57 protein-coding genes (2 of these 57 running past the window's edge) are annotated in these 56,903 nt (G+C 74.2%); 27 read left to right on the forward strand and 30 right to left on the reverse strand.

Features of this window, described 5'->3' with window-relative positions; translation table 11 throughout:
- The 8 genes in view from PIR53_12160 to PIR53_12195 are tightly spaced (at most 54 nt apart) and all read left to right on the forward strand, a layout consistent with a single transcriptional unit that may run on beyond the window.
- Nucleotides 1-306: the 3' portion of a tryptophan synthase subunit alpha gene (locus tag PIR53_12160; protein ID WZH50776.1), read on the forward strand. It extends 498 nt beyond the left edge of the window; only the last 306 of its 804 coding nucleotides appear in the window; its start codon lies off the left edge, out of view; the stop codon is at nt 304-306.
- Entirely contained in the window at nt 299-1,129 is an 831-nt protein-coding gene (locus PIR53_12165; GenBank protein ID WZH50777.1) for a GntR family transcriptional regulator, read from the forward strand. Before PIR53_12160 ends, PIR53_12165 begins: the two co-directional genes overlap by 8 nt.
- Before the next feature lie 54 nt (nt 1,130-1,183).
- Complete coding sequence (locus tag PIR53_12170) at nt 1,184-2,209, forward strand: ABC transporter substrate-binding protein (GenBank protein WZH50778.1); 1,026 nt, start codon at nt 1,184-1,186, stop codon at nt 2,207-2,209.
- A gap of 1 nt (nt 2,210) precedes the next feature.
- Entirely contained in the window at nt 2,211-3,107 is an 897-nt protein-coding gene (locus PIR53_12175; GenBank protein ID WZH50779.1) for an ABC transporter permease, read from the forward strand.
- Between the two features lie 3 nt (nt 3,108-3,110).
- Entirely contained in the window at nt 3,111-3,929 is an 819-nt protein-coding gene (locus tag PIR53_12180; GenBank protein ID WZH50780.1) for an ABC transporter ATP-binding protein, read from the forward strand.
- Nucleotides 3,926-4,690 carry a tryptophan synthase subunit alpha gene (locus tag PIR53_12185; GenBank protein ID WZH50781.1) on the forward strand — a complete coding sequence of 255 codons (765 nt, stop codon included), beginning with the start codon at nt 3,926-3,928 and terminating at the stop codon, nt 4,688-4,690. Before PIR53_12180 ends, PIR53_12185 begins: the two co-directional genes overlap by 4 nt.
- Nucleotides 4,683-6,206 (forward strand): FGGY-family carbohydrate kinase, encoded by a 1,524-nt coding sequence (locus PIR53_12190; GenBank protein WZH50782.1) that lies wholly within the window; start codon nt 4,683-4,685, stop codon nt 6,204-6,206. The genes PIR53_12185 and PIR53_12190 overlap by 8 nt, the downstream gene beginning before the upstream one ends.
- Nucleotides 6,203-6,985: an SDR family oxidoreductase gene (locus PIR53_12195; protein ID WZH50783.1), complete on the forward strand. Its 783-nt coding sequence runs from the start codon at nt 6,203-6,205 to the stop codon at nt 6,983-6,985. The genes PIR53_12190 and PIR53_12195 overlap by 4 nt, the downstream gene beginning before the upstream one ends.
- Nucleotides 6,986-6,995: 10 nt before the next feature.
- On the opposite strand, the gene PIR53_12200 is transcribed toward PIR53_12195, so the two are convergent.
- The 3 genes from PIR53_12200 to PIR53_12210 form a co-directional block, all read right to left on the reverse strand.
- Nucleotides 6,996-7,349, reverse strand: coding sequence for a VOC family protein (locus PIR53_12200; GenBank protein WZH50784.1), 354 nt, complete (start codon nt 7,347-7,349; stop codon nt 6,996-6,998).
- A gap of 181 nt (nt 7,350-7,530) precedes the next feature.
- Nucleotides 7,531-8,265 (reverse strand): LrgB family protein, encoded by a 735-nt coding sequence (locus PIR53_12205; GenBank protein ID WZH50785.1) that lies wholly within the window; start codon nt 8,263-8,265, stop codon nt 7,531-7,533.
- Nucleotides 8,262-8,651 (reverse strand): CidA/LrgA family protein, encoded by a 390-nt coding sequence (locus PIR53_12210; GenBank protein WZH50786.1) that lies wholly within the window; start codon nt 8,649-8,651, stop codon nt 8,262-8,264. The genes PIR53_12205 and PIR53_12210 overlap by 4 nt, the downstream gene beginning before the upstream one ends.
- Before the next feature lie 42 nt (nt 8,652-8,693).
- Between PIR53_12210 and PIR53_12215 the strand changes: the two genes are divergently transcribed.
- On the forward strand, nt 8,694-9,053 hold the full coding sequence (locus PIR53_12215; GenBank protein ID WZH50787.1) for a hypothetical protein: 360 nt from the start codon (nt 8,694-8,696) through the stop codon (nt 9,051-9,053).
- A 4-nt stretch (nt 9,054-9,057) separates the two neighbouring features.
- Here PIR53_12215 and PIR53_12220 read toward each other — a convergent pair whose 3' ends face one another.
- On the reverse strand, nt 9,058-9,687 hold the full coding sequence (locus PIR53_12220; protein WZH50788.1) for a DNA-3-methyladenine glycosylase I: 630 nt from the start codon (nt 9,685-9,687) through the stop codon (nt 9,058-9,060).
- The gene (locus tag PIR53_12225) at nt 9,684-10,688 is read right to left on the reverse strand and encodes a pirin family protein (protein WZH50789.1); all 1,005 of its coding nucleotides are present in this window, start codon (nt 10,686-10,688) and stop codon (nt 9,684-9,686) included. The genes PIR53_12220 and PIR53_12225 overlap by 4 nt, the downstream gene beginning before the upstream one ends.
- Nucleotides 10,689-10,820: 132 nt before the next feature.
- Between PIR53_12225 and PIR53_12230 the strand changes: the two genes are divergently transcribed.
- From PIR53_12230 to PIR53_12245, 4 genes are all read left to right on the forward strand, one after another.
- The gene (locus PIR53_12230) at nt 10,821-11,957 is read left to right on the forward strand and encodes a glycosyltransferase (GenBank protein WZH50790.1); all 1,137 of its coding nucleotides are present in this window, start codon (nt 10,821-10,823) and stop codon (nt 11,955-11,957) included.
- Between the two features lie 85 nt (nt 11,958-12,042).
- Nucleotides 12,043-13,122: a hypothetical protein gene (locus PIR53_12235; GenBank protein ID WZH50791.1), complete on the forward strand. Its 1,080-nt coding sequence runs from the start codon at nt 12,043-12,045 to the stop codon at nt 13,120-13,122.
- A complete protein-coding gene (locus PIR53_12240; protein ID WZH50792.1) occupies nt 13,119-13,547 on the forward strand; it encodes a hypothetical protein in 429 nt (142 codons plus the stop codon). The genes PIR53_12235 and PIR53_12240 overlap by 4 nt, the downstream gene beginning before the upstream one ends.
- 10 nt (nt 13,548-13,557) lie before the next feature.
- Complete coding sequence (locus PIR53_12245) at nt 13,558-14,292, forward strand: hypothetical protein (protein ID WZH50793.1); 735 nt, start codon at nt 13,558-13,560, stop codon at nt 14,290-14,292.
- Between the two features lie 6 nt (nt 14,293-14,298).
- On the opposite strand, the gene PIR53_12250 is transcribed toward PIR53_12245, so the two are convergent.
- Complete coding sequence (locus PIR53_12250) at nt 14,299-15,825, reverse strand: PucR family transcriptional regulator ligand-binding domain-containing protein (protein ID WZH50794.1); 1,527 nt, start codon at nt 15,823-15,825, stop codon at nt 14,299-14,301.
- A 171-nt stretch (nt 15,826-15,996) separates the two neighbouring features.
- Here PIR53_12250 and PIR53_12255 point away from each other — a divergent pair, with 171 nt between their 5' ends.
- Both PIR53_12255 and codB read left to right on the forward strand, forming a co-directional pair.
- Nucleotides 15,997-16,449 carry a nucleoside deaminase gene (locus PIR53_12255; GenBank protein WZH50795.1) on the forward strand — a complete coding sequence of 151 codons (453 nt, stop codon included), beginning with the start codon at nt 15,997-15,999 and terminating at the stop codon, nt 16,447-16,449.
- Nucleotides 16,446-17,744, forward strand: coding sequence for a cytosine permease (codB, locus tag PIR53_12260; protein WZH50796.1), 1,299 nt, complete (start codon nt 16,446-16,448; stop codon nt 17,742-17,744). The genes PIR53_12255 and codB overlap by 4 nt, the downstream gene beginning before the upstream one ends.
- Here codB and PIR53_12265 read toward each other — a convergent pair.
- The 3 genes from PIR53_12265 to PIR53_12275 form a co-directional block, all read right to left on the reverse strand.
- Nucleotides 17,719-19,203, reverse strand: coding sequence for a HAMP domain-containing sensor histidine kinase (locus PIR53_12265; protein WZH50797.1), 1,485 nt, complete (start codon nt 19,201-19,203; stop codon nt 17,719-17,721). The genes codB and PIR53_12265 overlap by 26 nt on opposite strands.
- Nucleotides 19,204-19,309: 106 nt before the next feature.
- Complete coding sequence (gene mptB, locus PIR53_12270) at nt 19,310-20,794, reverse strand: polyprenol phosphomannose-dependent alpha 1,6 mannosyltransferase MptB (GenBank protein ID WZH50798.1); 1,485 nt, start codon at nt 20,792-20,794, stop codon at nt 19,310-19,312.
- A gap of 81 nt (nt 20,795-20,875) precedes the next feature.
- A complete protein-coding gene (locus PIR53_12275; GenBank protein ID WZH50799.1) occupies nt 20,876-21,448 on the reverse strand; it encodes a TetR/AcrR family transcriptional regulator in 573 nt (190 codons plus the stop codon).
- Nucleotides 21,449-21,528: 80 nt separating this feature from the next.
- Between PIR53_12275 and PIR53_12280 the strand changes: the two genes are divergently transcribed.
- The 5 genes from PIR53_12280 to PIR53_12300 all read left to right on the forward strand — a co-directional run bounded on the left by PIR53_12280 (nt 21,529) and on the right by PIR53_12300 (nt 26,734).
- A complete protein-coding gene (locus PIR53_12280; protein WZH50800.1) occupies nt 21,529-22,098 on the forward strand; it encodes a dihydrofolate reductase family protein in 570 nt (189 codons plus the stop codon).
- A 71-nt stretch (nt 22,099-22,169) separates the two neighbouring features.
- Nucleotides 22,170-22,706 (forward strand): DUF4333 domain-containing protein, encoded by a 537-nt coding sequence (locus PIR53_12285; GenBank protein WZH50801.1) that lies wholly within the window; start codon nt 22,170-22,172, stop codon nt 22,704-22,706.
- Nucleotides 22,707-22,722: 16 nt separating this feature from the next.
- Nucleotides 22,723-23,907 (forward strand): thiolase family protein, encoded by a 1,185-nt coding sequence (locus PIR53_12290; protein WZH50802.1) that lies wholly within the window; start codon nt 22,723-22,725, stop codon nt 23,905-23,907.
- Between the two features lie 71 nt (nt 23,908-23,978).
- On the forward strand, nt 23,979-24,851 hold the full coding sequence (locus PIR53_12295; GenBank protein WZH50803.1) for an oxygenase MpaB family protein: 873 nt from the start codon (nt 23,979-23,981) through the stop codon (nt 24,849-24,851).
- Between the two features lie 671 nt (nt 24,852-25,522).
- The gene (locus tag PIR53_12300) at nt 25,523-26,734 is read left to right on the forward strand and encodes a DUF222 domain-containing protein (GenBank protein WZH50804.1); all 1,212 of its coding nucleotides are present in this window, start codon (nt 25,523-25,525) and stop codon (nt 26,732-26,734) included.
- A gap of 110 nt (nt 26,735-26,844) precedes the next feature.
- Here PIR53_12300 and PIR53_12305 read toward each other — a convergent pair whose 3' ends face one another.
- From PIR53_12305 to PIR53_12350, 10 genes are all read right to left on the reverse strand, one after another.
- A complete protein-coding gene (locus PIR53_12305; GenBank protein WZH50805.1) occupies nt 26,845-27,765 on the reverse strand; it encodes an ABC transporter substrate-binding protein in 921 nt (306 codons plus the stop codon).
- Nucleotides 27,762-28,484, reverse strand: a complete 723-nt coding sequence (locus tag PIR53_12310) for an ABC transporter permease subunit (protein WZH50806.1) — start codon at nt 28,482-28,484, stop codon at nt 27,762-27,764. The genes PIR53_12305 and PIR53_12310 overlap by 4 nt, the downstream gene beginning before the upstream one ends.
- Nucleotides 28,481-29,254 carry an ABC transporter permease subunit gene (locus PIR53_12315; GenBank protein ID WZH50807.1) on the reverse strand — a complete coding sequence of 258 codons (774 nt, stop codon included), beginning with the start codon at nt 29,252-29,254 and terminating at the stop codon, nt 28,481-28,483. The genes PIR53_12310 and PIR53_12315 overlap by 4 nt, the downstream gene beginning before the upstream one ends.
- A complete protein-coding gene (locus PIR53_12320) occupies nt 29,251-30,114 on the reverse strand; it encodes an ATP-binding cassette domain-containing protein (GenBank protein ID WZH50808.1) in 864 nt (287 codons plus the stop codon). The genes PIR53_12315 and PIR53_12320 overlap by 4 nt, the downstream gene beginning before the upstream one ends.
- A 111-nt stretch (nt 30,115-30,225) precedes the next feature.
- Nucleotides 30,226-31,638 carry an NAD(P)/FAD-dependent oxidoreductase gene (locus PIR53_12325; GenBank protein ID WZH50809.1) on the reverse strand — a complete coding sequence of 471 codons (1,413 nt, stop codon included), beginning with the start codon at nt 31,636-31,638 and terminating at the stop codon, nt 30,226-30,228.
- 59 nt (nt 31,639-31,697) lie between these two features.
- Nucleotides 31,698-33,119: an FAD-binding oxidoreductase gene (locus PIR53_12330; GenBank protein WZH50810.1), complete on the reverse strand. Its 1,422-nt coding sequence runs from the start codon at nt 33,117-33,119 to the stop codon at nt 31,698-31,700.
- Nucleotides 33,116-33,511 carry a universal stress protein gene (locus PIR53_12335; GenBank protein ID WZH50811.1) on the reverse strand — a complete coding sequence of 132 codons (396 nt, stop codon included), beginning with the start codon at nt 33,509-33,511 and terminating at the stop codon, nt 33,116-33,118. The genes PIR53_12330 and PIR53_12335 overlap by 4 nt, the downstream gene beginning before the upstream one ends.
- A complete protein-coding gene (locus tag PIR53_12340) occupies nt 33,508-35,109 on the reverse strand; it encodes a tripartite tricarboxylate transporter permease (GenBank protein ID WZH50812.1) in 1,602 nt (533 codons plus the stop codon). Before PIR53_12340 ends, PIR53_12335 begins: the two co-directional genes overlap by 4 nt.
- Before the next feature lie 38 nt (nt 35,110-35,147).
- Complete coding sequence (locus tag PIR53_12345) at nt 35,148-35,654, reverse strand: tripartite tricarboxylate transporter TctB family protein (GenBank protein ID WZH50813.1); 507 nt, start codon at nt 35,652-35,654, stop codon at nt 35,148-35,150.
- Nucleotides 35,651-36,649 carry a tripartite tricarboxylate transporter substrate binding protein gene (locus PIR53_12350; GenBank protein WZH50814.1) on the reverse strand — a complete coding sequence of 333 codons (999 nt, stop codon included), beginning with the start codon at nt 36,647-36,649 and terminating at the stop codon, nt 35,651-35,653. Before PIR53_12350 ends, PIR53_12345 begins: the two co-directional genes overlap by 4 nt.
- 134 nt (nt 36,650-36,783) lie before the next feature.
- On the opposite strand from PIR53_12350, the gene PIR53_12355 reads away from it, so the two are divergent.
- On the forward strand, nt 36,784-37,692 hold the full coding sequence (locus PIR53_12355; protein WZH50815.1) for a LysR family transcriptional regulator: 909 nt from the start codon (nt 36,784-36,786) through the stop codon (nt 37,690-37,692).
- Between the two features lie 21 nt (nt 37,693-37,713).
- On the opposite strand, the gene PIR53_12360 is transcribed toward PIR53_12355, so the two are convergent.
- The 9 genes from PIR53_12360 to PIR53_12400 all read right to left on the reverse strand — a co-directional run bounded on the left by PIR53_12360 (nt 37,714) and on the right by PIR53_12400 (nt 47,491).
- Nucleotides 37,714-38,466 (reverse strand): sulfite exporter TauE/SafE family protein, encoded by a 753-nt coding sequence (locus tag PIR53_12360; GenBank protein ID WZH50816.1) that lies wholly within the window; start codon nt 38,464-38,466, stop codon nt 37,714-37,716.
- On the reverse strand, nt 38,463-39,452 hold the full coding sequence (locus PIR53_12365) for a 2-hydroxyacid dehydrogenase (GenBank protein WZH50817.1): 990 nt from the start codon (nt 39,450-39,452) through the stop codon (nt 38,463-38,465). The genes PIR53_12360 and PIR53_12365 overlap by 4 nt, the downstream gene beginning before the upstream one ends.
- Nucleotides 39,453-39,460: 8 nt before the next feature.
- Complete coding sequence (locus PIR53_12370; protein WZH50818.1) at nt 39,461-40,792, reverse strand: enolase C-terminal domain-like protein; 1,332 nt, start codon at nt 40,790-40,792, stop codon at nt 39,461-39,463.
- Complete coding sequence (locus PIR53_12375) at nt 40,785-42,392, reverse strand: aldehyde dehydrogenase (NADP(+)) (protein WZH50819.1); 1,608 nt, start codon at nt 42,390-42,392, stop codon at nt 40,785-40,787. Before PIR53_12375 ends, PIR53_12370 begins: the two co-directional genes overlap by 8 nt.
- 2 nt (nt 42,393-42,394) lie before the next feature.
- Nucleotides 42,395-43,306, reverse strand: a complete 912-nt coding sequence (gene kdgD / locus PIR53_12380) for a 5-dehydro-4-deoxyglucarate dehydratase (GenBank protein WZH50820.1) — start codon at nt 43,304-43,306, stop codon at nt 42,395-42,397.
- A 39-nt stretch (nt 43,307-43,345) separates the two neighbouring features.
- A complete protein-coding gene (locus PIR53_12385) occupies nt 43,346-44,557 on the reverse strand; it encodes a mandelate racemase/muconate lactonizing enzyme family protein (protein ID WZH50821.1) in 1,212 nt (403 codons plus the stop codon).
- A gap of 101 nt (nt 44,558-44,658) precedes the next feature.
- Nucleotides 44,659-45,522, reverse strand: coding sequence for a Cof-type HAD-IIB family hydrolase (locus PIR53_12390; GenBank protein WZH50822.1), 864 nt, complete (start codon nt 45,520-45,522; stop codon nt 44,659-44,661).
- Nucleotides 45,523-45,563: 41 nt separating this feature from the next.
- Nucleotides 45,564-46,466, reverse strand: coding sequence for an SDR family oxidoreductase (locus tag PIR53_12395; protein WZH50823.1), 903 nt, complete (start codon nt 46,464-46,466; stop codon nt 45,564-45,566).
- Nucleotides 46,463-47,491 carry an AraC family transcriptional regulator ligand-binding domain-containing protein gene (locus PIR53_12400; protein WZH54446.1) on the reverse strand — a complete coding sequence of 343 codons (1,029 nt, stop codon included), beginning with the start codon at nt 47,489-47,491 and terminating at the stop codon, nt 46,463-46,465. The genes PIR53_12395 and PIR53_12400 overlap by 4 nt, the downstream gene beginning before the upstream one ends.
- An 87-nt stretch (nt 47,492-47,578) precedes the next feature.
- Between PIR53_12400 and PIR53_12405 the strand changes: the two genes are divergently transcribed.
- From PIR53_12405 to PIR53_12430, 6 genes are all read left to right on the forward strand, one after another.
- Nucleotides 47,579-49,159 (forward strand): NAD(P)/FAD-dependent oxidoreductase, encoded by a 1,581-nt coding sequence (locus tag PIR53_12405; GenBank protein ID WZH50824.1) that lies wholly within the window; start codon nt 47,579-47,581, stop codon nt 49,157-49,159.
- Nucleotides 49,156-50,175, forward strand: a complete 1,020-nt coding sequence (locus PIR53_12410; GenBank protein WZH50825.1) for an alpha/beta hydrolase — start codon at nt 49,156-49,158, stop codon at nt 50,173-50,175. Before PIR53_12405 ends, PIR53_12410 begins: the two co-directional genes overlap by 4 nt.
- 345 nt (nt 50,176-50,520) lie before the next feature.
- Entirely contained in the window at nt 50,521-52,482 is a 1,962-nt protein-coding gene (locus PIR53_12415) for a VCBS repeat-containing protein (GenBank protein WZH50826.1), read from the forward strand.
- Nucleotides 52,483-52,518: 36 nt separating this feature from the next.
- Complete coding sequence (locus PIR53_12420) at nt 52,519-54,828, forward strand: FdhF/YdeP family oxidoreductase (GenBank protein WZH50827.1); 2,310 nt, start codon at nt 52,519-52,521, stop codon at nt 54,826-54,828.
- Nucleotides 54,829-54,837: 9 nt separating this feature from the next.
- Nucleotides 54,838-55,155, forward strand: coding sequence for an STAS domain-containing protein (locus PIR53_12425; protein ID WZH50828.1), 318 nt, complete (start codon nt 54,838-54,840; stop codon nt 55,153-55,155).
- Nucleotides 55,148-55,633, forward strand: a complete 486-nt coding sequence (locus PIR53_12430; protein WZH50829.1) for an ATP-binding protein — start codon at nt 55,148-55,150, stop codon at nt 55,631-55,633. Before PIR53_12425 ends, PIR53_12430 begins: the two co-directional genes overlap by 8 nt.
- Nucleotides 55,634-55,944: 311 nt before the next feature.
- Here the strand turns inward: PIR53_12430 and PIR53_12435 are convergent, their stop codons facing one another.
- On the reverse strand, nt 55,945-56,232 hold the full coding sequence (locus tag PIR53_12435) for a helix-turn-helix transcriptional regulator (protein WZH50830.1): 288 nt from the start codon (nt 56,230-56,232) through the stop codon (nt 55,945-55,947).
- A gap of 1 nt (nt 56,233) precedes the next feature.
- On the reverse strand, nt 56,234-56,903 hold the end of the coding sequence (locus tag PIR53_12440; protein WZH50831.1) for an MmgE/PrpD family protein. It continues 713 nt past the right edge of the window; the window shows 670 of its 1,383 coding nt (coding positions 714-1,383); its start codon lies beyond the right edge, outside the window — the gene reads right to left on this strand; its stop codon occupies nt 56,234-56,236.

Here is a 56,903-nt window from a genome sequence, read left to right on the forward strand (position 1 = left end):
TTCGCGGACCCGGTGGTCTACGTGCAGTCGGCCGACCTCCAGACCGGCGGCACCTTCGACCCCGCCAAGGCGCGCGAGCGGGTGACCGAGCTGCGCGATGCCCTGGACGGGCGCGACGCCCACGTGCTGGTCGGGTTCGGGGTGCGCGGTCCCGACGAGGTGGAGCTGCTCGGCGACACCAGCGCCGACGGCGCCGTCATCGGCACCACGCTCGTCGCCGCCGCCGGCGAGGGCGCGGAGGCCGTGCGCGCGCTGGTCGCGGACGTCCGCCGGGCGGCCGAGCGCGGGAGACCCGTCCGTGCCTGAGCACCCGGAGGCCTTCGCGCGCGCCGTGCGCCGCAGTCGTCCCGACCGGGGCGGGACGGCCAAGTACCTGGCGATCTGCCGTGACGTCACCGAGGCGATCGAGTCGGGTCGCCTGGCGCCCGGCTCTCCCCTGCCGTCGCAGAAGGAGATGGCCGACCACTTCGGCGTCACCGTCATGACGCTCCGCCAGGCGCTCGGCGTGCTGTCCGACCAGGGCCTGCTGCGCGTCGAGCACGGCCGCGGGACCTTCGTCGCGCGGCGCCCCTACCGACTGCCGATCGACGTGCTGACCAGCTTCCGCGCGTCGGTCGAGGCCCGTGGCAGCACCATGGGCACGCAGATCCTCAGCGCGGAGGTCGTGCCGGCACCCCCCGGCGTCCCCGTGCGGATGGGCCTCGCGACCGACCAGGTCTTCGCGCTCACCCGCCTGCGCACCGTGGACGGAGTCCCCTTCGTCTACACGATGTCGTTGCTGCCGGTCGAGATCGGTACGGCGCTGCGCATCGACGAGGTCGGCGGGGCGTCGCTCTACGACGCCCTCGCCGAGCAGCTCGGGCTGCGGGTCGACCGGGCGGTGGAGACGTTCCACGCCACCGCCATGGCGACCGACGCTGCGGCCGCGCTCGGCCGGTCCGCGGGCTCCCCCGCCCTGGTCAGCAGCCGCATCACCTTCACCGCGGAGGGCGTGGCCGTCGTCGACGACCGCGCCATCATGCCCGGCGACGCCGTGGAGATCTCCACGGAGCGTCGGGTGCACGACCTCCCGCTCCAGCTCGTCCCCACGAGCCGGCCCGACGGCGACGGCGCCGTCGGACCCTCCTGAAGCACCACCGCCCGAGCACCACCCGAACCCGCAGGACACCCCTCAGGAGCCACCATGGCCATCAACCGCAGGACCTCGCTCGCCGCGCTCGCCACCGCCGCCACGCTCGTCGCCGCCGGCTGTGCGTCCAACCAGGACAACACCGGCACCAACGCCGAGGCGGCCGACGCCGACACGTCCACCATCACGATCGCGATCGACGTGCCCTTCCACCCGATCTTCGACTACCTCATGGCGACCTCGGCTCCCGACTTCGAGGAGATGGGGTACGACGTGGAGTTCGAGGTGCTGGACGCGACCACGCAGGTGCCGTCGTTCGGGCGGGGCGACGTCGACGTCATCACCACGGTGCCCTCGTTCCAGCCGCGGATCGAGGAGCAGTACGGGATCGACACCACGTACTTCTTCCCCATGGCCCGGTGGACCCCCGGCCCCGAGCTGCTCGTCGCGCCGGACTCCTCCGTCGACTCGATCGACGACCTCGCCGGCAAGAGCGTCGCCATCGCGCCGCTCAGCAGCCGCTTCGGCGCCGAGCAGGCCGCCGTGGCCGCCGCCACCGGGGACACCATCGACACCTACTTCGACCTCACCGAGACCGACGCCGCGGCGCAGGAGCTCACGCTCGGCCGCGTCGACGCGGCGTTCGTCGAGGCGCCCGCCACGGCCCCGCTGCTGGCGGAGGGCTACCGCCCGGTCTTCAGCGTGCAGGAGGCGTTCGAGGAGGCGTTCGGCGACCCGGCCGTCATGAACGGCGGGTTCATCGCGAGCACCGACTTCGTCGAGAAGAACCCCGAGTTCGTCGACGCCCTCGTGCAGCTGACCCAGGAGGCCTGGACGCTCTACCAGGACGACCCCGACACCGTCATCGCCGAGGCGGCCGACGTCAGCGGCATCGCCCCCGACCAGCTGACCCTGGTCGGCGAGGTGCTCAACCTCTCGGGCACCACCGACGAGCAGAAGAAGGTCACCGAGCAGGACGTGGCCACCTGGACCGAGATCTACCCGCTCCTCGCCGAGTCGGGCTTCATCGAGTCCGCTCCCGCCGACCCGGCCGCGCTCTTCCAGATCACGGGCGAGTGACGTGAGCACCGACATCGAGGCGGGTGGGCGCCTGGCCCACCCCGACGGCGGGGTCCCGGGCGGTCCGGCCGACTCCCCGCGCGACCCGCGGCGACGGGGCGGGCGCGCGACGCAGAGCGCTCCCTCCGGGGCGCGCAGCCGGGTACGGCGCTGGATCCGGCCGGCGCGGGTCGTGCTCGCCGCGCTGGTGATCCTGCTGGCGTGGAACCTGGCGGCGCCGCACTACCCCGGCTACGTCCTGCCCGCGCCGATCGACGTGTGGACCTCCTTCACCTCGACGTGGAGCCGCGGGGTGTGGATCGAGGAGGTCTGGGCGACGCTGCAGCACCTCCTGCTGGCGTTCGGCATCGTGCTGGTCGCCGGGCTGCCGCTGGGCATCGTCATCGGTCGGTCGACGATCGCCGAGGACCTCAGCCGGGTCGTGCTCGTGTTCCTGCAGACGGTGCCGACGATCGTGCTGATCGCGCTGGCCCTCGTCGTCGCCGGCGCCTCCACCAGCTCGGTGGTCGGGGTGACCGTGGCGGGGTCGATCACCTACTTCCTGCTCAACGTCATCCAGGGCACCCGCGCCATCGACCAGGACCTCGTCGACATGGCGCGGGCCTACCGGGCCTCGGAGGGCGCCATCATGCGCACCGTGGTGCTGCCCGCGGTGGTGCCGTACTTCCTGGCCGGCGCCCGGATCACGCTGGGTGTCGCGTGGCAGATCACCCTGTTCGCCGAGTACCTCATGGGCGCGGAGGGCATCGGCTTCCAGGTGAGCAGCGCGATCAAGCTGCTCGACACGAAGGCCGTCTTCATGTGGGGCCTCAGCGTCGTCGCGATGACCCTGGTGCTCGAGTACGGCGCGTTCCGCCCGGCCGAGCGCCGCCTCACCCGTCACGTCAAGAAGGGCTGACCAATGGCCACGACCTCGGCGCCGATGATCGCCTTCCGCGACGTCGGCAAGACCTACCCGAAGACCACGGCGCCGGTGATGACCGGCGTCGACCTCGAGATCGAGCGCGGCGAGCTGGTCGCGCTCATCGGACCGTCGGGCTGCGGCAAGTCCACGCTGCTCAACCTGCTCGCCGGTCTCACCGATCCGACCACGGGCACGATCGACGTGGCAGGCAGCGCCGGCACCGACGAGCTGCGCAGCGCCTACGTGTTCCAGAACCCGCGGCTCCTGCCGTGGCGCTCGGTGCGCCACAACGTGGAGTTCGGGCTCGAGCAGGCGGGCGTGCCCGGCGCGGAGCGGCGTCGGCGAGCCGACGAGGCGCTGGAGCTCGTCCACCTGGGCGAGCACGGGGACAAGTACCCCCACCAGCTGAGCGGCGGCATGCAGCAGCGGGCCGCGCTCGCGCGCGGCCTGGCCCTCGAGCCCGACCTGCTGCTGCTCGACGAGCCGTTCGGCGCGCTCGACGCGCTGACGCGCAGCTACCTGCAGGAGGAGCTGCTCTCGATCGTGCGCCGCTTCGGCACCACGACGCTCCTCGTCACCCACGACATCGACGAGGCGCTGCTCCTCGCCGACCGGATCGTCGTGATGTCGAGCCGGCCGGCGCGGATCAAGCGGGTCGTGACCGTGCCGTTCGGTCGCGAGCGCGCCCTCGACTCGGTGCTCGCGCACCCGCAGTTCGTGCCGTTGCGCCACGAGATCCGGGAGCTCCTCCGCCCGGAGGTGGCCGCCTCCGACCCGACGGTCGAGGCAGGCGCCCCGGAGGTGCTGTCGTCGTGAGGACCCTCGCGAACGGTCTCGGCACCGTGGTCCGGGAACGGGCCGGCCGGCTGCTCGTGTGCTACCTGCCGCACGGCGACCCCGCGACCCCCGACGCGACCCCGCGCCTGTACGCCGAGCACGGCGTCGACGTGCTCGAGGTCGGTGTCGCGGGCGGCCACGCCCTCCTCGACGGCCCGGTCGTCAGCGCGTCGATGGCGCGCGCGGCGGCCGCGGGGTGCACCGGTGCCGCCGCGGCCGAGCGCCTCGCCACGGATCTCGACGACGTGGCGGACAGCGCGGCCGTGTGGATGAGCTACCAGGACGCGCCGGGGCCGGCGTACCTGGACGTCGTCGCCGCCTCGCGGGCCGGGGGCGTGCTGCTGCCCGACGCCGACCAGGTCGCGCTGCTCGATGCCGCCGCGGCCGTCGGCCTCGCCGGCGTCCCGTTCCTGTCCCACACGCCCACCGAGGCGGAGGTCGCGGCCGCACGACGGGCCGAGGGGTACGTCATGCTCGCCGCCGCCGACGGCGTGACCGGTCACCGCGACCACGTCGCCCCGGGGAACGCAGCGACGATCGCCCGCCTGCGGGACGAGGGCGTCACGGCGCCCGTGCTGCTGGGCTTCGGCCTCTCGACCGCCGACCACGTGCGGGCGGCCCTCGCCATGGGCGCCGACGGGGTCATCGTCGGCTCGGCGTGCGTGCGCGCCGCCGAGGCCGGGCGGGATGAGCTGGTCTCCCTGCTGGCCGCGCTGCGGACGGCGGTGGACCGTGCCTGAGTCCACCCCTCCGGGGACGACGTACGGGCCGGGCGTCCCGGCGTACGTCGGCGTCGACGTCGGTAGCACGACCACGAAGGCGATCGCGTTCACGGCGGACGGGTCGCCGCTGGCGTCGGGCTCGGCGGGCTACGAGATCAGTCGGCCGTCCCCCGACCGCGCCGAGCAGGAGGGCCAGGACTGGATCGACGCCGTCGACGCCTGCGTGGCCCAGCTGGCCGCGCAGGTGGACCTGGGCCCGGTCCGGGCGATCGGTGTGACGAGCCAGGTCGACACCCACGTGCCGGTGGACGGGGACCTGCGTCCGCTGCGTCCGGCGCTGCTGTGGCAGGACGTGCGGACGGCCGCCACGGCCGCGGCGCTCAACGACCGCCTCGGCCCCGAGGGCCGGCTCGCCGGCTGGGGCGACGAGCGGCCCGTCGACGCCTCCAACCCCGTGCCGCGCGGGCTGTGGCTGGCGGAGCACGAGCCCGACGTGTGGGCCGCGACCCGCTGGCTCCTCCTGCCGAAGGACCTCGTCGTCGCGTGGCTGACCGGCGCGCCCTGCGCGGACCCGCTCGGCTCGTTCAAGGTCGTGGGACCCGACGGGCGGTACGTCGCGGGTGTCGCCCACGCCCCGGGCCTGGCCGAGCGCCTCGCCCCGCTGGCCTCGCCCGAGACCCCCGCGGGTCGCACCGTGCGGGCGTGGCACGGGATCCCGGCGGGCACCGTGGTCGCCACGGGCACGATGGACGCGTTCGGCAACGTCCTCGGCTCCGGCCTCCACGAGGTCGGCCACACGATGGCGACCATCGGGACGTCCGTCATCGTCGCCGCCCTCGGCGCCGACGGGACCCCCGCCCCCGGCGTCGTCGCCTTCGCGCCCTTCCGCTCGCGGCACGTGCACGCCGGCCCCACCCAGTCCGGCGGCGAGTCCCTGCGCTGGTGGGCCCGGCTGTCCGGCCACTCGGTCGAGGAGGTCGTCGCGGCGGCCGCCACCGCCGCGCCGGGCTGCGGCGGTGTCGTGTTCGCGCCGCACCTGATGGGCGAGAGGGCGCCCCTGTGGGACGACCACGTCCGTGCCTGGTTCACCGGGCTCAGCTCGTCGACGACGTTCGCCGACCTGTCGCGGGCCGTCCTCGAGGGTGTCGCGTACTCCCTGCGCGAGCTGCTCGAGGCCGTCGAGGTGGCCACGCCACGGGCTGCAGCGCTGACGCTCTCGGGCGGCGGCTCGCGGAGCGAGCTGTGGTGCCAGATCGCCGCCGACGTCACCGGACGGGTCGTGCGCCGCTCCCGCGAGGCGGACACCGCCGTCGTCGGCGCGGCGACGCTGGCGAAGTCGGCCGTGACCGGCGACGACCCGTGGCGCGCGGCCGCGAGCCTCGCCCAGGTCGACCGGGTCTTCGAGCCCGACCCGGGCCTCGCCGCGACGTACGACGAGCTCTACGCCCTCTACCGCCAGACCTACGAGGTGCTCGGCCCGGTCCACGACCGGCTCGCCGCGCACCGCTCGACCGCCCCAGGAGGCACCCCGTGACCGTCACCTTCCCGCTCCCCGGCCACCCCGACCTGCGCGACAAGGTCTGTCTCGTGACCGGCGCCAGCCAGGGCATCGGCGAGGCGACGGCGCGCTACCTCGCGGAGTGCGGGGCGACGACCGTCCTCACGGCCCGCAACCTCGCCGCCTGCGAGGAGACGGTCGCCTCGATCACCGCCGCGGGCGGGACCGCCGTCGCGCTGCAGCTCGACGTGACCGACGACGCTGCCGTGGCCGCGACGGTCGCGGAGGTCGAGGCCCGGTACGGCGCGCTCCACCTCGCCTTCAACAACGCAGGCACCCAGGGGCCGGCCGCACCGCTCCACGAGCAGAGCGACGCCACGGTGCGCCAGGTGCTCGAGGTGAACCTCCTCGGCGTCATCTCCTGCCTGCGCCACGAGGTGCCGGCCATGCTCCGCGCCGGAGGCGGCGTCATCGTCAACACCGCCTCCGTCGGAGGTGTCGTCGCCGCCCCCGGGATCGGGCCCTACTGCGCCAGCAAGCACGCCGTCGTCGGGCTGTCCAAGTCGGCCGCCGCCGACTACGGCCGCCTCGGGGTGCGCGTCAACGTGCTCGCCCCCGGCTCGGTGCGCACCCCGATCCTCACCGACTGGCTCGCCGAACTGGGCGCGCTCGAGCACATGGAGTCGCTGACCCCGCAGGGACGCATCGCCGGGCCCGCCGAGATCGCCCCGGTCGTCGCGTGGATGCTGTCCGACGCGTCGTCGTTCATGACCGGGTCGGTGGTGACGGCGGACGGCGGCTACACCGCGCTCTGACCTCGCGCGCTCAGTGCTCCGCGACGCAGAACTGGTTGCCGTCGGGGTCGCTGAGGGTGACCCACCGGAAGTCGTCGCCCATCGATCGCTCCGCCACCAGGGTCGCGCCCGCGTCGACCAGACGCTCGGCCTCGGCGTCGAGGCCCCCGACGGGGACGACGAGGTCGAGGTGCATCCGGTTCTTGCCGGGCGTCGGGTCGTCGACCTTCTGGAACGCGAGCCGCGGCCCGCCCGGGAGCTGGAGCACGACGAACCAGCCGTGGTTCTCCTCCAGCACCGTGGCGCCCGTCTGCGTCGCCCACCACTCCGCGAGCGGAGAGGGGTCGGTGGTGTCGATCGTGATCATGCCGAGGGTCAGCGTCATGCGCCGGAGGATAGGGGGCGGCGGTGACGGTCCTGGGGCGCTCGGGGCAGGCTCGCGGGCAGGGCTCGAAATGTGCGCCTGGGACAGGTCCCAGCGCGTCCGGACGACCCCAACCGCACATTTCGGCGCCTCGGCCGAGCCGCACCCAGCCGCCGGGCCAGCTCGCGCAGCGCGTCCACCCTCACACCCCGAACAACGCCAGCAGCACCGGCAGCAACACCGCCGTGCCGAAGGCCGTCAGCCCCATCGCCAGCCCCGCGAAGGCGCCCTCCTCGGGGTCGTCGGCGAGCGACCGCGACGTACCGATCCCGTGCGACACCGCGCCCATCGCCACCCCGCGGGCGTGGGGGTGCCGCACCCGGGCGAGCGTCATGAGCCACGGGCCGAGCACGGCGGAGACGATCCCGACGCCGATCGTCAGCACGGCGGTGAGGGCCGCGATACCGCCGGCGTCGCCCGAGAGCACCAGCGAGACCGGCGTGGTCGCCGCCTTGGGGGCCATCGTGATCGCCAGCTGCTCGTCCCCGCCGAGCAGCTTCACCAGCCAGAAGCCCGTGCTCACCGAGACGACGACGCCGAGCGGGATGGCGACGAGCAGCGGCAGGAGCAGACGGCGCAGGTGGCGCGCCTGTCGGTGCAGCGGCACGGCGAGCGCGACCGTGGCCGGGCCCAGCAGGAAGGCGAGGAGGTCGCCGCCGCGGGAGTACTCGCCGTACGACGTCCCCGTCGCCAGCAGCACCGCCGAGACGAGCACGATCGCGACCAGCACCGGCTGCGTGGCCGGGTGCCGGCCGCAGCGGTGGTGCACGGCCCGCCCGACCCGGTACGCCGCGAGCGTCAGCAGCACGCCCAGCAGAGGCGATCCCTGGAGCCAGGCCCAGGTCGCGTCCGGCTGCCAGGCGACGAGCGGGATCACCGCTCCCGCCGCGGCAGGAGCAGCGTGACGGTCCAGCCGACCACGACCAGGCCGATCGCCCACGACGCCAGCAGCGCGCCGACGATCGGGACCGCGTCGTCCCGCACCACCGCGAGGAACGCGACGATGCCCACTCCCGCCGGGATGAAGAGCAGCTGCAGGTGGGCGAGCAGCCCGTCGGCCGCGGTCAGCGTCGCCGAACGAGGTCCGGGACGCCGCACCTGCAGGGCGACGAACAGGCCGAGCATGCCGACGACGGCCCCGGGCACGGGGATGTCCAGCGTCCGCACCACGACCTCGCCGACGAACCAGAAGCCGAGCAGCCACAGCAGGCCGTCGAGGAACACCACCGACGCGGGGCGAGGGGGCCGGGCGCGGGAGGTCATGGCGAGGAATTGAAGCAGGAGCGGTGGGGGTACCGTGAAGAGGTGCCGTCCACGACTCCCGCACGACCGGCGCCGAAGAAGCGCCGGCACCTGATCGACTTCGACAACCCGCCGCCGGCGGCGCCGCCGAAGGTCGCCGAGGAGCGCCTCACCAGCGTGCAGCAGTGGGTCATGTCGGTGCTCATCGTCACCACCGCGCTGCACCTCTCGGGCGGCCTCGTCGTGGCCGCCCTCGCGATCGACGGCCACCTGGCCTCCCGCGTCGGCCTCGTCGTCATCGCCGCGATCGTCGGCGTGATCGGCATGGCCTGCGGGCTCCTCGTGCACCGACGCTCGCCGCTGCATTGGCTGCTGGTGCTCGGCCTGCTGCCGGCCGCCATCGGCAGCATCTGGATCTTCTGACCCGTCAGGTCCGACCCGCCCGCCCCACCCCACGCCGGTGGCAGCCCACGAGGTGGGTGTCGACGAGGCCTGTCGCCTCCATCAGCGCGTGCATGGTGGTCGGCCCGACGAAGGTCAGCCCCCTCTTCTTGAGCGCCTTGCTGAGGGCCAGCGACTCCGGCGAGGTGGTCGGCACCTCGGTGACGACCAGCGGGGCAGGCGGCTCCGTGGGGCGGAACGACTCCAGCAGGTCGGCGAACACCTCCGGGCCCTCCTCCCGCATCGCCAGCACGGCGCGGGCGTTCACGATCGTCGCGTCGACCTTCGCGCGGTTGCGCACGATCCGGGCGTCGGCGAGGAGCGCGGAACGCTCCTGCTCGCCGTACGCCGCGACCCGGGCCACGTCGAACCCCGCGAAGACCTCCCGGAACGCGGGACGCTTGGCGAGGATCGTCGCCCACGACAGCCCCGACTGGAACGCCTCGAGCGTGAGCCGCTCGAAGTAGGCCGTCTCCCGCTCGACGCCGCGGCCCGCGACGGGGACGCCCCACTCCGTGTCGTGGTAGTCCCGCATCGGCCCCGGGCGCGCGGCCCACGGGCAGCGGGCGACGCCGTCCTCCCCCAGGACGGCATCGCCCCGGGGGACCGTCGTCACCGCCGTTCCCGCAGCCGCGCGTTGGGCAGCTCGGGGGCGGGGATCGGCGGGAGGTGGTCGCCGAGCACGATCCCGAAGCGGCCGTCCGCCACCTCCTGGGAGTCCCCCACCACCGTGTCCGTGCCCGCCGTGACCTGCGCCTGCCACGCCGCGCGGTAGGCGACGACCTCCTCGTGGGTGCGCCCCACGAAGTTCCACCACATGACGATCGCCTCGCCGAAGGGCGGACCGCCGAGCAGCAGCACCCGGGCGCCCTCCCCGCCGGCGACGAGCGTCAGCGCGGAGTGCTCGGGCGCGACGTACGCCAGGTCGCCGCGCCCCGCCGCCACCCCCTCGACGGTGACGTCACCGAGGTCGACGAGCACCCCGTGCTCGTAGGTCGCGTCGACGTCGAGCGTCACGCTGGCGCCCGGCTCCAGCACGAGCTCGGCCCCGAGCAGCGGCGTGAAGGTCGCCACGGGCGACGTCGAGCCCAGCAGGCTGCCGAGGAAGACGCGCGCCTCCACGCCCGGGGCGTGGACCGGCGGCGGCGCGTGGTGCTCGAAGGCGGGCGCCGTGTCGCGGTGCGCGTCGGGCAGCGCGACCCACAGCTGCGCCCCGTGCAGCTCCGTCGTGCCCGGCGTCGACACCTCGGAGTGGCTGATCCCGTGGCCCGCCGTCATCAGGTTGACCTCGCCGGGACGCACCATCGCGTGGGAGCCCACCGAGTCGCGGTGCTCGATCTCGCCGGTGAACAGCCAGGAGACGGTCTGCAGCCCCGTGTGCGGGTGGGGCGCGACCTTCATGCCGCCCGACTCGGACACGAGGTCGGGCCCGTAGTGGTCCACGAAGCACCACGCCCCGATCAGCGAGCGCTCCCGCTGCGGGAGCGTGCGCCGCACCAGCATCGCGCGCGGACCGCCCAGCGGCACGTCACGCGGCTCGAGGATCTCCACGCCACCACCCGCGGCGTCGCCCGCCCGGCACTCGACCTCGTCCGGACGCGTCTCCGTGTTGCTCATGGGGCCATCCTGCCGCCGACCACCGACAAGCGCACCCGGCTCGTCCCCAGGAGGGCACGGCCCCTCAGCCGACACCCCCGTTCCACCGGCACGGCGCCGCCCGTTCACCCGGCCCCGGCAGCCTCTGACCGCGTGCGCATCGCTCAGCTCGCCAACTTCATCGGTCCTGCGTCGGGAGGGATGAAGACCGCCGTCCAGGCGCTCGCGGAGGGGTACGTCGCGGCCGGCGCCGACCGGCTCCTCGTCGTACCCGGCCCCACGGACGCCCGCTTCAGCACCGACCTCGGCGACGTCGTCCAGCTCCGCGCGCCCCGGGTGGGCGCGAGCTACCGCCTCATCGTGGAGCCGTGGCGGGTCATCGACGCCCTCGAGGAGTTCGGTCCCACGGCGATCGAGGTCAACGACAAGTCGACGCTCCTGCCCGTCACGCGGTGGGCGCGGCGCAACGGGGTCGCCTCCGTCCTGTTCTCCCACGAGCGGCTCGACCACATGCTCTCGATGCGCATGGGTCTCGACGCGAGCGTGAAGACGACCATCGGCCTCTACAACAAGATCCTCGTGCGGCAGTTCGACACCGTCGTCGTCACGTCGGGGTTCGCGCGGGCCGAGTTCCGCCTCCCGGCCGCCGCCGCGGGCTGCCCGCTGGTGCGGGTGCCGCTGGGCGTCGACCTCGCGACGTTCCGCCCCGCACCGGCGTCCGTGGTGCGCCACGGCGGCCCCCTCCGCCTCGTCCACGTCGGCCGGCTCTCGCGGGAGAAGTCCCCCCACCTCGCCGTCGCGACGGCCGTCGAGCTGCACCGCCGGGGCGTGGACGTGCAGCTCGACGTGTACGGCGACGGCCCCCACCTCGACGAGCTCCGGGCCATCGCGGGCCGGGCGCCCGTGACCTTCCACGGGCACGTCGCCGGTCGCGCCGAGCTGGCCGCGCGCGTCGCCGCCGCCGACGTCGCCCTCTCGGTCTGCCCCGGCGAGACGTTCGGCCTCGCCGTGCTCGAGTCGCTCGCCTGCGGCACCCCCGTCGTCACGGCGTCGAGCGGCGGCGCCCGCGAGCTCGTCGACGAGCAGTCGGGAGCCTGGGCCCCGCCGCGCCCGTCCGCCCTCGCCGAGGCCGTGCTCGCCGTGGCCGCGCGGCCCGAGGCGCAGCGACGTCGAGCGGCCCGCGCCAGGGCCGAGGAGTTCCCCTGGAGCGCGACGGTCGAGCGGATGCTCGCGGTGCACGACCGGCTCGGCGGCCGTGCACGCCGCGACCCGCGGGCCCTCGTGGCCTGAGCGGCGGCTGTTTTCGTTCGGTCGTCGACAGAGCGGAGTTTCGCAACCCGGCCCGCGGGGCACGACCGGCGCCATGAGCTTCGACGTGGACACGACTGCCCTGCGCAGCGTGGCCGACGACCTGCACGCCATGGCGGCGGCGATCCCGTCCGCCCTGACCTATGCCGAGACCCACGTGCGGGCCCCCACGGGAGGCGTCACCTTCGACAACATCGTCGCGGAGCTCGACCGGGCCCGGGAGGACCTGCGCGCGGCGTACGCCCCCGACGGCCCCGTCCAGTCCTACCTCCAGGGCGCGGGCGACGCGCTCGCCGCGAACGCCGACGACTACGACGCGACCGACGTCGCCCAGCGGGCGACCTACGACGCGCTGCTGGGCCAGATCGCCACCCCGGTCGACCCGGCGGAGGCCTTCGACCCCGACGGCGAGACCGCGGGCATCACGACCGCGGAGCTGACCGCCGAGCTGGCCGAGCCGGGCGACTTCTTCGAGGGCCTCGACGTCTGGCACGACATCCTCGACAACACCAGCTACGTCGTCAGCCTCACCTGGGCCATCGACGCGCTCCTCCAGATCCCGCTGTTCGCGCACATGCCCGACCCCACCCAGAGCCTCCGCGACACCTTCGACGGCGACTGGACGACGATCGGCACCGCGGCGCTGTCGCTGGCGGAGCTCAAGGACTTCTTCGAGCGCGCCGAGGCCGAGGTCGCCGCCTCCGTGCTCGCCGTCCAGCCGAGCTGGTCGGGCAACGCCGCCGACGCCGCGTTCGCCTCCTTCGCCGGGTTCTGCGAGGTGCTCGCCTCCCACCAGAGCGACCTGGGTCGCACCAGCCAGGGCTTCAACGGCTTCGCGATGGGCATGCGGATGCTCACCGACGCCCTCTGCAGCCTCATCGACTGGCTGTTCGGCGTGTTCATCGAGTGGATCGGCTTCGACCCGGCAGACATCCTCCAGGCCATCCGGCGCGGCTCGAGCCAGATCCTCAAGTGGGTCACCGCCGTGGCGAAGGCGATCGACCTCATCTTCCTCATCATCGACCTGCTGTTCGCCCTCGTGGCGGTCTTCCCGCTCACCCTGGGCCAGATCAACACCTACCCCGGGCTGGCCATCCCCCGCGGTGAGGCGACGACGTTCACCCCGTCCGACGTGGACGGCCCGTGATGCGCCCCGACGACGGGTGGCGCAGCCCGCGGGCCGACCGGCTCCCCGCCCGGGCCACGTCGGTGCCGGCCCCACCGCGCACCACGGTCGGGGCGGTGAACGACCACATCGAGTCCCACCTCCCCCGGGCCCTCGCCGCCTTCCGGGCCGAGGCCGACCGGCTGCCGCCGTTCGCCTCGGGTCTCCCCGGGGCGCCCCGGCGCCAGCTCGACCCCGTCGCGGAGGTGCTGCGGCGCAGCGACGACGAGGAGCTGCACGCGCTCGCCGCCGCCGTACGCCGCGGGGAGGTCGACGAGCGCGAGCTGCGCCGCCACCCCGTCTTCGTGCGCACGATGCGTCAGGTGACGGCCGAGCGGCTGGCGGCGTACGAGGGCCTCGAGGTCCCGCCCCCGCCGTACCAGCCCCCGCCCCGCCGCCCTCGCTAGCCTCGGGTTCATGACCGCGCCTGCCCTCACCGGACTCGTCACGCTCGTCGTCGCCCCCGACGCCGGCCCGGCGGACCTCCCCGGGGACCTGCCCGACGTCGTCGGCGCCGTCGCCGTCGACGACCTGCTGCTGCCGACGGTCCGGGACCACGCGCCCGGGCTGCCCGTCACGGTGGTCGGCACCGGGGGCGCCGCCCAGGTCGCCGGTCCGCTCGGCCTGGCGGCCCGCGCCGGCCTCGTCCTCGCGGGGGTGCGCACGACGCTGCGCGACGCCGCCGACCCGGCGGGCAACGTGCGGCGCGTGCTCGCCGCGCTCGACCCCCTGCGCGACGACGGCACGCTCCCCGACGACGTGCCCGTGACCGTGGTGCTCCCGACCGGCGTCGGCGGGTACGGCGCGGAGGCCGCCCTCGACGAGATCGGGAACGCCGACCTGGTCGTGGGCCTCGACGCCACCCGACCGGAGGTCTGGACGACCCTGGTCGACGCCGCGCTCGACCGCGAGGTCGCCACCGAGACCGTGCGCGGCGACCGGGATCCCGTCGCGGTGCTCGCCGCCGTGCGGGCCTGCCTCGACGGCGAGCCCGACGAGGCAGGCCGGCTCCTGGTGGGGAGCGCCGCCGAGGCGTGGGCCGCCTTCGACGCCGCCACCCTCGAGCGCACGCGGCGCTGGTGCCGACGCGTCGACGTACCGGCCGCGCAGGTCGACGACCGGGTCGCGGCCTCCGCGGCGCTCACCGGCTGAGCCCGGTCAGAACGCCGCCTGCGGGTCGAGACCCGTCCGCAGGCGCCACGCCGCGAGCGCCAGCACGAGGCCCGCGCGGTGCCCCGGGTCGTCCAACCGCACGCCCAGCAGGCGCTCGATCCGCTCGAGCCGTCCGTAGAGCGACTGCCGCCGGATGCCGAGCGCCTGCGCGGTCGTGGCCTTGCTCAGCCCGTGGCCGAGGTAGGCGTCCAGGGTGCGCAGCAGCGCGGACCCGTGGGCCCGGTCGGCGTCGACCAGCGGGCCGATCTGCTCGACGACGAAGTCGGAGAGGGCCTGCGGGTCGGTCGCGCCGGCGAGGAGGCGTTGCACGCCGAGGTCGCGGGCGAGCACGACGCCGCCCGGGCCGCCGTGCCGGCGGGCGAGCCGCACGAGGTCCCGCGCGACCTCGAGCCGCGCCGCGAGGGTGCCCGGATCGGGGTCGGGCGTCGTCAGGGCCACGAGCACGTCGGCGGCCGGCCCGAGGTGGGCGGACAGGCGCTCGACCAGGTCCCCGAGCCGACGGCGCAGCACACCGGTGTCGCCACCCGGCGCGAGCCGCACGACGCCGACGACGTGCGTGCCGAGCACGCCCGGCACCAGGGCGACGCCCTCGGCACAGGCGCGGAGCGCGGCGAGCAGGTCGGTGGGCGCCACCGCGGGCCCGGCGTCGAGCGCGAGGGTCGCGAGCGGGTCCCCGGGGGCGACCCGCAGCCCGGCGTGGCCGAGGCGACCCAGCACCTCCGCGGTGGAGACGAGCGCGCCGGCGTGGAGGTCGCTGACGAGGGCCTGCTCGACCGACGCGTGGCCTCCCACGTCGGCGTGCCGGGCCAGCTCCAGGGCCACGGCGACCGCGGCGTCGTCGGCGGTGCGCCGGCGCAGCTCGTCCTCGTCCGCGCGGAGCACGAGCACGGCCCGCACGCCCCGGGGTCCGGCCACCGGCGCCGTCGTCGTCGCGTCGGGCGACGCGACCGTGCGGATGCGGCTGCGCTCCACGAGCCGTCCTGCCAGGTCGTGCAGCTCCACCTGGCACCCGGCGGCCCGGGCCACCTCGTCGAGCAGCGCAGGCAGGCCGGCCGCCCGCACGACCAGGTCCACGAACCGCCGCGGCACCGACTCCCCGCCGCCCGGCGCCGTGCGGCGGCGCACGACGAGCTCGTGGAAGTCCTCGACGTGCCGCTCGAAGGGCACGACGGTGCCGGCGCCGAGCACGAGCAGCACGAGGCCCCGTTCCGCGGCGCGGCGCTCGAGCGGCGCCGGCACGTCGAGGAGGGAGCGGCCGAGCTCGAGGCCGAGGGCCACGCACCCGGCGGCGACGAGCTCGTCGACGTACGCCGCCAGCTGCGCGTCGCTGCGCCCGTGGAGGCCGAGCCCGGTGGTGAGCAGCAGCTCGCCGCCCTCGAGCAGACCGCCCATCTCGTACACCTCCGAGGAGTGCACCCAGCGCACCTGCGCCGCCGCGACGTCGCCGCACCGCACCTCCGGAGCGGCGGCCAGGAACGACGGGAGCCGCAGCACCTCCTGCAACGGGACCATCGCCGTACTCCTTCTCCGCCCATCAGGCACCGGACGGACCGTCCACCTTGTCGACCCACCGGGGTGACGCTCCGTCCCTTGGGGCGCGGCGGCCCATCCCACCAGCATGGTGCCGCCCCCACAACCCCCGCCCGGGTGGACGACCCGGCACTGCGACGACGAGGTGGACCCGTGGACGACGACCGGCAGTTCCTGAAGCACGCGATCGCGGAGGCCCGCACGGGCTGGGACGAGGGCGGCGTGCCCATCGGTGCCGCGCTCGTGCACCGCGGCGAGCTGCTCGCCACCGGTCGCAACCGCCGCGTGCAGCTGGGCAGCGCGATCCGCCACGGCGAGACCGACTGCCTGGAGAACGCGGGCCGCCAGCCCGCCCGCGTCTACCGCGAGAGCGTGCTCTACACGACGCTCTCCCCCTGCTACATGTGCGCCGGCACGGCGGTGCTCTACGGCATCCCCCGGATCGTCGTCGGCGAGAACCGGAGCTTCCAGGCCTCCGAGGACTGGCTGCGCTCCCACGGCATCGCCGTCGACGTCGTGGACGACGCCGAGTGCCGCGACCTGATGGAGCGCATGATGCGCGAGCGTCCCGAGGTGTGGGCCGAGGACATCGGCGAGGAGTCATGAGCGCCTCGGTCGAGGAGGGCACCGGCACCACCGCCCCGGTCGTGGACCCCGACTACCCCGTCACGCCGGTCCCGCCGCACGCCCGCAAGTCGTTCTTCTCGCTCGCCGTCGTGCTGCTCGGGTTCACCGTCTTCACGCCGACGATGCTCGCCGGCGCGGCGCTCGGCAACGCGTTCCGCCTCGACGGCCTGCTCGGCGTCATCCTGCTGGGCTCGGTGATCCTGGGCGCGTACGTCGCGGTCCTGGGCTGGATCGGTGCCCGCACGGGACTGACGACCGTCGTCATGGCCCGCTACGTGCTCGGCACCTCCGGCTCCCGCTTCGCCTCGCTGCTGCTGGGCGGCACGCAGGTGGGCTGGTACGGCGTCATCATCGGCACCGTCGGCGCCCTCACCGCCCAGGCGTTCGGGTGGGAGTCCTACGCCGCCGAGGCGACCGTGATGGTGCTGGCCAGCGCGCTGATGTGCCTGACCGCCTGCTACGGCTACCGCGGCATGTACTGGGTCTCGCTGGTCTCCACCCCGCTCATCCTGGTGCTGGCGCTCTGGGTGCTGCAGCGCTCGCTCGACGAGGTGGGCGGCTGGGGCGGCCTGGCCGACGTCGAGCCGGGCGGCTCGATGACCCTGGCCGTCGCCGTGACGACCGTGGTCGGCACCTTCGTCTCCGCCGGCACGCAGACCCCGAACTGGACCCCCTTCGCCCGCCGCGGCCGGCACGCCGTGCTCGCCTGCTGCATCGGGTTCCTCGTGGGCAACGGGCTCATGATCTTCTTCGGCGCCGTCGGGGCCATGACGTTCGGCGAGGGCGACTTCGTGCTCGTGCTCTACCAGCTCGGCCTCGTCGGCTGGGGCCTGTTCCTGCTGTTCGGCAACCTGTGGAAGTCCAACGCCGACACGGCGTACGCGTTCGGTGTCGCCGGCGCCGCCATGTTCGACAAGCCGAGCAAGATCCCGTTCGTCGTCGGCGGCTCCGTCATCGGCACCGCCCTGGCCCTGCTCGGCGTGCACGAGCACCTCGTCGACTACCTCGTGCTGCTCGGCATCTTCGTGCCGCCGCTGGGCGGCGTGATCATCGGTGACTACCTCGGTCGTTGGCGGTCGGGCATGCCGGAGGGCGCAGCACTGCCGCGGGTCGACCTGCCGGTGCTCGGCTGCTACGTCGTGGCCAGCGCCCTGGCGTGGGGCTCCGACCACCTCGGCATCGGCATCCCCCCCGTGGTCGGCATCCTCACGGCCGCCGCCCTCGCGTACGCCGTGGGCCGGGCCCGCGTCACGCGCGGGGCAGCTCGACGCTGAAGCACGAGCCGCGGCCGAGCTCCGACTCCACCTCGACGCGGCCCCCGAGCCGCTCCACCAGCCTCCGCACGATCGTCAGCCCGAGCCCCGACCCGGACTGCTCGAGCGCGGCGGGGTTGGTGGAGCGGAAGAACTCGGCGAAGAGGTGGCGCTGGTCGACCTGGCTGATCCCGATGCCGGTGTCGCGCACCTCGATCCGCACGTTCTCATCATCGGCGACGACGGCGACGCGCACCTGACCGCCGTGCGGCGTGTACTTCACGGCGTTGCCGACGAGGTTGGACAGCACGTGGCCCAGGTCGGTCGGGTCCGCCAGCGCGAGCGGGGCGTCGTCGGTCAGGTCGAGCGCCAGCTCGATGGACTTCGCCGCGGCGGCGACCCCCACGGCCTCCACCGCCCAGCGGGCGGCGGTGGCCACGTCGCAGGGCGTGGCCGCCGCGGCCCGGGGCGCCTGCGCCTGGGTGACGACGAGCAGGTTGTCGATGGTGCTGCCCATGAGGTCGACGCCCCGGCGGATGTAGGCGGCGGCGTCGAGGTCGCCGTCGGCGGGCGGCGGCATGAGGTCGAGCGCCGCCGAGATGGTGGTGAGCGGTGTCCGCAGCTCGTGGGCGAGCGTGGTGATCATGCGTCCGCGGTACTGCTCGAGCCGCCGGAGCTCGTCGGCCGCCCGTCGCTCGAGGTGCCGGGCGCGGGCCGCGAGCACGACCTGTCCGAGGTCGTGGCCGAGGTCGAGCGCCGTGGCCCGCTCCGCGTCCGACCACGGCGGGTCGTCCGCACGCCGGAACACCCCGAACACGCCCAGGCAGGAGTCACCGGCCCCGACGGGCGCGAGCAGCGCCCGGGAGAGCCCGATCCGCGCCAGGTCGACGATCCAGCCGCCGAGCAGCAGCTGCGCGTACCGGTCGTCGGCGAGCTCCTCGACACGGTCGAGGTCGTCCGCCGCGAGCGACCAGGTCTCCTGCGCGCTCCAGCAGGACTTCATGATCCGACGGAACGCCGGCTGCAGGGCGTCGGGCACCGGGGGCAGGCGGGAGGGGATGGCGTGGAGCGCGTCCGTGCCGGGGACCCCCTCGTAGATCCGGGTCTTGACCGCGCTCGCGCCCAGCGCTCGCAGCAGCTCGCTCTCCGAGGCGGCCAGCACCGCGCCCGGGTCCTCCGCCGCCACGGCCGCGCGGACGGCCGCCCGCGCCGCCGTCGCCTGCCGCACCTGCTCGGCGGCACCGCGGTCGTCCGGACCGGCGGCGTCCTGCACCCAGATGAGCGCGTACGCCGCGAGCCCGGGCACCTCCACCACGGAGCCCCCGTCCGGGAGCGCGCCGGGCACGCGTCGTACGACGGCGGCGTCGAGGAGCCGCTCCCGCACGGTCGGCGGAACGGCGCCGCGGGACACGGCGACCCGCGCACCGCGGGGGTCGTCCGTGTCCTCCACGACGAGGAGCACCCCAGCCCCAGCGTCCATGTCTCCTCCGACCCCCGTCGCTGGCCCCACCATCGGCATGTGGGTGTGGGGCCTGAGCAGGATCATGGAGCAGATCGCCGCGCGGCGCAGCGGATCAGCAGGACGGTCAGGACGCGGACGAGCGCGCCGGGGCCGCGAGCCACGAGGGCGGCGCGACGATGCGCTCGACGCGCGCCCGGGAGCGGTGGGTGGCGAACAGCAGGGCCACGGTGCCGGTCGCGATCATCGATCCCATGACGATCGCGAGGTAGGCGCCGTGCAGGGAGGAGTCGAGCGGTGCGACGACCCCCGCCACGACCGACACGAAGAGCACGCCGAGCGCGCCGAGGCGGTGGAGGCGGAGCGGGGCGAGGAAGGGGACGACCCAGAGGAAGTACCAGAGGTGCACCACCGGGCTGAGCAGCACCATGACGCCCATGACGGCGGCGACCGCGGCGACGGCCCGCTCCCGTCGGCCCGTCGGCCAGCGCAGCGCCACCCAGCCGGCGAAGGCGATCGCGCCGACATTGCCGACGAGGCGGGTGATCTCGAGGAACGTCGCCGGCGGGGTGCCGAGCCCGGTGAGGGTGGCGACGTCGTCGAGCGCACCGCCCACGACGGTGGGCAGCGACAACGGCGTGTTGACGGTGCCGGGCACGGTCAGCGCCTCGATCCAGCCGAGCCCGACGCCCCAGGCGAGGCCGAGCGCGACGAGGCAGGCGACGGAGACCGCCGCGACCGCGGCGAGGCGACGCAGCCGCTGCACGAGGGTCGCCGCGAGGGGGAGGCTGACGAGCGCCACGGCGATGCAGACGAGCCCGCCGGGCGCCTTGACCGCGGCGGCGAGCCCGCCGAGCACGGCCCCGAGCACCCACGAGCGCTCGGCGGCCACGACGAGGGCCGCGGCCATGAGACCGACCATGGTGAGGTCGTTGTGGAGCCCGCCGGCCCCGTTCGCGAGCATGAGCGGCGAGGCGCAGACGATCGCTGTCGCGAGGGCCGGGTTCACGCCCGCCCAGCCGGCCATCCGCGGCACGGCCCACGCGAGCAGCGCCAGGCCCGCGAGCGCGGCCAGACGGTGGATGACGACGAGCACCCACGGGTTGCCGGTGACGGTCGCGGCGAGGTCGCCGATCGCGAGGGGCAGCGGGCCGTAGGGCGTCACCGTCCCCATCCACCGCGGGTCCACCGCCTCCACGACGGGGCCGCCGAGCACGTTGGGGCCGTAGAGGTACGGCGACGCGTCGACGTTCGTCATCGTGCCCTGGGCCGCGTAGGACCAGCCGTCACGGCTGAAGAGCGGGGGCGCCAGCAGCAGCGGCGCGCACCAGAGGAGGGTGCAGTAGCGGACGCGGTCCACGGCGTCGGCGGGGTCCGTGCCGTCCCGGGCCACCGCGCGGCACAACGCGAGCCACGCGGCGCCCAGCAGTCCCAGGCCGAGCATGACCACGGCCAGGCCGAGCATGCGACCGGCGGTGGTGGCGCGAGCGTCGGCGAGCACCTGCAGCTCCATCACCGGCGCCGAGCGCGGGATGGTCGAGACGACGAAGCCCCCCACGAGCACGAGCGACGAGCCGAGCACGCCGCGCGCGATCATGGCGGGGGACAGCACCGGGGCAGGCTAGGCAGGCCGTCGCGCCCGCTCCCCCACCGTGGCCCGACCGGGCGGCGACGAGTCCGTGAACATCCGCGCTCAGCGCTCCGGCAGCAGCCCCTCCACCAGCGCCTCGACGACGGCGTCGGTGGGCGTGTCGGGGTCGATCGACACCGTGAGGCGGTCGAGCAGGAGACCGTCGACCGCGTAGTGGAGGAGGGCGATCTCGGCGGCCCCACCGGGGAGCCCGGCCGCGGCGTTGTAGGCGACGTCGGCCGCGAACCCCGCGGTCAGCGTGGCGGCCATGAGCGCCGCCACCTCGGGTCGCCGCGCGGACTCCAGGCGCATCTCGAACCACGCCAGCGCGACCTCCCGCGAGGCGGTCATGCGCGCGACGACGTACCGCAGGTGTGCCGCGTACGACGCCCGGCCGGGGGGCGCCGACCGCAGCCGGTCGACCACGGCGGGGTCGGGCGCGATGCGCTCGCCGATGCGCGCGACGACGCCGGCGAGCAGGTCGCCCCGCGAGCGGAAGTAGTTGGACGTCGTGCCCGCGGGCTCCCCGGCCCGTCGGTCGACCGCGCGGTGGGTGAGCCCCCGCGACCCCTCGTCGGCGAGCACCCCGATCGCCGCGTCGGCGAGCCGGGCGCGCCGCTCCTCGTTGCGTGCCACGGCCGCAGCCTAGCCCGACCACGACAGATGTAGTAGTTTCCTCTCGACCACTACACCCGTCGTACATCTCGGAGGTCCCCGTGCGCACCCTCACCTACGTCGCCGCCGTCTCCCTCGACGGGCGGATCGCCGGGCCCGGCGACGACTACTCGGCCTTCCCCGTCGAGGGCGACCACGTCGCGATGATCGTGCGCGACTACCGCGACACGCTCCCCGGCGCCGCGCTCGAGGCCCTCGGCCTCGAGGCCGACCGCTCCCGCTTCGACACGGTGCTCATGGGCTGGACCACGTACGCCGCGGGCTTCGCCCAGACCCGGGACCCGTACCCCCACCTGCGCCAGGTCGTCTTCTCGCGCTCGCGCACCGCGGCCGACGCCGCGCCGGGCGTGACGGTCACCGGGGAGGACCCGGTCCGCGTCGTACGGCGGCTCAAGGAGGAGGACGGGAGCGGGATCTGGCTCTGCGGGGGCGGGGTGCTCGCCGCGGCGCTCGCGGACGAGATCGACCACCTCGTGCTCAAGGTGAACCCGCTCGTCCTCGGCGCGGGACCCAGCCTGTTCGCCGGGCCGTACGCGCCGCGCCACCTGCGACGGACGCGGGTCACGCCCTACTCCTCCGGTGTCGTCGTCACGGAGCACGCCCGCGCGTGAGAGGGTCGCCCTCATCGGCACCCCCAGGGGCCCGGGAGGGGTCGCGGGAGAGGTCGCGGGAGAGGGAGCTGATGCGTCGACGGATCGCCGGGACGGTCACCACGCTGGCGGGGCTCGCCCTGCTCGCCGGCTGCAGCGACGAGATCCCCGACTTCACCGCGGCCCAGGTCGCGGACGCGGTGGCCGAGCAGATCGGCCGGTCGGCGGCCGCCCCGCCCTCGCCGATCTCGTGCGGCGGGCTCGAGCCCGAGGTGGACGCCCGCACGACGTGCACCTACGTGCTCGGCGACCGCACCCAGGACGCCGACGTCGTGGTGTCGGCCGTCGACGGCACCGAGGTGGAGTTCCGCGTCGACCCGACGCGCACCTACCTGACGACCACGCAGCTCACGCCGCTGGTGACGCAGGAGCTGACGGACGAGGGCAGCACGGGCGAGGTGACCTGCCTCGACGACCTCGACCTCGAGCTGGGGATCCGCGTCTACTGCACGCAGACGACCGACGCTGGCCCCGTCGACCTCGCTGTCACCGCGCGCAGCGGGGCCACCGACCCGGTGAGCCTGCAGATCGCCCTGGACGACCGCGACGCGAGCCAGAACGGGCAGTGACCCTATCCTCTGATCCATGAGCATTGATTCCCAGAAGATCGTCCTCGTCGACGGTGCGCGCACCCCGGTCGGCAGCTTCGGCGGCGTGTTCAAGGACGTCCCGGCCCACGAGCTCGGCGCGCAGGCGACCACCGCCGCGCTGCAGCGGGCCGGCGTGGACGGCGGGGACGTGCAGGAAGTCGTCATGGGCTGCATCGGCCAGGTCGGCCCGGACGCCTACAACGCCCGCCGGGTCGCGGTCACCGCGGGCCTGCCGAAGAACGTCCCGGCCTACACCGTCAACCGGCTCTGCGGCTCCGGCCTGCAGGCCATCTGGTCCGCCGCGATGGAGATGCGCTGGAACGACCTCGACCTCACCGTGGCCGGCGGGGACGAGTCGATGACCCGCATGCCGTTCTACGACTTCGGCGCCCGCAACGGCTACAAGCTCGGCAGCCGCGAGCTCGTCGACGGCACCGTCATGATGCTCACCGACCCCTTCGGCGGCATCCACATGGGCGTCACCGCCGAGAACGTCGCCGCCAAGTACGGCGTCTCCCGCGCCGAGCAGGACGAGTTCGCACTCGAGTCCCAGCGCCGCGCCGCCACCGACGCCGCGAAGGCCGCGTTCGCCGAGGAGATCGTCGCCGTCGAGGTCGGCGGGCGTCGCCCGTTCACCGTCGAGACCGACGAGCACCCCAAGCCCGCCACCACCCTGGAGACCCTCGCCGGGCTCCGCCCGGCGTTCACGAAGGACGGCACCGTCACCGCCGGCAACGCCTCGGGCATCAACGACGGCGCCGCCGCCGTCGTGCTCGCCTCCGAGCGGGCCGTCGCGGAGCGGGGCCTCACCGGGCTGGTGAGCCTGGAGGCCGTCACCACCGGCGCGATGGAGCCCGAGCTCATGGGCTATGCGCCCGTGCTCGCCCTCAAGGCGCTGTTCGAGAAGACCGGCACCACCCCCGGCGACATCGACGTCGTCGAGTGCAACGAGGCCTTCGCCGCCCAAGCCGTCGCCGTCATCCGCGACGCGAAGCTCGACCCCGCCAAGGTCAACCCCTACGGCGGCGCCATCGCGCTCGGCCACCCCGTCGGCGCGACCGGCGCGATCCTCTCGCTGCGCGTGGCCAAGGAGCTCCACCGCTCCGACAAGGAGCTCGGCATCGTCACCATGTGCATCGGCGGCGGCCAGGCCCTCGCCGCCCTCTTCCGCCGCATCTGACGCCCTCTTCCCCTCCGCCGTCGCGTGCCATAACCTCACTTATGGAACCGGCGGCGGAGGAGCGAGGCGTCATGGACAGGCACTACTGGCAGCGGCGGCACGACACGATGGACCCCGAGACGGCGTACGTCGAGATCTACCGCGACCTCAGCCAGACCGAGTTCTGGTGGGACATGGTGCAGGCGCTCAGCTTCGCCCTGTTCCGCACCTACGCGGTGCCCAGCATCGGCGAGCTGCTCGACGCCACGGGCGAGTTCACCGACCGCCGCCAGCAGCGCTACGACGACACGGTGCTCCTGCTCGACGCGCCCCTCGTGCACGGCTTCGACAGTCCCGAGGGCCGCACGGCGGTGCGGCGGATCAACCAGATGCACCGCGCCTACGACATCAGCAACGACGACATGCGCTACGTGCTGTCGACGTTCGTCGTCGTGCCGAAACGGTGGATCGACGACGTCGGCCGCCGCCCGCTCTCCGACGTCGAGCTGCGGGCGAGCGTCAACTACTACCGCGCCCTCGGGCGCCACATGGCGATCCGCGCCGTGCCCGCGACGTACGACGAGTTCGCCGACCTCATGGACTCCTACGAGGCCGAGCACTTCGCCCCCTCCCCCGGCTCGCGGCGCGTGGCGGACGCGCTCGTCGAGCTGGCGACGACGTTCTACCCGCGCCCCCTCGCCGGCGGCGTGCGGCGCTTCGTGATCGGGATGCTCGACGAGCCGCTGCGCACGGCGCTGGGCTACGACGACCCCGGCCCCGTCGTGCGTCACGGCGCGCGGGCGGCGCTCCGGGCGCGGGCGCGCGTGCTGCGGGCCCTGCCCCCGCGGCGCCGGCCGCAGCTCGCGCGCGACCTGCCGCGGATCCGCAGCTACCCCGGCGGCTTCGACCTCGCCGACCTCGGCACCTTCCCCGCCCGCCCCGGCGGCTGCCCCGTCCCCCACTGAGGGTCATCGTTCGCCGTGCGCGTCGAGTTGGGTTGTACGGCGCGGCGGGGGCGTCGAGTTGGGTTGTACGGCGCGGCGGGGGCGTCGAGTTGGGTTGTACGGCGCGGCGGGGGCGAGCGAAGCCAGGCCGACCCAGGCCACACCGCCACGCGAAATGTGCGACTGGGGCAACCCCGACGCGGCCCAGCCCGCACCAGCCGCACAGTCTTGGCCCCACGCTCAGAACCAGCGCTCGCGGCGACCCGGGCCGAGTTGGGGAAGCCGTCGACGACCGTCGGGGCGCGGCCCCAGCGCGACGTTGTCCACAGCCCGGTGCGGCGACTCGTCCGATGTCTCACAGAACTGTCGGTGGGCTCGGGTTGAGTGGGCGGCATGACGGGGGTCAGCTCAACGGGCGACGCCGGTGGCTTCGGGCCACCGGTCCGGAGCCGCCTGCCGAGTTCCTGGTCGACGAGCCGGTGCCGGACTGGTTGGAGCACGCGTTCACCACGGGTGAGTGGCCGGTCGAGGCGACGCGCGGGTGCCGGATCGTCGATCGCGAGAGCCAGTACGACGCGCCCGAGCCGACCGCGGAGCCTGAGCCTGGGTGGGTGGTGCCGGGCGTCGCCTCGAGTCCCGGTGCGGGTGCGGGTGCGGTCGATGTGGGGCATCCGGTCTTGGAGGCGATCCGGGTGGCCACGGCCGTTCTCGCGGACGATGGGCGGACCGGGCTTGGGTGGCTGAGTGCGCCGCAGACCGGGATCGCCCTGGTCGACGCGCACCGGCTCGCCGCGCGCGCGTCGGCGCTGGTGGCCGTGTTGGTGCAGCACGCCGAGGCGGTCGAGCTCCACCAGACGAACGGCGCCTCCACGGCCGCGGTCTGGCTGGCCAACGCGACCGCCACGACCCGGCGCGACGCCTACCGTCTGGCCCGCATCGGCGAGGCCACGGCGGGCCGCTGTGCCACCCACCTCGCCCCAGCCTGCGAGGCCGGAGCGGTCAACACCGAACAGGCCGACGTCATCATCAAGGCCCTCGACGCACTCCCCGACGAACTACCGGCCGAGCTGCGGCTGCAGGCCGAGGAGACGCTGGTCGGGTTCGCCGCCGACCACGACGCCCGCGCCCTCCGAGCCCTGGGCAAGAAGATCCTCACCGTCATCGCCCCCGACATCGGCGAAGCACACGAGGCCGCGCTGCTCGAACGGGAGGAACGCGAGGCCCGCGCGGCCTCCCGGCTCAGCATGGTCTCCGACGGCCACGGCAAGGTCCACGGACGCTTCACGCTGCCCGAGCTCCACGGCGCGATGCTCCGCAAAGCACTCGACGCCTACGCCGCACCGAAGCACCTCAACACCAACGACGACCCCGACCAGCGCTTCCAGGCAGGACGGCCGACGCCGGAACGCTACGGACAGGCCTTCCAAGAGCTGCTCGAGATGCTCGACCAGAAAGACCTGCCCACCACAGGCGGAACCGGAGCCACCGTCGTCGTCACCATGACGCTGGAGTCGCTCCTCGGCGGACTCGCATCGGCCTCCCTCGACACCGGCGGCCAGATCAGTGCCTCTGAGGCGCGACGCCTCGCCTGCGAGGCCGGGATCATCCCCGCCGTCCTCGGCACCACGTCCGAGGTCCTCGACCTCGGCCGCACCGCCCGCTTCCACACCCGAGCCATGCGCACCGCGATGGCCATCCGCGACGGTGGCTGCGTCGCCGAGGGCTGCAACCGTCCACCCCACCAGACCCACGCCCACCACCTCACCCCATGGTCAGCCGGCGACCACACCAACGTCGACGACGGCTGCCTCCTCTGCGACCAACACCACCAGCAGATCCACGACCCGCTCTACCTCGTCGAACGACTCGGCACCGGCAAGCTCCGCTTCACCCGCCGCGAGTGAGCCGCGGGTGACACCCGGGACGACGAACGGGGTGGAACCACCCGCGGCGCGGGCAGCTCCACCCCGTCGATCGACGAGGCCCGGACCTGCGACGGGTCCGGGACCGGACGTCAGACCAGGCCCTGCTCCTCGAGCCACTCCTTGGCGATCGTCGACGCCGGCGACTGGTCCTCGACGCTCTGCACGTTGAGCTCACGCAGACCGTCGGCGGTCAGCTTGGCGTTGACCTCGTTGATGATCGCGGCCGCCTCGTCGTCGACGTTGTCGCTGGCGAGCGGGACGACGTTGGACGCGAGGAAGAGGCCCTCGGGGTCGTCGAGCACGACGAGGTCCTCCTGCGCGATCGACGGCGTCGCGGTGTAGATGATCGCGATCTGGATGTCGTCGTCCTTCAGCGCTTGCACAGTGAGGGGGCCGCCGCCGTCCTCGATGGGGGCGAAGTCCACGTCGACGCCGTAGGTGCCCGACAGCCCCTGCGGGCCGTTGGGACGGGTCTCGGCCTCGGAGTTCGCGCCGAGGGTGAGCGGCACGGGGACGTCGGCGAGGTCGGCGGCGGAGGTCACTCCGTACTCCTCCGAGAACTCCCGCGTCACCACGTAGGCGTCCTGGTCGGTCGCGTCGGACTGGTCGAGCACGCGGAGCCCGTCGGGCACGGCCTCCTCGAGCGCGGCGTAGACGTCGTCGGCGAGGCGCGCCTCGGTGTCGGGCTCCCAGTACTGCAGCACCGGGCCGGTGTACTCGGGGAAGAGGTCGATGTTGCCCTCCTCGATCTCGGGGAGGTAGGTCTCGCGCTGCCCGTTGCGGAAGTCGCGGGTGACGTCGTAGCCGCCGTCCTCCAGCGCCTGCGCGTAGATCTCGGCGATGATCTCGTTGGAGTAGTAGTCCTGGGACCCGACGACGATCGTGTCGCCGTCACCGCCTCCGGCGGACAGCGGGTCGGAGTCGTCGCCGCCGCCGCACGCCGAGGCGAGCGCCAGGGCGGGGACGAGGGCGAGGGCCGCGCTCAGGCGGCGGCGCAGGGTGGGGGTCATGACGTCCTCTCGGTGGGGCTCTGCTCGGGAACGGTGGAGATCGGGTGCGCATTCCCCGCGCGGGCGGTGGTGCGCGGGGTGACGAGGTGCTGCAGGAGGGCGAGCACGCCCTCGAGCACGAGTGCGAGGGCGACGACGAGGAGCGCGGAGGCGAGCATGACGTCGTACTCCCGCGCCTTCAACCCCGCGAAGAGGAGCCGGCCGAGGCCGACGTCGGCGGTGTACGCCGCGAGCGTCGACGTGGCCACGACCTGCAGCGTCGCGCTGCGCAGGCCGCCGACCAGCAGCGGAGCCGCGAGCGGCAGCTCGACGCGGCGCACGATCTGTGCCTCCGTCATGCCGACGGCGCGGGCGGCGTCGATCGTGACGCGGTCGACGGACTCGACACCCGCGTAGGCGCCGGCCAGCAGCGACGGGACGGCGAGCACGACGAGCGCGACGACGGGGCCGGTGAGGCCGATGCCCGTCGCGAGGGCGACGAGGGTGAGCAGGCCGAGCGTCGGGACGGCGCGCGCCGTGCTCGCGGCGAGCACGACCACTGTGCGTCCGCGGCCGGTGTGGCCGACGAGCACGCCGAGCGGTACGGCGATGATCGCGGCGATCCCGACCACGAGGCCGGAGACGAGGAGGTGCTCGACGAGACGCGTCGCGGCGCCGCCGTCACCCGTCCAGTTGCTGCCGGTCGCGAGCCAGCGCCATGCGTCGGCGAAGAGGTTCACCGCGGTCCCTCCTCGGCCTGCGCCGCACCCGCGAGCCGAGGCTCCGCGAGCACCGGGGCGTCATCGCCGCGCCGCACGACACGAGCACCCCGGCCACCCCGGCCAACCCGGCCAGCCCGGCCACCCCGGCCAGCCCGGCCACCCCGCGTCCACGGCATGAGCAGCCGGCCGGCCAGCACGACGAGACCGTCGAGCAGCACCGCGAGCGCGACGATGAGCACGATCCCGGTGACCACCTCGAAGCGGATCCCCCGCTGGAACCCGTCGGTGAACAGCGTGCCGAGGCTCTGGATGCCGATCACGGCGCCGACGCTCACCAGGCTGACGGTGCTCACCGTGATGACCCGCACGCCGGCGAGCAGCACCGGTCCGGCGAGCGGGAGCTCGACCCGCCAGAACGACGACCACCGGGTGTGGCCGACGGCGGCTGCGGCGTCGAGGGTCGCGGCGGGCACGGAGGCGAACGCGTCGGCGGCCGAGCGGACGAGCACGGCGACGCCGTACACCGTCAGCACCACGATCATCGTCGACGAGGAGCGCAACGGCGTGCCGATGAGCACCGGCACGATGATGAAGAGCGGCAGCGACGGGATCGCGTAGAGCAGGCCCACCCCGACCAGCACCGGCCCGCGCAGGCCCCGACCGTGCTGCGCCGACCAGCCCAGCGGCACCGCGATGAGGAAGCTCGCGACGATCGCCGGCACGCTGAGCGCCAGGTGCGTGAGGAAGAGCTCGACGACCTGGGGGTAGTTCTGCGACAGCCACTTCACGCGCCGGGGACCTCCCCGTCGAGCGACCCGTCGAGCGACCCGTCGAGCGACCCGTTGAGCACACCGACCGGCCGGCCGTCGGCGTCGACCACGAGGCGCCGCCCGTCCTGCTCCCGCACGCTCAGCTGTCGCTGCCGGCTGCGCAGACCCAGGAAGTCCGCCACGAAGTCGTCGGCGGGCGCGGCCACGAGCTCGCCCGGCGTGCCCCGCTGGGCGACGACGCCGCCGGCGCGCAGCACCACGACCTCGTCGCCGAGCCGCAGCGCCTCGTCGACGTCGTGGGTCACGAAGAGCACCGTCTTGCCGAGCTCGGCCTGCAGCCGGCGCAGCTCGGCCTGGAGGTCGGCGCGCACGATGGGGTCGACGGCGCCGAACGGCTCGTCCATGAGCAGCACGTCGGGGTCCGCCCCCAGGGCACGGGCCACGCCAACGCGCTGCTGCTGGCCGCCCGAGAGCTGCCCCGGATACCGCCGCCCGAGCGCCGGGTCGAGCCCGACGACCTCGAGCAGCTCCGCGGCCCGGGCGTGGGCGGCCCGCCGGGTCGCCCCCTCGAGCCGCGGCACCGTGGCCACGTTGTCGAGCACGCTGCGGTGAGGCATGAGCCCGCCGGCCTGCAGCACGTAGCCGATCGACCGCCGCAGCCGCACACGGTCCTGCTCCTTCACGTCACGGCCGTCGACGAGGACGGTGCCCGACGTGGGGTCGACCATGCGGTTCACCATCCGCAGCAGGGTCGTCTTGCCACACCCGGACGACCCGAGCAGCACCGTGGTGCTGCGCTCGGGGACGACGAGGCTCAGGTCACCGACGGCGACCGTGCCGTCGGCGTACTCCTTGCGGACCGAACGGAACTCGATCAACCGGCTCTCCCTCCCGAGGCGCGCGACGTGGAGTCTTGCAGGCGGCACCGACACCCGGACAGGTTCGGCACGGCCGGCCCACCCGGATGGGTGCGGGGCGAGTGGGGGCGGTCACTCGTGGAGGTCGGCCAGCGCGCTCTCGATGGCCCGGTGGAACGTGGGGTAGGCGTAGATCATCCCGCGCAGCTCCGCGACCGGGACCGCGGCGTGGACGGCGAGGGTGAGGAAGCCCTGGATCTCGCCGCCGGCGGGCCCGACGACGGTCGCACCCACGAGCACCCCCCGGTCGGCGTCCTCGACGACCTTGACGATCCCCGTCGCGCCGGGCCCGTGGGTGAACCCCCGCGACGACTGCTCCAGCGGCGTGGACCCCACCCGCACCCGCAGGCCGGCGTCGCGCGCCGCGGCCTCCGTGAGCCCCGCGGCGGCGACCTCCGGATCGGTGAACGTGGTGTGCGGGAGGGCGTGGTACCGCGCACGACGCCCCTCCTCCCCCAGCACGTCCGCCAGGGCGATCCCCGACTGGTACATCGACACGTGCGTGAACGCGCCCTTGCCCGTCACGTCGCCGATCACCCACAGCCCGTCGACCTCGGCGCCGTCGGCGTCGAGCGCCCGCAGCCGGTCGTCGACGTCGAGCACCCGCGCCGACGGGTCGAGGCCGACGGTCTCCAGCCCGAGGTCGTCGAGGTTGGGCGTGCGTCCCGCCGCCACGAGCAGGCGGTCGCCCCGCACCTCCTCCCCCGTGTCGAGGCGGAGGGTGACCTGGCCGTCGGCGTACGACGCGTGCTCGGCCTCCACGCCCGTGAGCACGCGGATCCCGTCGGCCACCAGCGCATCGGTGAGGATCGCCGCCGCCTCCGGCTCGTCGCCCGCGAGGATGCGGTCACCGTGCTGCACGACGGTGACCTGCGCGCCGAACCGTGCGAAGACCTGGGCCAGCTCGACACCGATGGGGCCGCCGCCGAGCACGACCAGCCGGCCGGGCACCTCGGTGGCGCGCACGGCGTCGCGGTTGGTCCACACGGGCACGTCCGCGAGGCCCTCCACCGGGGGCAGGGCGGGGCGGGTGCCGGGGTTGAGCACGACACCGCGCCGAGCGACGTACGTCGTGGTGGAGCCGTCGTCGGCGGTGACGACCACCCGGCGCGGGCCGTCGAGCCGCCCGGCGCCGCGGGCCAGCCGGCCGCCGGCGTCCTCGAGGCGCTGCACGGCCGCGGTGTCGTCCCAGCCGGCCGTGGCCTCCTCCGAGATGCGCCGCGCGACCGGCGCCCACGACGGGGTCACCACGACGTCGCCGGCGAGCTCGGACGCGCGGTGGGCCTCGGCGAGGGCGTCGGCGGCGCGGAGCATCATCTTCGACGGGATGCAGCCGTAGTAGGGGCACTCGCCGCCCACCAGGTGCTTCTCGACGGCGACGACCTCGAGCCCGGCGCGCGCCGCGCCACCGGCGAGCGCCTCGCCGCCCGGCCCGGTCCCGACGACGACCAGGTCCACCTCGTGCACGTCCGGCTGCTCGCTCATGCAGGTCATCCTGCACCCTCGCGCCAGCTCCAGCTCCAGCGCCAGCGCCAGTGCCAACGTCAGGCGACGACGACCTTGCCCGGGTTGAGCAGGCCGCGCGGGTCGAGCGCCTGCTTCACCGTGCGCATGAGCCCCACCTCGACGTCCGACTTCACCGCTGCCGCCGCGTCGCGCTTCGCCTGGCCGAGCCCGTGCTCGGCGCTGATCGATCCGTCGAAGGCGGCCACCTGCTCGTAGAGCGCCGCCGTCAGCGCGGGCGCCGCCGCGAGGAGCTCCTCGTCCGTGGCGCCGCGCGGCTTCGACAGGTTGTGGTGGAGGTTGCCGTCGCCCACGTGCCCGTAGGTCACCTCGCGGACACCGGGCAGCACCGCCTCGAGGGCGGCCGACGTGGCCGCGACGTACGCCGGCAGGCTGCCGATCGGCAGCGCCACGTCGTGCTTGAGGCTCGGCCCCGCGTGGCCCTGGGCCTCCGAGATGCCCTCCCGCAGCGCCCAGCACGCGTCGAGCCCCGGCCCGGTGGCGACGACGGCGTCCTGCAGGTGCCCGCGCTCCGCGGCGGCGACGAGCAGCTGCTCGGCCAGCCGCTCGACGTCCGCGTCCGGCGCCGTGTCCCCGAGCTCCACGAGGCAGCACCAGGGGTGCTCCGGGCCGAGCGGGTCACGCGTGCCGGGCACGTGGTCGAGCACCATGGTGCGGCTCTCCGCCGACATCACCTCGAAGGCGGTGATCCGCTCCCCCGCCAGCTCCCGGGCCGTCCCGAGGAGCGCGACCGCCTGGGCGAGGGAGGAGAGGCCGACCCAGAGGCCGATGCGCCGCCGCACCGCCGGCTGCAGCGCCAGCACCGCGGCGGTCACCACCCCCAACGTGCCCTCGGAGCCGACGAACAGCTGCTTGAGGTCGTAGCCCGTGTTGTCCTTGCGCAGCCCGCGCAGGCCGTCCCACACCCGGCCGTCGGGCAGCACCACCTCGAGGCCCAGCACGAGGGCGCGCGTGCTGCCGTACCGCAGGACGCCCGTGCCACCGGCGTTCGTCGCCACGACGCCGCCGACCGTGCAGCGGCCCCGTGACCCCATCGTGAGCGGGAGCAGGAGGCCCGCCTCGGTGGCCGCGCGCTGGGCGTCGGCCAGCACGACCCCCGCCTCGACGGTCATCGTGCGGTTGGCCGTGTCGACCGCGCGCACGGCCCGCAGACGCTCGGTCGCCAGCACCACCTGGGTCCCGCTGGCGTCCGGCACCGCACCGCCGCACAGCCCGGTGTTGCCGCCCTGCGGCACCACCGCGACGCCCCCCTCGTGGCAGGCGCGCAGGACGCCCGCCACCTCCCCCGTGGAGCGCGGCAGCACCACGAGCGCCGGGACCCCGCCGTACGCCGCCCGCCAGTCGGTCGCGTACGTCGCGATCCGGTCGTCGTCGGCACCGGGGACGAGCACGCCCCGTGCCCCGACCACGGCGGTGAGCGCGGCGAGGAGGCCGTCGGTCATCCGCGGGGCTTGACGGCCAGGATCGGTCGGTCGACGTCGAGCAGCACCCGCTGGGCGTCGCTGCCCAGGAACAGCTTGCCGACCGGCGAGCGACGACGGATGCCGATGACGATCACCGACGCGTCCACCTCGTCGGCCACCGCGGCGATCGCACCCGGGAGGTCGTCGTGGTGGGTGGGTTGGCGCAGCTCGAAGGCCACGCCGGCGGCGGTCGCGGCGGCCTCGAGCTCCGCGCGCCGCTCCTCGCCGACGAGCGCCCGGTCGACGAGCGCGCCGCCCTGCGGGGAGTTGAGCACGACGAGGGGCTCGCCGCGACGAGCGGCCTCCTCGACGGCGGCGGTGTAGGCCGCGTTGCCGGGCGCGGTGTCGACGTAGCCGACCAGGACGGTCATGAGGGTGCCTCTTCCTTGGAGCGCGCCTCGGGCGCGGGGTCGGTGGGAGTGCCGTCGGGAGCGGGGGTGCCGCCCGGGGTGGGGCCACCACCCGGGGCGATGCCCCCGGACGGGGTCCGCCGGTCGCGTCGCAGCAGCAGGCCGAGCAGCGGGAGGGCGAGCACGACGACGAGGACGGCCAGCAGGGTGCCGGAGATCGGCCGCGTGGCGAACCCGGCGACGTCGCCGTCGAAGAGGATCAGCGAGCGCCGGGCGTTGGACTCGAGCAGCGAGCCGAGCACGAAGGCCAGCACCAGCGGGCCGGGCTCGAAGCCGGCCTTCTTCATGAGGTAGCCGAGCACGCCGAACACGATCACCAGCACGATGTCGAAGCTGTTGTTGTTGACGGTGTAGACGCCGATCAGGGTGATGAGCACGGTGATGGGCGCCATGATCGAGGCCCGCACCGTCAGGATCTTCACGAACAGGCCGACCAGCGGGATGCTCATCATGAGGAGCAGCAGGTTGCCGATGTACATCGAGTTGACGACGCCCCAGAACAGGTCGGGGTGGTCCTCGACGAGGCCCGGACCGGGCGTGATGCCCTGGATGAGCAGCGCGCCGAAGATGACGGCGATCGTCGCGTTGGCGGGGATGCCGAGCGTGAGCAGCGGGATGAAGGACGACGTGGCGGCCGCGTTGTTGGCGGTCTCCGGAGCGGCGACGCCCTCGATGGCGCCCTTGCCGAAGCGCTCCGGGGTGCGCGAGCGCTTCTTCTCCAGGCCGTAGGCCGCCAGCGAGGAGAGCACCGCGCCGCCGCCCGGCAGGATGCCGAGCACGAAGCCGATGACCGAGCCGCGGCCGATGGCCCCCGACGACTGCTTGAGGTCCGACCGCGAGGGCCACGGGTTCGAGACCTTGGCCGGCGGCTTGGCCAGCTTCTCGCGGTTCTCCAGGCTGTGCAGGATCTCGGCGAGACCGAAGATGCCCATGGCGATCGGCACGAAGTCGAGGCCGTCGGCCATGGAGAGCGAGTCGAACGTGAAGCGCTCCGCGCCGGTGAAGCCGTCGCGCCCGACCGTGGCGAGCAACAGGCCGATGCCGGCGGCGACGAACGCCTTCGTCCTGCTGCCGTTGCCCACCGCGGCGACGAGGAGGATGCCGAGGAGGGCGAGCATCGTGTACTCGGGCGGACCGAAGTCGAGGGCGAACGAGGCGATGAAGGGCGCCACGAGCGTCAGGGCGATGATCGAAACGGTGCCGCCGACGAAGGAGCCGATGGCGGCGATGCCGAGCGCGGTGCCGGCCTTGCCCTGGCGCGCCAGGGCGTAGCCGTCGAACACGGTCACGACCGAGCTGGCCTCGCCGGGCAGACGAAGCAGCACCGAGGTGATGGTGCCGCCGTACTGCGCGCCGTAGAAGATGCCGGCGAGCATGATGATCGCGGTGACCGGCTCCACGTTGAACGTGAGCGGCAGGAGGATGGCGATCGTGGCCGCGGGGCCGAGGCCGGGGAGGACGCCCACCAGCATGCCGACGACGACGCCGATCAGGCAGTAGAGCAGGTTCTCCGGCTGCAGCACGACGCCGAAGCCGTCGATGACCGGGGCGATGTCCACAGGTCAGGTCCTCTCGGGGTGGATGGGGGACGGGGCCGTCAGAACAGGTGCGGGATCGACACGCTGAGCGCGGCCACGAAGATCAGGTAGAACGTCGCCGTCATGACGAGCGCACCGACGACGGAGGTGCGCCAGCCCTCCCGCCCCAGGAACTTCAGCCACACGAACGCGAGCACCGCGGACGGGATCTCGAAGCCGACGACGTCGATCAGGTAGGCGAACGGGACGAGCGTGAGCACGGCGGGCAGGACGATGGTGCTGTCGGCCGTGAAGCGCTCGGTGTCCGCGGTGGTGCGGGCCTGCAGCAGGAGCACCAGCCCCAGCAGGGCGATGGTGGCGCTGACCACCAGCGGCCAGGTCCCGGGGCCGGGCTCCCCCAGGGAGCCGGCGCCCAGGGCGAGGGACCCGGCGGTCCCCGCCAGACCGAACCCGAGCACCAGCAGCGCGATCACGACGTTCGTCGTGGTGCCGGCCGCCTCGGGCTTCTCGGCCTCCCACTGGGCGGCCAGCTCCTCGGGCGTCGCCGCCTCGGGCAGCTGGCTCACGCGTCACCGCCCATGTCGATCCCGTACTCGGCGATGAGCGCCTCGTAGGTCTCCCGCTGCTCGGTCCAGTCCGCGACGACCTCGTCCCCGTCCACCTGGTAGGGCGTGAGGAGCGCGTTGGTGTTGAAGTCCTGGTAGGCCTGCGTCTCGAAGGCGGCGTCGAACGACTCCTTGAGCGTGTCGATCGTCTCCTGCGGGGTCCCCTTCGGCGCGGCGATCGCGCGGTACTGCGCGACGGGCACCTCGTACCCCAGCTCGGTCGCCGTGGGGACGTCCTCGAGGTACTGGTTGCGATCGGTGGAGAAGACCATCAGGGGGACGATCTCGCCGGCCTGGATCTGCGGGTAGGCCTCGCCCAGCTGGATGCTCGTGACGTCGACCTGGTTGCCGAGGAGCGCGGTGAGCGCCGGCGACCCACCGTCGAACGGGACGTCGTTGCCGTCCACCTCGGTCTGGTTGAACAGCAGCTCCTGGGAGAGCTGGCTGCCGGTGCCGACGCCGGTGGTCGCGAAGTCGACCGTCTGGCCGGAGCCCTCGAGGTCCTCGAAGGACTCCCAGCCGGAGTCGGCGTTGGCGACGAGCACGTAGTCGTCCTGGGAGATCCCGGTGACGATCTCGTAGTCGTCGAGGCTGACGACCTCGTCCTCGCCGACGACGAGCGACGTGATCGCGATGAGCGACGCGTTGATCACCATGAGGTTCTGGCCGTCGGCGTTCTCGCCGGCCAGCGTCTGGGCGGCGAGCGCGCCGTTGGCGCCCGGCTTGTTCATCACGGGCACCGGCACGCCGAGGTCGTCGGAGACGGGCTCGGCGAGCGCGCGGGCGATGAGGTCGGTGCTGCCGCCCGCGTCCTGGCCGACCGTCAGGTTGATGGCGCCGTTGGGGAAGTCCTCGGCCGAGGAGCCGCCGAGGTTGCCGCCGCAGGCGGTCAGGGAGAGCGCTGCGGCGCCGGCCGAGATGGCCGCGACGCCGTGGACGAGACGGTGGTGGTTCATGCGGACTCCTGGGGGATCGAGGGTGGGCGATGACCTCGGGGGGTCTGTGATCGCCATCACGCGTTGGACCCTAAGAGGGCGTGATGATGCATGTCCAAACCCGATGAGGCATGGCCTGATACCGTCCGTGCATCATGTTCTCCTTCGACCAGCTCCGGGGTTTCGTGGCCGTCGCCGAGGAGCTCCACTTCGGACGCGCGGCCGAGCGGCTGAGCATGACGCAGCCTCCCCTGAGCCGTCAGATCCAGAAGCTGGAGCGCGCCGTCGGCGTACGGCTGCTCGACCGCGACAACCGGGGCGTCAGCCTCACGCCGGCCGGAGCAGCGTTCCTGCGGGAGGCCGTGCGTCTCCTGGCCCTGGCCGACACGGCTCCCGACCTGGCCCGACGGATCGCCGCCGGCACCGTCGGCAGCATCCGGATCGGCTTCACGGCGGCGTCCACCTTCGGCGTGCTCACCGACGTGCTCGACCTCGTCTCCGCGGCCCTGCCGCAGGTCGAGCTCGACCTGTTCGAGATGGTGACCCGGGAGCAGGTGGAGGCCCTCCTCGCCCACGAGATCGACCTCGCGCTGGCCCGCCCGCCCTTCGACCCCGCGCTGTTCGGCAGCCGACTGGTGCGACGGGAGGAGCTGGTCGTGGCCGTCCCGTCCGGCCACCCCCTCACCCGCCTCGACCGGCCCGTGGAGGTCGCCGACCTCGCAGGAGAGCCGCTGGTCATGCACTCCCCCACCAAGGCGCGCTACTTCTACGACCTGGTCGTCGGCCTGCTCCCGGTCGAGCACCACAACGTCGTGCACTCCGTCAGCCAGATCGCCACCATGACGTGGCTGGTCGCGAGCGGGCGCGGGATCGCCTTCGTCCCGCGGTCGGCGTCCCTGCTCGGGATCGAGGGCGTCGCCCACCTCCCCCTGCGGACCCGGGAGCCCAAGCCCGTCGAGCTGCACGTGCTGTGGCCGCGGGACTCGGCGAACCCGGCGCTCCCCCTCGCCCTCGAGGCGCTCCGCGGGATCGACCCCGACGCCGTGCCGGGGCGCCCCGGCTGAGCGTCCACCGGGCGGCGGCGCTCAGGCGAGCGACAGGGCCAGGTGCGCCGCGAGGCCGAGACCGGCGAGCCCGATGGCCCAGCGGAGCGGGGCCTCGGGCAGCAGACGGACGACCTGGGGTCCGATCCAGCCCCCGACGAGGGCGCCGAGGGCGACGCACCCCGCGGCCGACCAGTCGACCGGCGCCAGGAACGCGTACACGACCGCGGCGACCGCGTTGGCGGCGCTGGTGACGATGTTCTTCACGGCGTTGGTGACGGCGAACGGCTCGGCTGTGCGCACCGACAGCACGGCGAGCATGATGATGCCGGCGGCGGCGCCGAAGTAGCCGCCGTAGACGCCCACGGTCGCGACCTGCGCGCCCGGCGCCCCGCCGGTGTCGAGGCCGCCCCTCCCGCGGCGGGCGACCCAGCCGCGGATGCGGTCGCGGGCGAGCAGCAGCACGGCGCCGAACGCCACGAGACCGGGGACGACGACCTCGAAGGTCTCCTCGCCCCCGAGCAGTAGCAGCCCGGCGCCCACGGTCCCCCCGAGCGCCGCCCACCCGCTGAGCACGGCGACGCGTCGTCCCTGCCCGGCCAGCTCCCGTCGCGACCCGACCGCCGTGCCGACGCCGTTCGCCAGCAGCGCCGTCGTGTTGGTGACGTTGGCGGCGAGCGGCGGGAGGCCGACGGCGAGGAGCGCGGGGTACGACGCGAGCGACGCCAACCCGGCGATCGAGCCGCACAGGCCCGCGCCCACGCCGGCGAGCACCAGCAGGAGGGTGTCGCTCACCCGAGCAGCGGCCGCGACTCGGCCACCGGGGTCAGCAGGCGCGCCCCGGTGAGCCACGCGTCCAGGTTGGCCAGGACGAGCCGGGTCATGTCGGCCCGCGTCTCGACGGTGGCGGACCCCACGTGCGGCAGCAGCACGACGTTGTCGAGCGCACGGAGCGCCGCGGGCACGTCGGGCTCCGCGGCGAACACGTCGAGACCCGCCCCGCCGAGCCCGCCCGCAGCGAGCAGCTCGACCAGCGCCGCCTCGTCGACGACGGACCCGCGGCCCACGTTCACCAGGAAGCCGTCGGGGCCGAGCGCCTCGAGCTCGGCACGACCGACGAGCGGCCGGGCCGCGGTGCCCCCGGACGCCGCCACGACGAGCAGGTCGACCGAGGCGGCGAGGTCGAGCGGCGTGGCGGCGTACGCGTGGTCGACGTCGGTGCGCTCGCGCCGGTTGTGGTAGCTGATCGCGCAGCCGAACGCCTCGAGCCGGCGCGCGATCGCGAGCCCGATCCGGCCGAGGCCGAGGATGCCGACGCGGGCGCCGCTGAGCCGACGGGTGAGCGGGGGCTCGACGCCGTGGGCCCAGGCACCCGTCCGCACCCAGCGGTCGGCGGCGCTGAAGCCCCGCATCGCGTCGAGCGCGAGCGCCACCGCGGTGTCGGCCACGCAGTCGGTCAGCACGTCGGGGGTGTTGCTGACCACCACGCCGCGCCCGGCCGCCCGGGCGGCGTCGATCGTGTCGTACCCGACCCCGAAGCTCACCACCGCCCGGAGGGCGGGGAGCGCGTCGAGCACCGTGGGGTGCAGCCCCAGCCGACCCGAGGTGACGACGACCTCGGCGGTCGCCGCGTGGCTCGCGAGCGGCTCGCTGCCGACCTCGGCCGCTCCGGTCGGCAGGACCGGAGCGGCGTACGCGGCCGTGAGGGCGCGGGCCAGGTCGGGCTTGAGGCCGGCGGTCTGGAGCACCCGGCCGGGCGGTGGTGCGGCAGGCGAGGTCACGGGGACCATCATCGGTCCAGCGCGGGACGCTTCGGGTCGAAGGTCCAGCCGGGCACGAGGAACTGCATGGCGGCCGTGTCGTCGCGCGCCCCGAGGCCCTCCCGGAGGTAGAGCTCGTGGGCCTCCGCCACCCGGTCCTCGTCGAGCTCGACGCCGAGGCCCGGCACGGTCGGGACGGCGATCCGGCCGCCCTCGATCCGCAGCGGGTCGCGGGTCAGCCGCTGCCCGTCCTGCCAGATCCAGTGCGTGTCGATGGCCGTCGGCTCCCCGGGCACGGCCGCGGCGACGTGGGTGAACATCGCCAGCGAGACGTCGAAGTGGTTGTTCGAGTGGGAGCCCCAGGTGAGCCCCAGCTCGTGGCACAGCTGGCCGACGCGCACGGAGCCGGCCATCGTCCAGAAGTGGGGGTCGGCGAGGGGGATGTCGACCGCGCCGGAGCGGATCGCGTGGCCCAGCTGCCGCCAGTCGGTCGCGATCATGTTCGTCGCGGTCGGCAGGCCGGTGGCGCGCTTGAACTCCGCCATGACCTCGCGGCCCGAGTAGCCGCCCTCCGCGCCGCACGGGTCCTCGGCGTAGGCCACGACGCCACGCATCGCGCGCCCGTGCCGGATCGCGTCGGCGAGGAGCCAGCCCCCGTTGGGGTCGAGCGTCACGCGGGCGTCGGGGAACGCCTGCGCCAGCGCGGTGACGACCTCCACCTCCTCCTCGCCGGGCAGCACACCGCCCTTGAGCTTGAAGTCGGCGAAGCCGTAGCGCTCCTGCGCCGCCCGGGCGAGGGCGACCACCGCGTCGGCGTCGAGGGCCACCTCGTGGCGCAGCCGCGTCCAGGCGTCCTCCCCGTCGGGCTCGGAGCGGTAGGCCAGGTCGGTGCGCCGCCGGTCGCCCACGAAGAACAGGTAGCCCAGCGCCAGCACCTCGTCGCGCTGCTGCCCGTCGCCGAGGAGCTCCGCCACGGGCACGCCGAGCGCCTGGCCGTGGAGGTCGAGGAGTGCCGACTCCAGGGCGGTGACGACGTGCACCGTCGTGCGGAGGTCGAAGGTCTGCAGCCCGCGGCCGCCCGCGTCGCGGCCGGCGAAGGCGTCGGCGACGCTGCGGAGCAGGCTGCGGAAGCGCGCGACCGGCTGGCCGACGACGAACCGGGCCGACGCCTCGAGGGTCGTGCGGATCGCCTCCCCGCCGGGCACCTCGCCGACGCCGGTGCGGCCGTCCGAGTCGGTGAGCACCACGAGGGTGCGCGTGAAGTACGGCGCGTGCGCACCCGAGAGGTTGAGCAGCATGCTGTCGTGCCCGGCGACGGGCACGACGCGCACGTCGGTGACGACGGGACCGCGCTCAGTCACGGGTCGGCTCGCCGTCGACCTGGCGCCACACGGCGAGCGGGTTGTCGTCGGCCACGACCGGCGGGAGCAGCGCGGCCGGGACGTCCTGGTAGGCCACCGGTCGCAGGAAGCGCTCGATGGCCAGCGTGCCCACCGACGTGCTGCGCCCGTCGGAGGTGGCCGGGAACGGGCCGCCGTGCACGACGGCACGCCCGACGTCGACCCCGGTCGGCCACCCGTTGAAGAGGATGCGACCGACCTTGTCCTCGAGCACGGGCAGCAGTCGCGCGGCCAGGTCGTGGTCGGTCTCCACGGCGTGGACGGTGGCGGTGAGCTGCCCCTCCAGCTCCCCGGCGATCGCGACGAGCGTGTCGGCGTCGTCCGCGACGACCACGACCGACGACGAGCCGAAGTTCTCCTGGGCCAGGGTGGGGTCGGCGGCGAAGGCCTTGGCGGGCACGGTGACGACGAGGGCCTGGCCCGCGGTCGGGGCGTCGTCCGCCGGCTCCTGGCCGCGGCCGACCACCTGCACGCCGTCCGCGCGGCCGAGACGGTCCAGCCCGGCCTCGTAGGCCGCGTGGATCCCGGGCGTCAGCATCGTCTGCGCCGGGCAGGCGGGCAGCGCCTCGGCGACCCGGCCGAGGAACGCGTCGAGCTCGGGGCCCGCCACGGCGAGCACCAGGCCCGGGCTGGTGCAGAGCTGGCCGGCGCCGGTGGTCAGGGACGCGACGTACCCCTGCGCCACGCCGGCCGCGTCGGTGGCCAGGGCGCCCGGGAGGAGGAACACGGGGTTGATGCTCGACATCTCGGCGTAGACCGGGATCGGGACCTCGCGGCGCGCGGCGGTGTCCACGAGGGCGAGGCCCGCACGGCGCGACCCCGTGAAGCCGACCGCCTTGATCGCCGGGTGGGCGGCCAGGGCGGTGCCGACGACGGGACCCTCGCCGTACACCATCGAGAAGACGCCCTCGGGCAGGCCCGCGGCGGCGACGGCCGCCGCGATCGCGCCGCCGACGAGCTCGGACGTGCCGGGGTGGGCCTCGTGCGCCTTGACGACGACCGGGCAGCCCGCGGCCAGGGCCGAGGCGGTGTCGCCGCCGGCCACGGAGAACGCGAGCGGGAAGTTGCTGGCGCCGAAGACGGCGACAGGCCCCAGCGGGACCTTGCGCTGGCGCAGGTCGGGACGCGGCAACGGTGTGCGGTCCGGGAGGGCGGGCTCGACCCGTACGCCGTGGAAGGAGCCGTCGCGCACGACGGAGGCGAAGAGGCGGAGCTGCCCCGCGGTGCGGCCGATCTCGCCGCGCACGCGGGGCTCCGGCAGGCCCGTCTCGAGCAGCACCTGCGCGACGAGGACGTCCCCGAGCGCCTCGATGCCGTCGGCGATCCCCTCGAGGAACGCTGCCCGGTCCTCCGGACCGGTCGCGCGGTAGACCGGGTGCGCCCGCGCGGCGAGCGAGGCGGCGATGTCGACCTCCGCGGCCGTGCCGAGGCCGTAGGCCGGACCGACCTCCTCGCCCGTGCGGGGGTCGACGGCACGCACGGTGCCCGCCTCCCCGCGCACGCGGCGCGCACCGAGGAACATCTCACCGGTCAGCCCGGGGGCCGCCTGCGGCGTGGTCATGCTCAGATCACCTTCTTGACGAGGTCGGTCAGCTCGGACAGCTCGGCGTCGGTCAGGTCCGTCAGCGGCGGTCGCACCGGTCCGGCCGGACGCCCGGCCGCGGTCAGGCCGGCCTTGACGATGGAGACGCCGTAGCCGGCCTGGCGGTCGCGGATCCCGATGTAGGGGACCACGAAGTCGCGCAGCCGGGCGAGGACGCCCTCACGGTCGCCGCTGCGCACCGCCCGGTAGAAGTCGGTCGCCCACGCGGGGGCGAAGTTGAAGATGGCCGACGAGTACGTCGTCACGCCGAGCTCCAGGTAGGGCAGCGCGTAGGTCTCGGCGGTCGGCAGGCCACCGATGTAGACCAGCCGGTCGCCGAGGCGCGCGTTGAGCGTGGCCAGCAGGTCGATGTCGCAGATGCCGTCCTTGAAGCCGATGAAGTTGGGGAACTCCTCCGCCAGGCGCTCGACCGTCGCCGCCGAGTAGCGGGCGTTGGCGCGGTGGTAGACCACGACGCCGATGTCCGTCGAGGCGCAGACCCGGGCCGTGTGCTCGTAGAGGCCCTGCTCCGGCAGCTCGGTGAGGTACGGCGGCAGCAGCAGCACGCCGTCGGCGCCCGCGGCGGCCGATGCCTGGGTGAGGGCGACGGCCTGCGTCGTGCCGTAGCCCGCCGCACCCATCACGGGGATGTCGGTGATCTCGTCCACGGTGGCGCGCACGACGGTGTCGACCTCCGCGTGCGTCAGCGAGAAGAACTCGCCCGTGCCGCCGGCGGCGAAGAGGCCGGCGACGTCGTAGTCGGCGAGGTGGCGCAGGTGCTCCCGGTACGACGCCTCGTCGAACCGGAGGTCGGCCGTCGTGTGGGTGACGGGGAAGGAGAGCAGGCCGGCGCCGAGCGCGGTGCGCAGCTCGTCGGGGGCGTAGCGGCTCATCGGGGTGCTCCTAGGAAGACGGTGAGGTGGGACGGGAGATCAGGGACGCTGGCCGAACTCGGCACTCGCGACGGTCCACGCGCGGGCCTGCTCGGTCAGGGTGAAACCGAGGCCGGGGCGGTCCGAGACGTACATGCGGCCGTCCCGGGTCTCCAGCTGCTCGTTGAAGAGGGGCGCGAGCCAGTCGAAGTGCTCGACCCACGGCTCGATCGGGTACGCCGCGGCGAGGTGCACGTGGATCTCCATCGCGAAGTGCGGGGCGAGGTCGAGGTGCTGGGCCTCGGCGAGCGTCATCAGCTTCAGGAACGGCGTGATCCCGCCGATCCGCGGCGCGTCGGGCTGGATGATGTCGTGGGCCCCGGCCTCGATGAGGCGGACGTGCTCGGCGACGCTGGTCAGCATCTCGCCCGTGGCGATGGGCGTGTCGAGGCTCCGGGCCAGGTTGGCGTGGCCCTCCGCGTCGTACGCGTCGAGGGGCTCCTCGATCCAGACCAGGCCGAACTCCTCGAAGAGGCGTCCCATGCGCATCGCGGTGGCGCGGTCCCACTGCTGGTTGGCGTCGACCATGAGGGGGACGTCGGGGTCGAGCGCCTCACGGACGGCGGTCACGCGCGCGACGTCGGTGCGCCAGTCGGGCTGGCCGACCTTCAGCTTGATGGCACCGATGCCGCTGGCGAGCGAGGCGCCCGCGTTCTCGATGACCTGCTCGATCGGCGTGTGGAGGAAGCCCCCCGAGGTGTTGTAGGTGCGCACCGAGTCGCGGTGGGCGCCCAGCAGCTTGGCGAGGGGCAGGCCGGCGCGCTTCGCCTTGAGGTCCCACAGCGACACGTCGATCGCCGCGATGGCCTGGGTCGCGAGGCCGCTGCGGCCGACCGAGGCGCCGGCCCACGTCAGCTTCGTCCAGATCTTGCCGATGTCGGAGGGGTCCTCGCCGATCAGCACGGGGGCGATCTCGGAGGCGTGCGCGAACTGGCCGGGGCCGCCGGCGCGCTTGGAGTAGGAGAACCCGACGCCCGTGTGGCCGCCCTCGGTGGTGATCTCGGCGACGAGGAAGACGACCTCGGTCATGGGCTTCTGGCGGCCCGTCAGCACCTTCGCGTCGCTGATCGGGGTCGCCAGCGGCAGCACCACCGAGGAGAGCGCGACGTGCGCGATGCGATCGACGGTGGCCGGCCCGGCCTGCGCGGCGATGACCGCGGCGTCAGGGGCGGCGAGCGCGCTCGTCGGCGTGGCCGTGGCGGTCGAGGTCATGCGGTCCTCCGGGGGCGTGTGGTGGGCGACACACTGACCCTAGGAAGACACCGCCATTCCCGTCCAACACTTCTCCGGCATCCTGCGATACCCCGGAGGCATCACACGCCGCGGTCGAGCAGTGCCTCCAGCACCGTGACGACGCCGGCCTCGGTGTGCGCCGGCGCGAGGTGGGCCGCGCGCTCCTTCACCGTCGGGTGGGCGCCCGCCATCGCGAACGAGGCCGCCGCCTCGTCGAGCATCTCCAGGTCGTTGAGGTAGTCGCCGAACGCCGCGGTCTGCGCCCGCGTGACGCCGAGCGCCTCCTGCAGCCGCTGCACCGCCGCACCCTTGTGGACGCCGGCGACCATCACGTCGGCCCAGCGCGTGCCCGACACGACGACCTGGTGGTCGCCGACGAACCCGGCGAGCGCGTCGGCGACGACCTGCGGGTCGTGGGCGTCGTTGATCGCGACCTTGACGATCTCGTCGTCGACCGCGCCGAGGTCGTCGACGAGCTCGCGCGCGGCGTAGTACCGGTCCACCTCCGCGAGGAACGCGGGGTCGTCACGCTCGACGTACGCCGCCCGCTTGCCGCACAGCACCACCCCGGCGTCGCGGTCGGCGACGACCTCGCGCAGCGTGGTCACGAGGTCGGCCACCACGGCGGGATCGATCGCCGTGGACGACACCTCCTCGTCGTCGCGCACGACGTAGGCACCGTTCTCGGCGATGAAGACCATGCCGTCGGCGGCGCGGTCGAACATGCGGCGCAGCGTGGCGTACTGCCGACCGCTCGCCGGCGCGAACGCCACCCCGGCCGCCGCCAGCCGGTCCAGCAGCGGCCACAGCGCGTCGGGCACCTCGCCGTCGCCGTCGAGGAGCGTGCCGTCCATGTCGACGACCGCGAGCCGCAGCCCGTCGGGCATCATGGGGAGGTCGAGCGTGCGGGCGTCGGGCTGGGTGGTCGTGTCGAGCTCGGTCACCCCCTCAGCCTCACACGGGCGCGGCGGGCGGGGCGAAACGCCTACGCCCCCCGCAGCACCGCCGCGAGGTCGAGCGGCGCGCGGTCGGTGAGGAGGCGGACGTCGTCGCTCACCGCGGCGAGCTCGCCGGAGCGGATGGCGGTGTAGGTGGAGACCCACGCGTCGTACTGCCAGTCCGGCGCCTCCCACCGTCGGCGCGACGCGTAGGCCTCCTCGTCCGTCTCGTCGTGGAACGTCGTCGGGCGGCCCGTCACCTGGGTGATGACCTCCGCCGCCTCGGTCAGCGTGATCGCGGCGGGCCCGGTCAGCTCGTAGGTGCGCCCCGCGTGCGCCACCGGGTCGAGCAGCACCTCCGTCGCGGCGCGGGCCACGTCGGCCCGGGCGACCGCAGCGACCCGCCCGTCGCCCGCCGGTCCGCGGAGCACGCCGTCGTCGCCCACGAAGAGCGGCAGCACGTCGAGGTAGAAGTTGTCGCGCAGGAAGGTCCAGGCCATCCCGCTGGCCCGCAGGTGCTCCTCGGTGGCGTGGTGGTCGCGGCCGAGCGTGAACGTGCAGTCGGGCGCGGCCGCGGCGAACGACGTGTAGACGACGTGCTGCACCCCGGCCGCGGCGGCCGCGTCGACGAACGCCCGGTGCACGGCCACGCGGTCGGCGGTCTCGCCGGCCGACACCATGAGCAGCGTCTCGACGCCCTCGAGCGCCGCGCGCGCCCCGGCCGGGTCGGCGTAGTCGCAGGCCAGCGGCACGGCGCCGGGCAGGTTCGGCACGCGGCTGGGGGTCCGCGCCAGCAGCCGCTGCGGTACGCCGCGGCCCGCCAGGTCGCGGGCGACGAGGCTGCCGACGGCGCCGGTCGCCCCGGTGACGCCGATGCTGGGCAGGACGGTGGGGTCGGGCCGGGGGTCGGGCCGGGGGTCGGGCGCGGGGTCGGGCGCAGAGGTGCTCACCCGCCCAGCCTCCCCGATGACGCACGCGCACGCACGGTCCGCGGCGCGGCGTCCCACCACCGTCGGGCGGCGCGGGACAGCGCGGACTGCTCCGCGAAGCCGACCATGGCCGACACCTGGGCCAGGGGCAGGTCGGTGCCGGTGAGGAGACGCTGGGCCTCGCCGCGCCGTACCTCGTCCACCAGCGCCCCGAACGTCGTGCCCTCCGCCTCGAGCCGCCGCTGCAGCGTGCGGTGGTGGACGGCGAGCAGCCGAGCGACGGCGGCGATCTCGACGCTGCCCGTGCCGAGCGACTCGCGCACGGCCGCGCGCACCCGGGCGCTCGTGCCCCCACCGCTCCCCGGCAGCGGCGCCTGCGCGGCGAGGTGGGCGAGCGCGAGACGCCGCAGCGTCGCGTTCACCCCCGCGAGCCGGTGCCCCGCGAGGGCCTGCGGGATCCGCAGCACGGCCGCCGTCCCGGGCGCCTCGAAGGTGACGGGGGCGCCGTAGGCCGCCTCGTACGCCGCGGGCTCGGCCGCCGGCCGGTAGGGCAGCTCCACGCCGAGCAGTCCGTAGGGCCCGCCGTGCAGGTAGGTGATGACGCCGTGGGCGAAGGCCAGGCCCATGTCGGTGCCCTGCACGAGGCCCTCGCCGGCGGGCCCGTAGTGCAGTCCCGCGACGCCCCGCTCCCCCTGCGGGTCGTCGCCGAGGCGCACGCTGAGGGAGCCGTTGTGCACGAAGAGGTAGCGCGACGTGCAGTCGAGCGCGTCGCCGAGCGTCGGCGAGTGCTGGATCGCGACGGCCAGCGAGCCCAGCGTCGTGATGTCCTGGCGGCCGGCGATGCGGAGGCCGAGGTCGGCCCGCCCCAGGTCGTGCGCGGCGAGCTCGAGCAGCTGGGCGGCCGCCTCGTCCCGCACGAGCACGTCGTCGGCCAGCAGGGCGTCGGGGCGCAGGCCGACGGCGCGGGCGTACGCCGCGGGGTCGCCGCCGTGGACGGTCACCTCGTCGGCGAACCCGCGCAGGGCGGCCGAGCGGATGTAGCCCATCGTCACCTCCGAGGAGTGTCGCGTCAGGACAAGATCATGTCGCACCAGGGCAAGTTTCGGACCGCCCCGGGGAGCACCATCGACACCATGAGCACTCCCACCGACCGCTCCACCGGTCCGACCCCCGAGCACGTCGACGTCGTCGTGGTCGGCGCCGGGCTCTCCGGCATCGGCGCGGCGTACCGCCTGCAGACCGAGCGACCGGGCACGAGCTACGTCGTGCTCGAGGCCCGCGAGGCGATGGGCGGCACGTGGGACCTGTTCCGCTACCCGGGCGTGCGCTCCGACTCGGACATGTACACGCTCGGCTACTCCTTCAAGCCCTGGCGCGACGGCCGCTCGCTCGCCGACGGGCCGTCGATCCTGCGCTACATCGAGGAGACGGCCAGCGAGTTCGGCATCGACGAGCACATCCGCTACTCCTCCCGCGTCGTCGCCGCCGACTTCGACACCGCGACGTGCCGCTGGACGGTCGAGGTCGAGGACCCCCGCACCGGCGAGCGCCGCTCGCTGACCTGCGGCTTCCTCTACTCGTGCGCCGGCTACTACGACTACGACGAGCCCCACCACCCCGACCTGCCGGGCCTCGAGAAGTTCGCCGGCCAGGTCGTCCACCCGCAGTTCTGGCCCGAGGACCTGTCCTACGCGGGCCAGCGCGTCGTCGTCATCGGCTCCGGCGCCACCGCGGTCACCCTCGTGCCGGCGATGCTCGCCGACGAGAGCGGGAACGGCGGCAGCGGCCCCGCCGGCCACGTGACGATGCTGCAGCGCACCCCGACCTGGATCAGCGCCGTGCCCCGCGTCGACCGCAACGCCGAGCGGCTCAAGCGCGTCCTCCCCCCGGCCGCCGCGCACCACGCGATCCGCGCGAAGAACATCGCGTTCTCCACGGCCTTCTACCAGTTCTGCCGCCGCCGCCCGCAGCAGGCGCGGAAGCTGCTCACCGGGCTGACGACGAAGTTCCTCGGCGACCCGCAGCTCGTCGCCGACCACTTCACGCCGACCTACGACCCGTGGGACCAGCGCCTGTGCGCCGTCCCCGGCGGCGACCTGTTCAAGGTCATCAAGAGCGGCGCGGCCGAGGTCGTCACGGACCGGATCGCCTCGTTCGTGCCCGAGGGCATCCGGCTCGAGTCCGGCCGCGTGCTGGAGGCCGACGTCGTCGTCACCGCCACCGGCCTGCGCCTGCGGGCCTTCGGCGGTATCTCCCCGAGCGTCGACGGGGTCGAGGTGACGCTCCCCGAGCAGCACACCTGGAACGGCGCCATGGTCACGGGCATCCCCTCCTTCGCGGTCTGCATCGGCTACACCAACGCCTCCTGGACGCTGCGCGCCGACCTCACCCACCGCCTCGTGTGCAAGGTGCTGGCCTGGACCGAGGAGCAGGGGTACGCCGCGGCCGTCCCCACCCCGGACGGCGACCTCGGCTCGCGTCCGCTGCTCGACCTGGCCGCGGGCTACGTGCAGCGCTCCATCGACGCCTTCCCGCGCCAGGGCGACAAGGCGCCGTGGCGCGTGCGCCAGAACTACGTGCTCGACGCGGCGACGACGCTGCGCAGCGACCTGGGTCGCACGCTCACGGGTCTGCGACCGCGACCGAGGGCCGTGCCCGCTGCGACCGACACCGCTGCGACCGACACCGCCGAGCCCGGGCTGGTCGACGCGTGAGCGCCCCCGTGGAGGCGACCGTGGGCGACTGGCGTCCCGACATCCTCGGCGAGGGCTTCGAGCAGGCCCGGATCGAGCTCGGACCGGACCCCGACGGCGAGGGCGGCGACGTGCACGCGGTGCTCGTGCGCCGCGTCGTCCGCCCCGAGGAGACCGTCGTCGGCGCCGTGCTGTTCGTCCACGGCTTCTCCGACTACTTCTTCCAGACCGACCTCGCCCACCACTGCGCCGCCCGCGGGCTGGCCTTCCACGCGCTCGACCTGCGCAAGTGCGGACGGGCCCGCGAGCCGCACCAGACGGCGCACTACGCGGGCGACCTGGCGCTCTACGACACCGAGCTCGAGACCGCCCTCGCCACGATCGCCGCCGACCACCCCGACGCGCCGGTGGTCGTGATGGGCCACTCGACCGGCGGGCTCGTGCTGCCGCTGTGGCTCGACCGCCGTCGCCGCGAGGACCGCGTCGCGCCCGTGGTGGGCCAGGTGCTCAACAGCCCCTGGTTCGACCTGCAGGGCAAGCCCGTCATGCGGGGACCCGTCACCCAGGCGCTGCGGGCCGTCTCCCGCGTCCAGCCCCTGCGCCGCCTCGACCTGCCCGTGTCGACGGTCTACGGCGACGCGCTCCACGTCAGCGGGCGCGGCGAGTGGGACTACGACCTCGCCCTGCGTCCCCTCGCGGGCTTCCCCGTCACCGTGGGCTGGCTCAACGCCGTACGCCGCGGTCACGCCGCCCTGCACCGCGGACTCGACGTCGGGGTGCCCTCGCTGGTGCTCCGGTCCGACCGCACCAGCTTCTCGCGCCGCGTCACGGAGGTGACGGACCGCTCCGACAACATCCTCGACGTGCGCCAGATCGCCCGCTGGTCGGGCTGCCTCGGCGGCGAGACCCACGTCGTGCCCGTCGCCGGCGCCCGGCACGACGTGTTCCTCTCGCTCGCCGAGCCCCGCGCCGCGGCGTACGCGGCCCTCGACCGCTGGCTCGACGCGCACCTCCCGGCCGACCTGCCCACCTCCTGACCGGGGGCCGCGCCCGGCCGGGGTCGCGCCCGGGCCGGGGTCGCGCCCGCGGAAAGAAAACGCGGACCAGGAAAGAAAACGCGGACCGGTCGGTGCCCGGCCCTCGACGGGCGAAGGAGAACGCGGACGGCGAGGTCCGACACTCCGAGGCCAGGGGCCTTCCGGTCCGCGTTTTCTTTTCGAGCGACGACCCCGCCGCGCACTTTCCTCGGCCCGGTCGGGTCCGTCCGCGTTTTCTTCTCCCACGACCCCCGGCCCGAGCCCCCGGCCCGAGCCCCTCGCCCGCGCGGGGGTGACCTGGCGGAAACCGTCGCCACGGGGCACGGGGAGGCCTACCCTCCGACCATGCCCTCCCTCCCGTTCCACCGGCGTGCACGGCGTGGTGGCGCCGCCGTCCTGCTCGTGCTCGCCCTGACGGTGCTGCTCGGCGCCCAGGGCTCCCCCGTCGCGGCCCAGTCCACCGACGCCGCTGCCATCGACAGCTCCGCCGCTGCCACCGCTGCCGCCGCTGCTCCGACCGGTCGCGTCTTCTGGGTCGCCACCAACGGCAACGACGCCAACCCCGGCACGTCGGCGGCGCCGTGGAAGGACCTCCGTGCGTCGATGCAGAAGCTGCGGGCGGGCGACACGCTGTTCGTGAAGGGCGGGCGCTACGCGTCGCCGAACAGCTACGTGATCCGGCCCAACGGGCTCGCGGCGGGCACGCCGGACAAGCGGATCACCGTCCAGGCCGCCAACGACCAGGTCTTCCTCGACGAGCCGCTGGCCATCGACAACGCGCAGTACTGGACGTTCGACGGCTTCAACATCTCCGGCAACGGCGCGCGCTACCGCGACACGACGGAGCCCCCGGGCTACCTGGTGCAGTTCGTGGGCGGCACGGGCTGGATCCTGCGCAACTCGAAGATCTGCTGCTTCGGCACCTACGGCATGGTCCAGGTGTGGGGCCAGCCGAAGGACTGGACGATCAGCCACAACACGATCTGGTCCAACCCCGGTCGCGGCGCGGCGGCGGACACCGACCACCTGATCTACGTGCACCCGAACACGGGCTCCGGCCCGGGCTACATCGAGCGCAACGTGCTGGCCGGCTCCTCCAACGGCTCCAACATCAAGCTGGGCGCCTCGTCGCAGACGACGGCGAACGCGGGCACGTCGGGCATCACGATCCGGCGCAACACCTTCCTCGGCGCGTGGACCAACGTGCGTCTGGCCTTCGAGACCGCCGGGTCGCTCATCGAGGACAACATCATGCTCGGCGCCACCCGCGACTGGCCGGACGGCCCGGCGTCGGTGCAGCCGTACTGCCTCGACGGGCGCGGCAACGCCACCCGCACGGACCTCTGGTACGGCCCGCCGACGCGGCGCCACACGGACCCGATCCGCGGCACGTACTGCCGCTACTCCGGCCAGTGGACCGACCAGGGCGGCCACGTGAAGCGCGACCCGCGCCTGCCGGTGTCGACCACCGCGGTCTACAACCAGCGCTCGCTCTCCTCCCTCGACCAGTCGCAGTTCCTGCCGCGGGACGTGCCGGCCCGGTCCTACGGGCGGTTCAGCCAGTTCGACCAGGCGCTCACGGGCGACTGGGACGGCGACGGCGTCGACACGCCCGCCGGGGTGCTGGGCAACCGGGTGCACCTGACCAACGAGGCGTCCGACGCGGGCTCCGTGGAGTACGTGGCCCCCGGTTCCGGCGAGTCCGAGCGCATCATCACGCTCGGCAAGGTCGGCTGGCGGTTCGTCGCGGGCGACTGGGACGGGGACGGCACCGACGAGCTCGGCGTCTTCGACCCCGCCACGGCGACGTTCCACCTGCGCACGCAGGAGGGTCGCATCGGGTCGTTCTCGTTCGGCTCCCGCAGCCGCAGCTACGAGCCGATCGCCGGCGACTGGAACGGCGACGGCAAGGACGAGGTCGGCCTCCTCGACACCAAGACCAAGGTCTTCGCGATCCGCACGAGCACCACGACGGCGACGAGCTTCCAGTTCGGGGCGGTCTCCGCGGCGTACCAGGTCACCACGGGCGACTGGGACGGCGACGGCAAGGACGAGATCGGCATGTGGCGGGTCGCGAACCGCACGTTCGCGCTGCGGCACTGCGTGACCGCCACCTGCGAGCAGGCGCCGACGGGCATCGTGATGGGCACGCAGGCGCTCGCGCCGTACTACCAGCCCATCGGCGGCACCTGGGAGCGCGGCCAGCGCACCGACACCATCGGTGTCGTGCTCTGGACGCAGTGGCTCCGCGCCCGGCAGAACGCGAACCCGACGACCTTCTACCCGACCCGCAACTACGAGGGCTGAGCGCGCGCCCGCCACCGGAGGTGGATGATGGCGGACATGGGACGAGAGGACGCGACCCCCGCCGTCGCCAACATCGACGAGACCGCGCTGACGGTCGGCACGCCGAAGCAGCGTGCCGTCGGGGTGCCGGCCGTGACGCACGCGCTGCAGATCGCGGTGGAGCAGATGGGTCCCGTGCGCACGGGCGAGACGCTGCGGCTCGTCAACCAGAAGCACGGCTTCGACTGCCCGGGCTGCGCGTGGCCGGAGGGCGACCACCGGAGCGCGGCCGAGTTCTGCGAGAACGGCGCGAAGGCCGTCGCCGAGGAGGCGACGCGACGCCGGGTGCCGCCGGAGTTCTTCGCGGCGCACCCGGTGTCGGAGCTGGAGACGTGGGACGACTACGCGCTCGGCCAGCAGGGGCGGCTCACCCACCCGATGCTGCTCGAGGAGGGGGCCACGCACTACCGGCCGGTGTCGTGGGAGGAGGCGTACGCCGTGGTGGCCGACGAGGTCGCCGCGCTCGACTCCCCCGACGAGCTGGTCTTCTACACGTCGGGCCGCACCTCCAACGAGGCCGCCTTCCTCTGGCAGCTGCTCGCCCGCGGGCTCGGCACCAACAACCTCCCCGACTGCTCGAACATGTGCCACGAGTCGTCCGGCTCCGCCCTCACCGAGACCATCGGCATCGGCAAGGGCTCGGTGTCGCTCCACGACGTCGAGACCGCCGAGCTCGTCATCGTCGCCGGGCAGAACCCCGGCACCAACCACCCCCGCATGCTGTCGGCGCTGGAGAAGACGAAGCGCAACGGCGGCACGGTCGTGGCGGTCAACCCGCTGCACGAGGCGGGCCTGCTGCGGTTCGACAACCCGCAGAAGGCGCGCGGCGTCGTAGGTCGCGGGACGCCGATCGCCGACGTGTTCCTGCAGGTCAGGCTCGGCGGCGACCAGGCCCTCTTCCAGGCCCTCGGCGCGCTCCTCCTGGCCGCCGAGGAGACCGCCCCCGGCACCGTCCTCGACCACGCGTTCGTCGAGGAGCGCACGCGGGGCTTCGCGGAGTACGCCGCGCACCTCGCCGCGCTCGACTGGGACGACGTCGCGACCGCCACCGGCCTGGAGCGGGAGCAGATCGAGGAGGTCGCCGGGCTGCTGCTCGGCTCGGGCTCCACCATCGTCTGCTGGGCGATGGGACTGACCCAGCACAAGCACTCCGTCGCCACGCTCCGCGACGTCGTCAACCTGCTGCTCCTCCAGGGCAACATCGGACGGCCCGGCGCGGGCGTCTGCCCGGTGCGCGGCCACTCCAATGTGCAGGGCGACCGCACGATGGGGATCTTCGAGCAGATGCCGGCGTGGTTCCACGACCACCTCGACGCCGAGTTCGGGTTCACCTCGCCGCGCGAGCACGGCTGGGACACGGTCGCGGCGATCGAGGCCATGGCCGCAGGGAAGGCGAAGGTCTTCCTCGGCATGGGGGGCAACTTCGCCCGCGCCACCCCCGACAGCCACGTCACCGAGGCGGCCCTGCGCTCGCTGGACCTGACCGTGCAGGTGTCGACCAAGCTCAACCGCTCCCACGTCGTGCACGGGCGGCGCGCCCTCATCCTGCCGACGCTCGGGCGCACCGAGGCCGACGTGCAGGCCGGGGGTCCGCAGCGCGTCACCGTCGAGGACTCGATGAGCGCCGTCCACGCCTCCCAGGGGCGGCTGGCCCCGGCCAGCGACGAGCTGCGCAGCGAGGTGGCGATCATCTCCGAGCTCGCCGAACGGCTCCTCGACGGCCGGGACAACGCCCCGCAGGCCGACTGGCGCGCGTTCCGCGACGACTACGCGACGATCCGGGCGTCGATCTCCCGTGTCGTACCGGGGTTCGAGGACTTCGAGGCCAAGATCGACGTGCCCGGCGGGTTCGTGCTGCCGCACCGGCCGCGCGACGAGCGGGGCTTCACGACGCCGTCCGGCAAGGCGGAGTTCACGGTGAACGAGCTGGAGTACCCGCACGTGCCCGCGGGCCGCCTGCTGCTGCAGACGCTGCGGTCGCACGACCAGTACAACACCACGATCTACGGGAAGGACGACCGCTACCGGGGCATCCACGGCGGGCGCCGGGTCGTGCTCGTGCACGCCGACGACCTCGCCGAGCAGGGGCTCGCCGACGGCGACCTGGTCGACCTCGTGTCGGAGTGGAGCGACGGCGAGCGCCGCGCCGAGGCCTTCCGCTGCGTGGCCTACAGCACACCGCGGGGGTGCGCCGCGGCGTACTACCCCGAGACCAACGTGCTCGTGCCGCTCGGTTCCTACGCCGACACGTCCCGCACGCCGACGTCGAAGTCCGTCGTCGTGCGCCTCGAGCCCCGCGACCGCTAGGTTTCTCCTATGGAGGAGCCCCCCTTCGCGTCCGTGGTGGACCCCGCCACGCGCACGGTGACCGTGACCGGCGGCGTCTGGGGGTTCCGCGACGTCGAGGAGCTCGACCGCGCGATCACGACGGCCTCCGCGGGCCTCACGCAGTCGATCACCCTCGACCTCACCCGCGCCGAGTTCCTGCCGAGCCTCGGGATCGGCACGCTGCTGTCGCTGCGCCGCCGCATGCGGCTGCACGGCGCCGACCTCACCGTCGTCGCCGCACCGGGCACGGTCGCGCACCGCGTCCTGATGATCACGGGCGTCGAGGTGGTGGAGAGCGATGGCTGACGTCGTGGCCTTCGAGACGGAGGTGCCGTTCACGGACCGCGGGGCCCACCTGGCCCGACGGCTCCTGCGGCACCACCTCGCGACGGCGGGCACGGCCCAGGTCGTGACGGAGAACGCGCTCCTCGTGCTGCACGAGCTGGTCGCCAACAGCCTCGACCACGGCTTCCCCTGCCCCAACGAGACGCTGCACCTCGCGTGGGAGGCGTCCCCCGAGTCCGTCGTGCTGCGGGTCACCGACCACGGCCCCCACCCCCGGTGCGAGCGCTGCCACCCCCGTCGCGCGCCGCGCGCCGGGCTCGCCCCGGTGACGGGGGACGGCGCGACGCTGCAGGTCCAGCAGCCCGAGCTCGACTCACCGCGCGGCCGCGGGCTGCTCATCGTCGACGGGCTCTCCGACCGGTGGGAGGTCACGACCCACGCCGGCGCGACGACCGTCGAGGTGCACCTGACGACCGCCGCCGACCCGCAGGCGGGCTGAGGCTCCATCCCCACCCAGGACGTCATGCGAACCGCAGGCCCCGGGCACCGCACCGCATGACGTCCCGGGGTACGGCGCGGGGCTCGCCAGCGGCGTACCGCGCCCGCGCAGGGGGCGCGGTACGCGTGCGCCGGGGTCGCGGCGAGCGCTCGTCGGGTCCACGAAATGTGCACCTGAGACAGGACAGACGCGATCCGGGCGCCACCAACCGCACACTTCCGACCCCTCCTCGCCACCCCGCCGGACGTCATGCGAACCGGCCCCGGGCGGCGCACCGCATGACGTCCTGGGTACGGCGCGGGGAAGGGCCGCTACCGCGCCGCCGGCACCTGCCCGGCGACGTTCGCCGCGAGGCCGCTCTGCCAGGCCCAGGCCACGACCTCGACGCGGTTGCTGGCGCCGAGCTTCCGGGCGACACGTCCGACGTGGAACTTCGCCGTGGTGGCCGAGATGAACAGCGCAGCGGCGATCTCACCGTTCGTGAGCCCGTGGGCCACGAGACCGGCGACCTCGCGCTCCCGCTCGGTCAGCATGGCGTCCTCGCCGAGCAGGCGCCCGCGGACGGGCACCGGCCCCACGGGCACGCGGACCGCCGTCACGTCACCGCCCCGCCGGCGTCCGCAGGAGCGCGCCCAGCCGGGCGACGTCGAAGTCCCCGCCCTCCAGCACGAGCGCGACGAGCTCGTCGGCCGTGTCCGCCCCGAAGCCCGCACCGTCCAGGTTGCGCTCGAGCTTCGCGAGCACGTCGGCCTCGGGCACCGGCCGTCCCGCCCCGCCGATGACGTCGTCGACGACCACGTCGTGCACCTCGCCGCCGGTCGTCGTCACGACGACCCGGGCCGGGAAGCGCGCCGGGAAGCCCGAGTCTTCCCAGGGCTCCGCCGTGATGCGCCGCGCCACGTCGGTGTGCGCGGCGTCGACCGGACGGGCGTAGAGCTCGAGGTCGACGGTGCCGTCGACGAGCCGACCGGCGAGCGTGTAGGGCAGGCTCCACCGGCCCAGGTGGGCGCGCGGCGGCACCTGGCGGGCCGGCCAGTCGCTGGCGATGATCGGTGCGGCGCCGGTCGGCACGTGGCAGTGGACGGCGGCGATGTCGGCCGGCTCCACGCCGGCCGCGAGCACCCGCTCGAGCGCCTCGACGAACGGGTGGATGAAGTGGCACGCCGGGATCAGCTTGAACGCCGCCTCCGGCAGGTGCCAGCGCTCCCCCAGGTCACCGAGCTCGCGCTCGAGCGCCGCGGGGGCGGCAGGGTCGTCGGCGTAGAGCCGG

Source organism: Nocardioides alkalitolerans (assembly GCA_038184435.1).
Taxonomy (GTDB): domain Bacteria; phylum Actinomycetota; class Actinomycetes; order Propionibacteriales; family Nocardioidaceae; genus Nocardioides; species Nocardioides alkalitolerans_A.

Bases quoted from the DNA above. Each gene is read 5' to 3' on its own strand.
- PIR53_12170 (WZH50778.1), top strand. From the start codon at position 1,184: ATGGCCATCAACCGCAGGACCTCGCTCGCCGCGCTCGCCACCGCCGCC.
- PIR53_12180 (WZH50780.1), top strand. From the start codon at position 3,111: ATGGCCACGACCTCGGCGCCGATGATCGCCTTCCGCGACGTCGGCAAG.
- PIR53_12200 (WZH50784.1), bottom strand. From the start codon at position 7,349: ATGACGCTGACCCTCGGCATGATCACGATCGACACCACCGACCCCTCT.
- PIR53_12210 (WZH50786.1), bottom strand. From the start codon at position 8,651: ATGACCTCCCGCGCCCGGCCCCCTCGCCCCGCGTCGGTGGTGTTCCTC.
- PIR53_12225 (WZH50789.1), bottom strand. From the start codon at position 10,688: ATGAGCAACACGGAGACGCGTCCGGACGAGGTCGAGTGCCGGGCGGGC.
- PIR53_12245 (WZH50793.1), top strand. From the start codon at position 13,558: ATGACCGCGCCTGCCCTCACCGGACTCGTCACGCTCGTCGTCGCCCCC.
- PIR53_12250 (WZH50794.1), bottom strand. From the start codon at position 15,825: ATGGTCCCGTTGCAGGAGGTGCTGCGGCTCCCGTCGTTCCTGGCCGCC.
- codB (WZH50796.1), top strand. From the start codon at position 16,446: ATGAGCGCCTCGGTCGAGGAGGGCACCGGCACCACCGCCCCGGTCGTG.
- PIR53_12265 (WZH50797.1), bottom strand. From the start codon at position 19,203: ATGGACGCTGGGGCTGGGGTGCTCCTCGTCGTGGAGGACACGGACGAC.
- PIR53_12285 (WZH50801.1), top strand. From the start codon at position 22,170: ATGCGTCGACGGATCGCCGGGACGGTCACCACGCTGGCGGGGCTCGCC.
- PIR53_12290 (WZH50802.1), top strand. From the start codon at position 22,723: ATGAGCATTGATTCCCAGAAGATCGTCCTCGTCGACGGTGCGCGCACC.
- PIR53_12295 (WZH50803.1), top strand. From the start codon at position 23,979: ATGGACAGGCACTACTGGCAGCGGCGGCACGACACGATGGACCCCGAG.
- PIR53_12305 (WZH50805.1), bottom strand. From the start codon at position 27,765: ATGACCCCCACCCTGCGCCGCCGCCTGAGCGCGGCCCTCGCCCTCGTC.
- PIR53_12325 (WZH50809.1), bottom strand. From the start codon at position 31,638: ATGAGCGAGCAGCCGGACGTGCACGAGGTGGACCTGGTCGTCGTCGGG.
- PIR53_12330 (WZH50810.1), bottom strand. From the start codon at position 33,119: ATGACCGACGGCCTCCTCGCCGCGCTCACCGCCGTGGTCGGGGCACGG.
- PIR53_12335 (WZH50811.1), bottom strand. From the start codon at position 33,511: ATGACCGTCCTGGTCGGCTACGTCGACACCGCGCCCGGCAACGCGGCC.
- PIR53_12350 (WZH50814.1), bottom strand. From the start codon at position 36,649: ATGAACCACCACCGTCTCGTCCACGGCGTCGCGGCCATCTCGGCCGGC.
- PIR53_12355 (WZH50815.1), top strand. From the start codon at position 36,784: ATGTTCTCCTTCGACCAGCTCCGGGGTTTCGTGGCCGTCGCCGAGGAG.
- PIR53_12375 (WZH50819.1), bottom strand. From the start codon at position 42,392: ATGACCACGCCGCAGGCGGCCCCCGGGCTGACCGGTGAGATGTTCCTC.
- kdgD (WZH50820.1), bottom strand. From the start codon at position 43,306: ATGAGCCGCTACGCCCCCGACGAGCTGCGCACCGCGCTCGGCGCCGGC.
- PIR53_12385 (WZH50821.1), bottom strand. From the start codon at position 44,557: ATGACCTCGACCGCCACGGCCACGCCGACGAGCGCGCTCGCCGCCCCT.
- PIR53_12400 (WZH54446.1), bottom strand. From the start codon at position 47,491: ATGGGCTACATCCGCTCGGCCGCCCTGCGCGGGTTCGCCGACGAGGTG.
- PIR53_12405 (WZH50824.1), top strand. From the start codon at position 47,579: ATGAGCACTCCCACCGACCGCTCCACCGGTCCGACCCCCGAGCACGTC.
- PIR53_12415 (WZH50826.1), top strand. From the start codon at position 50,521: ATGCCCTCCCTCCCGTTCCACCGGCGTGCACGGCGTGGTGGCGCCGCC.
- PIR53_12420 (WZH50827.1), top strand. From the start codon at position 52,519: ATGGGACGAGAGGACGCGACCCCCGCCGTCGCCAACATCGACGAGACC.
- PIR53_12425 (WZH50828.1), top strand. From the start codon at position 54,838: ATGGAGGAGCCCCCCTTCGCGTCCGTGGTGGACCCCGCCACGCGCACG.
- PIR53_12430 (WZH50829.1), top strand. From the start codon at position 55,148: ATGGCTGACGTCGTGGCCTTCGAGACGGAGGTGCCGTTCACGGACCGC.